The 50,992-nt window shown below is 60.2% G+C and carries 51 protein-coding genes, 2 tRNA genes and 2 pseudogenes; 22 read left to right on the top strand and 33 right to left on the bottom strand.

Annotation, left to right across the window (positions count from 1 at the left end):
* The 4 genes and pseudogenes from glmM to IV091_RS00580 all read right to left on the bottom strand — a co-directional run.
* Nucleotides 1-625: pseudogene (gene glmM / locus IV091_RS00565) on the bottom strand (phosphoglucosamine mutase); the annotation flags it as partial.
* Between the two features lie 133 nt (nucleotides 626-758).
* Complete coding sequence (gene folP / locus IV091_RS00570; protein ID WP_293463989.1) at nucleotides 759-1,592, bottom strand: dihydropteroate synthase; 834 nt, start codon at nucleotides 1,590-1,592, stop codon at nucleotides 759-761.
* Nucleotides 1,593-1,705: 113 nt separating this feature from the next.
* A complete protein-coding gene (ftsH, locus tag IV091_RS00575) occupies nucleotides 1,706-3,631 on the bottom strand; it encodes an ATP-dependent zinc metalloprotease FtsH (protein ID WP_293463991.1) in 1,926 nt (641 codons plus the stop codon).
* A gap of 142 nt (nucleotides 3,632-3,773) precedes the next feature.
* Nucleotides 3,774-4,520 carry an RlmE family RNA methyltransferase gene (locus IV091_RS00580; RefSeq protein ID WP_293463993.1) on the bottom strand — a complete coding sequence of 249 codons (747 nt, stop codon included), beginning with the start codon at nucleotides 4,518-4,520 and terminating at the stop codon, nucleotides 3,774-3,776.
* Between the two features lie 42 nt (nucleotides 4,521-4,562).
* On the opposite strand from IV091_RS00580, the gene IV091_RS00585 reads away from it, so the two are divergent.
* From IV091_RS00585 to IV091_RS00595, 3 genes are all read left to right on the top strand, one after another.
* A complete protein-coding gene (locus IV091_RS00585; protein ID WP_293463995.1) occupies nucleotides 4,563-5,036 on the top strand; it encodes a YhbY family RNA-binding protein in 474 nt (157 codons plus the stop codon).
* Between the two features lie 106 nt (nucleotides 5,037-5,142).
* Entirely contained in the window at nucleotides 5,143-7,200 is a 2,058-nt protein-coding gene (locus IV091_RS00590; protein ID WP_293463997.1) for a M3 family metallopeptidase, read from the top strand.
* Nucleotides 7,201-7,239: 39 nt separating this feature from the next.
* Nucleotides 7,240-7,899 carry a glutaredoxin domain-containing protein gene (locus IV091_RS00595; protein ID WP_293463999.1) on the top strand — a complete coding sequence of 220 codons (660 nt, stop codon included), beginning with the start codon at nucleotides 7,240-7,242 and terminating at the stop codon, nucleotides 7,897-7,899.
* A 220-nt stretch (nucleotides 7,900-8,119) separates the two neighbouring features.
* On the opposite strand, the gene rpiA is transcribed toward IV091_RS00595, so the two are convergent.
* The gene (rpiA, locus tag IV091_RS00600; protein WP_293464001.1) at nucleotides 8,120-8,791 is read right to left on the bottom strand and encodes a ribose-5-phosphate isomerase RpiA; all 672 of its coding nucleotides are present in this window, start codon (nucleotides 8,789-8,791) and stop codon (nucleotides 8,120-8,122) included.
* A gap of 112 nt (nucleotides 8,792-8,903) precedes the next feature.
* Between rpiA and IV091_RS00605 the strand changes: the two genes are divergently transcribed.
* Together IV091_RS00605 and IV091_RS00610 are read left to right on the top strand one after the other, a co-directional pair.
* A complete protein-coding gene (locus IV091_RS00605; protein ID WP_293464003.1) occupies nucleotides 8,904-9,965 on the top strand; it encodes a quinone-dependent dihydroorotate dehydrogenase in 1,062 nt (353 codons plus the stop codon).
* 165 nt (nucleotides 9,966-10,130) lie between these two features.
* Nucleotides 10,131-12,215, top strand: coding sequence for an NADPH-dependent 2,4-dienoyl-CoA reductase (locus IV091_RS00610; RefSeq protein WP_293464005.1), 2,085 nt, complete (start codon nucleotides 10,131-10,133; stop codon nucleotides 12,213-12,215).
* Between the two features lie 63 nt (nucleotides 12,216-12,278).
* Here IV091_RS00610 and IV091_RS00615 read toward each other — a convergent pair whose 3' ends face one another.
* Nucleotides 12,279-12,536 carry a hypothetical protein gene (locus IV091_RS00615; protein ID WP_293464007.1) on the bottom strand — a complete coding sequence of 86 codons (258 nt, stop codon included), beginning with the start codon at nucleotides 12,534-12,536 and terminating at the stop codon, nucleotides 12,279-12,281.
* Between the two features lie 75 nt (nucleotides 12,537-12,611).
* Between IV091_RS00615 and IV091_RS00620 the strand changes: the two genes are divergently transcribed.
* Complete coding sequence (locus tag IV091_RS00620) at nucleotides 12,612-13,211, top strand: 3'-5' exonuclease (RefSeq protein WP_293464009.1); 600 nt, start codon at nucleotides 12,612-12,614, stop codon at nucleotides 13,209-13,211.
* A 30-nt stretch (nucleotides 13,212-13,241) separates the two neighbouring features.
* On the opposite strand, the gene dnaB is transcribed toward IV091_RS00620, so the two are convergent.
* The 10 genes from dnaB to ppsA form a co-directional block, all read right to left on the bottom strand.
* Complete coding sequence (dnaB, locus tag IV091_RS00625) at nucleotides 13,242-14,654, bottom strand: replicative DNA helicase (RefSeq protein WP_293464011.1); 1,413 nt, start codon at nucleotides 14,652-14,654, stop codon at nucleotides 13,242-13,244.
* A 220-nt stretch (nucleotides 14,655-14,874) separates the two neighbouring features.
* Nucleotides 14,875-15,327 (bottom strand): 50S ribosomal protein L9, encoded by a 453-nt coding sequence (gene rplI, locus IV091_RS00630; RefSeq protein ID WP_293464013.1) that lies wholly within the window; start codon nucleotides 15,325-15,327, stop codon nucleotides 14,875-14,877.
* Nucleotides 15,328-15,338: 11 nt separating this feature from the next.
* Complete coding sequence (gene rpsR, locus IV091_RS00635; RefSeq protein ID WP_011801778.1) at nucleotides 15,339-15,623, bottom strand: 30S ribosomal protein S18; 285 nt, start codon at nucleotides 15,621-15,623, stop codon at nucleotides 15,339-15,341.
* A gap of 10 nt (nucleotides 15,624-15,633) precedes the next feature.
* Nucleotides 15,634-15,942 carry a primosomal replication protein N gene (gene priB / locus IV091_RS00640; protein WP_293464023.1) on the bottom strand — a complete coding sequence of 103 codons (309 nt, stop codon included), beginning with the start codon at nucleotides 15,940-15,942 and terminating at the stop codon, nucleotides 15,634-15,636.
* A gap of 56 nt (nucleotides 15,943-15,998) precedes the next feature.
* Nucleotides 15,999-16,367 carry a 30S ribosomal protein S6 gene (rpsF, locus tag IV091_RS00645; RefSeq protein WP_293464025.1) on the bottom strand — a complete coding sequence of 123 codons (369 nt, stop codon included), beginning with the start codon at nucleotides 16,365-16,367 and terminating at the stop codon, nucleotides 15,999-16,001.
* 155 nt (nucleotides 16,368-16,522) lie between these two features.
* Nucleotides 16,523-18,634 carry a sodium:solute symporter family protein gene (locus tag IV091_RS00650; RefSeq protein WP_293464026.1) on the bottom strand — a complete coding sequence of 704 codons (2,112 nt, stop codon included), beginning with the start codon at nucleotides 18,632-18,634 and terminating at the stop codon, nucleotides 16,523-16,525.
* A gap of 17 nt (nucleotides 18,635-18,651) precedes the next feature.
* Nucleotides 18,652-18,912 (bottom strand): sodium/substrate symporter small subunit, encoded by a 261-nt coding sequence (locus IV091_RS00655; RefSeq protein WP_293464028.1) that lies wholly within the window; start codon nucleotides 18,910-18,912, stop codon nucleotides 18,652-18,654.
* Nucleotides 18,899-19,540, bottom strand: a complete 642-nt coding sequence (locus IV091_RS00660; RefSeq protein ID WP_293464030.1) for a tetratricopeptide repeat protein — start codon at nucleotides 19,538-19,540, stop codon at nucleotides 18,899-18,901. Before IV091_RS00660 ends, IV091_RS00655 begins: the two co-directional genes overlap by 14 nt.
* 8 nt (nucleotides 19,541-19,548) lie before the next feature.
* Nucleotides 19,549-19,887: a hypothetical protein gene (locus IV091_RS00665; RefSeq protein ID WP_293464032.1), complete on the bottom strand. Its 339-nt coding sequence runs from the start codon at nucleotides 19,885-19,887 to the stop codon at nucleotides 19,549-19,551.
* A gap of 81 nt (nucleotides 19,888-19,968) precedes the next feature.
* Nucleotides 19,969-22,377 (bottom strand): phosphoenolpyruvate synthase, encoded by a 2,409-nt coding sequence (gene ppsA, locus IV091_RS00670; protein ID WP_293464033.1) that lies wholly within the window; start codon nucleotides 22,375-22,377, stop codon nucleotides 19,969-19,971.
* A 182-nt stretch (nucleotides 22,378-22,559) separates the two neighbouring features.
* Here ppsA and IV091_RS00675 point away from each other — a divergent pair, with 182 nt between their 5' ends.
* The 10 genes and pseudogenes from IV091_RS00675 to hemP form a co-directional block, all read left to right on the top strand.
* Complete coding sequence (locus tag IV091_RS00675; protein WP_293464035.1) at nucleotides 22,560-23,381, top strand: pyruvate, water dikinase regulatory protein; 822 nt, start codon at nucleotides 22,560-22,562, stop codon at nucleotides 23,379-23,381.
* Between the two features lie 233 nt (nucleotides 23,382-23,614).
* Nucleotides 23,615-24,187 carry an alkyl hydroperoxide reductase subunit C gene (ahpC, locus tag IV091_RS00680; RefSeq protein ID WP_293464037.1) on the top strand — a complete coding sequence of 191 codons (573 nt, stop codon included), beginning with the start codon at nucleotides 23,615-23,617 and terminating at the stop codon, nucleotides 24,185-24,187.
* A 79-nt stretch (nucleotides 24,188-24,266) separates the two neighbouring features.
* A complete protein-coding gene (gene ahpF / locus IV091_RS00685) occupies nucleotides 24,267-25,838 on the top strand; it encodes an alkyl hydroperoxide reductase subunit F (RefSeq protein WP_293464039.1) in 1,572 nt (523 codons plus the stop codon).
* A gap of 309 nt (nucleotides 25,839-26,147) precedes the next feature.
* Complete coding sequence (locus IV091_RS00690) at nucleotides 26,148-28,427, top strand: TonB-dependent siderophore receptor (protein WP_293464041.1); 2,280 nt, start codon at nucleotides 26,148-26,150, stop codon at nucleotides 28,425-28,427.
* Nucleotides 28,428-28,504: 77 nt separating this feature from the next.
* Entirely contained in the window at nucleotides 28,505-29,236 is a 732-nt protein-coding gene (locus tag IV091_RS00695; protein ID WP_293464043.1) for a Fe2+-dependent dioxygenase, read from the top strand.
* Between the two features lie 89 nt (nucleotides 29,237-29,325).
* Nucleotides 29,326-29,547, top strand: coding sequence for a hypothetical protein (locus IV091_RS00700; RefSeq protein ID WP_293464045.1), 222 nt, complete (start codon nucleotides 29,326-29,328; stop codon nucleotides 29,545-29,547).
* A 106-nt stretch (nucleotides 29,548-29,653) separates the two neighbouring features.
* Nucleotides 29,654-30,343 carry an energy transducer TonB gene (locus IV091_RS00705; protein ID WP_293464047.1) on the top strand — a complete coding sequence of 230 codons (690 nt, stop codon included), beginning with the start codon at nucleotides 29,654-29,656 and terminating at the stop codon, nucleotides 30,341-30,343.
* A 30-nt stretch (nucleotides 30,344-30,373) separates the two neighbouring features.
* Nucleotides 30,374-31,087 carry a MotA/TolQ/ExbB proton channel family protein gene (locus tag IV091_RS00710; RefSeq protein WP_293464049.1) on the top strand — a complete coding sequence of 238 codons (714 nt, stop codon included), beginning with the start codon at nucleotides 30,374-30,376 and terminating at the stop codon, nucleotides 31,085-31,087.
* A 13-nt stretch (nucleotides 31,088-31,100) separates the two neighbouring features.
* Nucleotides 31,101-31,523, top strand: coding sequence for a biopolymer transporter ExbD (locus tag IV091_RS00715; RefSeq protein ID WP_293464051.1), 423 nt, complete (start codon nucleotides 31,101-31,103; stop codon nucleotides 31,521-31,523).
* A gap of 187 nt (nucleotides 31,524-31,710) precedes the next feature.
* Nucleotides 31,711-31,821: pseudogene (gene hemP, locus IV091_RS00720) on the top strand (hemin uptake protein HemP); the annotation flags it as partial.
* Between the two features lie 95 nt (nucleotides 31,822-31,916).
* On the opposite strand, the gene IV091_RS00725 reads toward hemP, so the two are convergent.
* A complete protein-coding gene (locus IV091_RS00725; protein WP_293464052.1) occupies nucleotides 31,917-32,324 on the bottom strand; it encodes a heme-binding protein in 408 nt (135 codons plus the stop codon).
* A gap of 201 nt (nucleotides 32,325-32,525) precedes the next feature.
* Here IV091_RS00725 and IV091_RS00730 point away from each other — a divergent pair, with 201 nt between their 5' ends.
* Nucleotides 32,526-33,218 carry a Bax inhibitor-1/YccA family protein gene (locus tag IV091_RS00730; RefSeq protein WP_293464054.1) on the top strand — a complete coding sequence of 231 codons (693 nt, stop codon included), beginning with the start codon at nucleotides 32,526-32,528 and terminating at the stop codon, nucleotides 33,216-33,218.
* A gap of 85 nt (nucleotides 33,219-33,303) precedes the next feature.
* Here the strand turns inward: IV091_RS00730 and rlmD are convergent, their stop codons facing one another.
* From rlmD to surE, 4 genes are all read right to left on the bottom strand, one after another.
* A complete protein-coding gene (gene rlmD / locus IV091_RS00735) occupies nucleotides 33,304-34,764 on the bottom strand; it encodes a 23S rRNA (uracil(1939)-C(5))-methyltransferase RlmD (RefSeq protein ID WP_293464056.1) in 1,461 nt (486 codons plus the stop codon).
* Between the two features lie 173 nt (nucleotides 34,765-34,937).
* On the bottom strand, nucleotides 34,938-35,864 hold the full coding sequence (locus IV091_RS00740) for a peptidoglycan DD-metalloendopeptidase family protein (RefSeq protein WP_293464058.1): 927 nt from the start codon (nucleotides 35,862-35,864) through the stop codon (nucleotides 34,938-34,940).
* Nucleotides 35,865-35,913: 49 nt separating this feature from the next.
* The gene (locus IV091_RS00745; protein WP_293464060.1) at nucleotides 35,914-36,738 is read right to left on the bottom strand and encodes a protein-L-isoaspartate(D-aspartate) O-methyltransferase; all 825 of its coding nucleotides are present in this window, start codon (nucleotides 36,736-36,738) and stop codon (nucleotides 35,914-35,916) included.
* Nucleotides 36,735-37,535, bottom strand: coding sequence for a 5'/3'-nucleotidase SurE (gene surE, locus IV091_RS00750; protein WP_293464062.1), 801 nt, complete (start codon nucleotides 37,533-37,535; stop codon nucleotides 36,735-36,737). The genes IV091_RS00745 and surE overlap by 4 nt, the downstream gene beginning before the upstream one ends.
* A 142-nt stretch (nucleotides 37,536-37,677) precedes the next feature.
* Between surE and IV091_RS00755 the strand changes: the two genes are divergently transcribed.
* Together IV091_RS00755 and IV091_RS00760 are read left to right on the top strand one after the other, a co-directional pair.
* On the top strand, nucleotides 37,678-38,652 hold the full coding sequence (locus tag IV091_RS00755; protein ID WP_293464063.1) for an NADPH:quinone oxidoreductase family protein: 975 nt from the start codon (nucleotides 37,678-37,680) through the stop codon (nucleotides 38,650-38,652).
* Between the two features lie 155 nt (nucleotides 38,653-38,807).
* Nucleotides 38,808-39,257: a response regulator gene (locus IV091_RS00760; protein WP_293464064.1), complete on the top strand. Its 450-nt coding sequence runs from the start codon at nucleotides 38,808-38,810 to the stop codon at nucleotides 39,255-39,257.
* Nucleotides 39,258-39,359: 102 nt separating this feature from the next.
* On the opposite strand, the gene IV091_RS00765 is transcribed toward IV091_RS00760, so the two are convergent.
* From IV091_RS00765 to IV091_RS00780, 4 genes are all read right to left on the bottom strand, one after another.
* Nucleotides 39,360-39,902, bottom strand: coding sequence for a hypothetical protein (locus tag IV091_RS00765; protein ID WP_293464065.1), 543 nt, complete (start codon nucleotides 39,900-39,902; stop codon nucleotides 39,360-39,362).
* A 74-nt stretch (nucleotides 39,903-39,976) separates the two neighbouring features.
* Nucleotides 39,977-40,405 carry a DUF1810 domain-containing protein gene (locus IV091_RS00770; RefSeq protein WP_293464066.1) on the bottom strand — a complete coding sequence of 143 codons (429 nt, stop codon included), beginning with the start codon at nucleotides 40,403-40,405 and terminating at the stop codon, nucleotides 39,977-39,979.
* A gap of 49 nt (nucleotides 40,406-40,454) precedes the next feature.
* A complete protein-coding gene (locus IV091_RS00775) occupies nucleotides 40,455-40,916 on the bottom strand; it encodes a hypothetical protein (protein ID WP_293464067.1) in 462 nt (153 codons plus the stop codon).
* 242 nt (nucleotides 40,917-41,158) lie between these two features.
* On the bottom strand, nucleotides 41,159-41,794 hold the full coding sequence (locus IV091_RS00780; RefSeq protein WP_293464068.1) for a lipocalin family protein: 636 nt from the start codon (nucleotides 41,792-41,794) through the stop codon (nucleotides 41,159-41,161).
* Between the two features lie 83 nt (nucleotides 41,795-41,877).
* Here IV091_RS00780 and IV091_RS18470 point away from each other — a divergent pair, with 83 nt between their 5' ends.
* On the top strand, nucleotides 41,878-42,192 hold the full coding sequence (locus tag IV091_RS18470) for a DUF5710 domain-containing protein (protein WP_366806970.1): 315 nt from the start codon (nucleotides 41,878-41,880) through the stop codon (nucleotides 42,190-42,192).
* Between the two features lie 227 nt (nucleotides 42,193-42,419).
* Here the strand turns inward: IV091_RS18470 and IV091_RS00790 are convergent.
* From IV091_RS00790 to IV091_RS00810, 5 genes are all read right to left on the bottom strand, one after another.
* Nucleotides 42,420-42,495 (bottom strand) — tRNA-His (locus IV091_RS00790).
* A gap of 37 nt (nucleotides 42,496-42,532) precedes the next feature.
* Nucleotides 42,533-44,470, bottom strand: coding sequence for a SurA N-terminal domain-containing protein (locus IV091_RS00795; RefSeq protein WP_293464070.1), 1,938 nt, complete (start codon nucleotides 44,468-44,470; stop codon nucleotides 42,533-42,535).
* Nucleotides 44,471-44,547: 77 nt separating this feature from the next.
* Nucleotides 44,548-44,623 (bottom strand) — tRNA-Val (locus IV091_RS00800).
* Nucleotides 44,624-44,640: 17 nt separating this feature from the next.
* Entirely contained in the window at nucleotides 44,641-44,913 is a 273-nt protein-coding gene (locus IV091_RS00805; RefSeq protein WP_293464071.1) for an HU family DNA-binding protein, read from the bottom strand.
* Nucleotides 44,914-45,173: 260 nt separating this feature from the next.
* Nucleotides 45,174-46,271 (bottom strand): tartrate dehydrogenase, encoded by a 1,098-nt coding sequence (locus tag IV091_RS00810; RefSeq protein ID WP_293464072.1) that lies wholly within the window; start codon nucleotides 46,269-46,271, stop codon nucleotides 45,174-45,176.
* A gap of 137 nt (nucleotides 46,272-46,408) precedes the next feature.
* Between IV091_RS00810 and IV091_RS00815 the strand changes: the two genes are divergently transcribed.
* Nucleotides 46,409-47,386: a LysR family transcriptional regulator gene (locus IV091_RS00815; protein WP_293464073.1), complete on the top strand. Its 978-nt coding sequence runs from the start codon at nucleotides 46,409-46,411 to the stop codon at nucleotides 47,384-47,386.
* Here IV091_RS00815 and IV091_RS00820 read toward each other — a convergent pair.
* The 3 genes from IV091_RS00820 to uvrC form a co-directional block, all read right to left on the bottom strand.
* Nucleotides 47,331-48,209: a DMT family transporter gene (locus IV091_RS00820; RefSeq protein ID WP_293464076.1), complete on the bottom strand. Its 879-nt coding sequence runs from the start codon at nucleotides 48,207-48,209 to the stop codon at nucleotides 47,331-47,333. The genes IV091_RS00815 and IV091_RS00820 overlap by 56 nt on opposite strands.
* Before the next feature lie 46 nt (nucleotides 48,210-48,255).
* Nucleotides 48,256-48,822: a CDP-diacylglycerol--glycerol-3-phosphate 3-phosphatidyltransferase gene (pgsA, locus tag IV091_RS00825; RefSeq protein ID WP_293464074.1), complete on the bottom strand. Its 567-nt coding sequence runs from the start codon at nucleotides 48,820-48,822 to the stop codon at nucleotides 48,256-48,258.
* A 109-nt stretch (nucleotides 48,823-48,931) separates the two neighbouring features.
* Nucleotides 48,932-50,890: an excinuclease ABC subunit UvrC gene (gene uvrC / locus IV091_RS00830; RefSeq protein ID WP_293464075.1), complete on the bottom strand. Its 1,959-nt coding sequence runs from the start codon at nucleotides 50,888-50,890 to the stop codon at nucleotides 48,932-48,934.
* Nucleotides 50,891-50,936: 46 nt separating this feature from the next.
* Between uvrC and earP the strand changes: the two genes are divergently transcribed.
* Nucleotides 50,937-50,992 (top strand): elongation factor P maturation arginine rhamnosyltransferase EarP (earP, locus tag IV091_RS00835; protein WP_293464077.1); only part of this gene is annotated, 56 nt, incomplete at its 3' end.

Here is a 50,992-nt window from a genome sequence, read left to right on the forward strand (position 1 = left end):
CGGGCTTGCAGCCGATGGCAATCACTTCGGCACCCAGTTCATGAAACACCATGGGTGCGATGTGATACGCAGCGCCGTTGGCGCCATCGACGACGATTTTCAGGCCCTTGAGCGTCAGGTCATGGGCAAATGTGCTCTTGCAAAATTCGGTGTAACGACCCGCAGCGTCCTCCAGGCGGCGCGTCTTTCCCAGCGAAGCCGAGTCCGCCCAGACCGGCGGCTCGTCCAGCGAAGCTTCCACCGCCAGCTCCCACTCATCATTGAGCTTGGTGCCCTGTGCACTGAAAAACTTGATACCGTTGTCGGCAAAGGGATTGTGACTGGCACTGATCACCACCCCCAGGCTGGCGCGCTGGGCCCGTGTGAGGTAGGCCACACCCGGCGTTGGCAGGGGCCCGAGCAACACGACATCCACGCCAGCCGAATTGAAACCGGACTCCAGCGCACTTTCCAGCATATAGCCCGAAATGCGGGTGTCCTTACCGATCAGCACGGTGGGGCGGGACTCGGACTTGCGAAGAACGCGGCCCACGGCGTGAGCGAGCTTCAGCACAAAGTCGGGCGTGATGGGCGGCTGACCGACCGTGCCGCGAATGCCATCAGTGCCAAAGTATTTTCTTGTCATGTGGATAAGCCCTGTGGGCTGGTTGTTCTTGGTGAGTAAAAAGGTTTGCCCGATTTTAGAAGCTTGCGCCGGCAGACACCACGCGGCAGGAATTGCGTTCTTGCGGCAGCGCAGTTGCTCCAGATCACTCAGTCTATCGCGCCGCAGTCCAGACCTTGAGGGCCTGCACCGTCTCGCGCACATCGTGAACACGCACGATGCGGGCTCCGCGCTCAACCGCCAGCAAAGCCGCCGCCACGCTGGGCACCATTCGATCCGCCATTTCCGCCGAGGCCACAGCCGCCAGGGACGACTTGCGCGACCAGGCCGCCAGCAACGGATAACCAGCCGCCAGGATTTCTTGCTGACGTGCCAGCAGCGAAAAATTCTGCGCTACGGTTTTCCCGAACCCTATGCCCACATCCAGCACGATTCGGCTCTTTTCCACGCCTGCATCTTCCAGGCTTTGCGCTGCCTGCGCCAGGAAAGACAGGACCTGCGGCACCACGTCGCCCTCCATTGGAGCCATCTGCATGGTTTCGGGCTCGCGGTGCATGTGCATCAGGCAAACCCCGCAAGCCGGATGAGCGGCTACCTGCTCCACAGCACCAGGCTGGCGCAGCGCCCAGATGTCGTTAATGATGTCTGCGCCCAGATCCAGCACCGCCTGCATCACCTCGGGCTTGTAGGTATCTACCGATATCGGTACGCCAAGCTTCACAGCATGACGCACGACAGGCAGAACACGCGCAAGTTCCTCCTCCAGCGGCACGGGTGGCGCCCCGGGACGCGTCGATTCGCCGCCGATATCGAGCAGGTCGGCGCCGTCCCCGAGCAGTTGTTCGCAGTGCGCAAACACACCCGAAAAACCACCGCCTGGCACAAAGTGCTTGCCGCCATCGGAAAAAGAGTCGGGTGTGACGTTGACAATGCCCATGACGCGCGGCGTGGACAAATCAATCTGAAAGCGCGATGTCTGCCAGATCACGGGGGGTCTTTTTTGTTGAATAGTCATCTCAAGCGGACAGCTTGCTGCCCCCAAAAAAGAAAACCGGGGACTCGCCCCGGTTTTCATGATTTAAAAGCTTTCCTGGCCAGTCTTCAGGCCGCCGTCGGTGCAGGCTCAGTGCTTACCGCTGGTGTACCGCCGCTGGGGCCATCGCTGCCACCACCGACGGAAGGATTGCGCGGCGTCCAGTCCTTGGGCGGACGCGGCTCCCTGCCGGCAATGATGTCATCGAGTTGCTCGACGTCAATAGTTTCCCACTCCAGCAGCGCCTTGGCCATGGCGTGGATCTTGTCCTTGTTGTCTTCGATCAGCTTGCGCGCCTGGGCGTATTGCTGGTCAATGATGCGGCGCACTTCCATGTCGACCTTTTGCATGGTGGACTCGCTCACATTGTTGGTCTTGGTGACCGAACGCCCCAGGAACACTTCGCCTTCGTTTTCAGCGTAAACCATGGGACCCAGGGCCTCGGACATGCCGTAGCGGGTGACCATGTCGCGGGCCAGTGCCGTGGCACGTTCAAAGTCGTTGCTCGCGCCCGTCGTCATCTGGTTCATGAAGACTTCTTCAGCAATACGGCCACCAAACAACATGCTGATCTGGCTGAGCATGTACTCTCGGTCATAGCTGTAGCGGTCTTGCGCCGGCAGGCTCATTGTGACGCCCAAGGCGCGGCCACGCGGGATGATGGTGACTTTATGCACCGGGTCGCACTTGGGCAGCAACTTGCCGAGCAGCGCATGACCGGACTCGTGGTAGGCGGTGTTCCTGCGCTCTTCTTCGGGCATGACCATGCTTTTACGCTCTGGGCCCATCAGGATCTTGTCTTTGGCTTTCTCAAAGTCCTGCATCTCGACCACACGAGCACTGCGGCGGGCAGCCATCAGTGCCGCTTCGTTGCACAGATTGGCAAGGTCAGCGCCCGACATGCCGGGCGTGCCGCGGGCAATGACGCTCGCATTGACGTCCTGGCCCAACGGAACCTTGCGCATGTGCACGTTCAAAATCTGCTCGCGGCCACGAATATCGGGCAGCGTCACGTACACCTGACGGTCAAAGCGGCCAGGGCGCAGCAAGGCGGCATCCAGAATGTCCGGACGATTGGTGGCAGCCACCACGATCACACCGACGTTGGTCTCAAAGCCGTCCATCTCGACCAGCATCTGGTTCAAGGTTTGCTCGCGCTCATCATTGCCGCCGCCCACGCCAGCGCCACGCTGACGGCCAACGGCGTCAATTTCATCAATGAAGATGATGCAAGGCGCATTTTTCTTGGCGTTTTCAAACATGTCACGCACGCGCGCAGCACCGACGCCAACAAACATTTCAACGAAATCGGAGCCGGAGATCGAGAAAAACGGCACTTTGGCTTCGCCCGCAATGCCCTTGGCAAGCAGCGTTTTACCAGTGCCCGGAGGGCCGACCAGCAGCAAACCGCGCGGAATGCGGCCGCCAAGCTTCTGAAAGCGCTGCGGATCTTTCAGGAAATCAACAACTTCCTTGACCTCTTCCTTGGCCTCGTCGCAGCCAGCCACGTCTGCAAAGGTCACGGGATTTGTGGACTCATCAAGCATGCGGGCCTTGGATTTACCAAAACTGAAAGCGCCGCCCTTGCCGCCACCCTGCATTTGCCGCATGAAATAAACCCATACGCCAATCAGCAGCAGCATGGGACCCCAACTGACCAGCAGCGTCATGAGCAACGAGCCCTCTTCGCGCGCTTTGACATCGAACTTGACATCGTTGGCGATCAGGTCGCCCACCAGGCCACGGTCGAGGTAGGTCGCCGTGGTTCGAACCTTGCGGTCGTCGGTGGTCACGGCCGATATTTCGGTGCCGCCCTGGCCTTCAGCGATCGTCGCGGTCTTGATTCGTTTGCCGCGTACTTCCTCCAGAAACTCGGAATAACCCAAGTAACTTGAACCCGCAGCGCCACGCGTATCAAATTGTTTGAAAACGGTGAACAGGACCATGGCTATGACCAGCCAGATTGCAATTTTTGGAAACCACTGATTGTTCAAGGACTACTCCGGTGTAAGAACAAAAGGCACATGCGCCCGATTTTAGGCGTTTCAAGGGTAAAAACGTCACGAAGCGCAATACGCCCCCTGACTTCAAGCGGATTTAGGCAATTTCTACCGTCTTGCGCTTCACGTTTGCGACTCAATCCGGCCTTTTAAGACCTCGCCCCACCAGAAAGGTTTCGGACGAATTGGACCTGGAGGCCTTTGGCTTCATGGGCTTGACCACCTTGAAGGTCGCGCGAAACAGTTTGACCAACTGGTCGTAGCCGCTTCCATGAAACAGCTTGACGACGAGCGCCCCCTCCGGTTTCATGTGCTTCTGGGCAAACTCTACCGCCAGCTCAACCAGATCGGTGATGCGGGCCGCATCAGCCGACTCAATGCCCGATAGATTGGGGGCCATGTCGGAAATAACAAGGTCCACCGCAACCGCCCTGGCGTCAGTGACCAGGGCTTGTTCCAGTTTTTGAAGCACTTCCAGCTCGCGAAAGTCGCCCTGGATAAAGACCACACCCTCAATGGGTTCCATGGGCAGCATGTCCAGTCCAATGATGCGGCCCTTGAGCTCACCGGCCGCAGCCCCGGCGGGCGAGAGTTTGCGGCGCACGTACTGACTCCAGGCGCCAGGCGTGCTGCCCAGGTCCACCACACAGTCGCCCGGCTTGATCAAGCCCAGCGTTTCATCCATTTCCTTCAGCTTGTAGGCGGCGCGGGCCCGGTAGCCCTCTCTTTTGGCAAGCTTTACATAGGGATCGTTAATGTGCTCGTGCAACCACGCCTTGTTGACCTTCTTGCCCTTGGGATTTGCCTTCCCCGCCAAGCTCGTGGCGGCTTTTGCACCCACCTTTACAGGGGCACTTGCATCTGACTTCGTATTTACTTTCATGCGCGCTATTGTCGTCTTACGGACTCCACCGATAATTGGGGCATGGCTCAAATACAACTTACCCCTGCCCAGCGCAAAGATCACCGCGCCGAAGCGCATCACCTCAACGCCGTCGTCATGATTGGCTCAGACGGTCTGACCGACGCGGTCAAGAAGGAAACTGACGCGGCCCTCAACGCGCACGGCCTGATTAAAGTCCGGGTCCAGTCCGACGATCGGGCCGGACGAGAACAGATTTTTCAAACCCTCGCCGACGAACTGAACGCCGCGCCCATCCAGCACATTGGCAAGCTGCTGGTGTTGTGGCGCCCTCTGCCGGAAAAAGAAAAGAAGGTCAGCGAAGACCGCATGCCCGGCCCGCGCGACATCAAGGTACTGAAAAACAGCTCACGCTACGGCCAGCGGCCCGAAGTCAAGACCCTGCGGGTGCTCGGCAACCAGCGCCTGACCCCGGGCGGCACCGTCAAGCGCGCCAAGCCCAAGCAACGCAGCGTCAAGAAGCGCTCGCAAGACTGAAGCGTTTGCCCGGCTTGTGCCGGCGCGTTTATTTTTCTGGCCAGCAAGGCGTCATCAGCAGGCCCTGGCTCTTTAGATTTTCTTCATCGGCCCACAGCTAGAAGTCATGACCAATCCACTCCTCGACTTTTCTGACCTTCCGCTGTTTGATCAAATCCTGCCTGAGCATGTTGGCCAGGCGCTGGACACCTTGATTATCAAGGCTGATGCCGCGCTCGAGCAGGTCACGGCGCCTGATTTTCCGGCCACCTGGGTCGACATTGCCCGCGTGCTCGATGTGGCTACTGAGAATCTGGGCCGGGCTTGGGGTGCCGTCAGCCATTTGAACAGCGTGGCCGACACGCCCGAGATGCGTGCGGCTTACAACACGGCACTGCCAGCGGTGACCGAGTTCTGGGCCCGACTGGGTGCCGACGAGCGCCTGTATGCCAAGTACAAAGCCATTGACGTGGCCAGCCTGAACACCGAGCAGCGCCAGGCCCACAAAAATGCCATCCGCAACTTTGTATTGTCAGGTGCTGAACTGATCGGCTCAGCCAAGGAACGTTTCGCCAAAATACAGGAACGCCAGGCGGAACTGAGCCAGAAGTTCAGCGAGAACGCGCTGGACGCCACCCAGGCCTTTGCCTACTACGCCACGGCAGAGGAAGTGGCCGGAATTCCCGAGGACGTCCTGCAAACTGCCCGGGAGCAAGCCGAGGCCGAGGGCAAGGCCGGCTACAAGCTCAGCCTGAAAATGCCGAGCTACCTGCCCGTCATGCAGTTTGCCGAAAGCAGCGCCTTGCGCGAAACCCTTTACCGGGCCTACACCACGCGCGCCAGCGACCAGGCCCCCGCAGAATTCAACCAGTACGACAACAGCGTCATCATTCGTGAAATTCTGGCGCTGCGGCTGGAAGAAGCCCAACTGCTGAGCTACCGTAATTTCGGCGAAGTGTCTGTGGTGGCCAAAATGGCCCAGTCGCCCGATGAAGTAAGTGCTTTTTTGCGCGATCTGGCCCAGCGCGCCCGCCCCTACGCCGAAAAAGACATCGCCGACCTGCGCGCCTTTGCGCTGGAAACGCTGAATCAGCCCGACCCCCAGCCTTGGGACTACGCCTACATTGGCGAAAAGCTCAAGGAGGCGCGCTACGCCTTCAGCGAACAAGAGGTCAAACAATACTTCACCGCCCCCAAAGTGCTGACGGGCCTTTTCAAAATTGTTGAAACCCTGTTTGAAGTCACCATTCGAGAGGACTCCGCACCGGTGTGGAAGCCCGGCGTGGGGTTCTATCGCATTGAACGCGACGGCCAACTGGTGGGCCAGTTCTACCTCGACCAGCCAGCCCGCACGGGCAAGCGTGGCGGCGCCTGGATGGACGACGTTCGCGCCCGCTGGCTGCGCCCCGACACGGGCGTGCTGCAAACGCCGGTGGCGCATCTGGTCTGCAATTTTGCCGAAGGTGTAGGCGGCAAACCAGCCTTGCTGACCCACGACGATGTCACCACGCTGTTTCATGAGTTCGGCCACGGCCTGCACCACATGCTCACGCAGGTGAATGAGCGCGATGTCTCGGGCATCAGCGGTGTGGAATGGGACGCTGTCGAGTTGCCCAGCCAGTTCATGGAAAACTTCTGCTGGGAATGGGACGTGCTTGAAAGCATGACCGCCCACGTCGACACCGGCGAGCCCCTGCCGCGCGCACTGTTTGAAAAAATGCTGGCGGCCAAGAACTTCCAGAGCGGCATGCAGACGCTGCGCCAGGTCGAGTTTTCACTGTTTGACATGCTCTTGCACACCTCGCACAATCCGGCCGACGATTTGATGGATCTGCTCAATGAAGTGCGCAAGGAAACGGCCGTGATTTCGGCCCCGGCCTACAGCCGCACCGCGCATACCTTCAGCCACATCTTTTCGGGCGGTTATGCCGCGGGCTACTACAGCTACAAATGGGCGGAAGTGCTGTCGGCCGACGCTTACGCGGCCTTTGAAGAAACGGCAGCTGCCGCGCAAAATGCCAGCGACGAACAAGGCAAAACGACAGTCACCGTGGAAACCGGCAGAAAATACCGGCAGGCCATCCTTGAGGCAGGCGGAAGCCGCCCCGCCATGGAGTCGTTCAAAGCCTTCAGGGGCCGCGAGCCATCCATTGATGCCTTGCTGCGCCATCAGGGAATGGCTTGAGCGTCTGAAAAGCCTGTGGTCAAGACAATTGGGGAAAGCATGAGTTCAAACGCTGTCAGATTTTCAGCCCTTGGTGCACTGCTCGTGTTGGCGGGCAGTTTCTTGTCGCCTGCAGTGCAGGCCCAGACGGTTTTCCGCATCGTGGGGCCGGATGGAAAGGTCACCTATTCGGACAAGCCGCCACCCTCAGCCGGCGAAACCAGGGGAACGTCGGCCAATGCCGGTCCTGCCTCAGCCGGCGCCTCGGCGGGCCTGCCTTATGCGTTGCGGCAAGTGGCCGCCAAATACCCGGTGACCCTGTACACCAGCGACAAGTGCGGGCCCTGCATTGCGGGCGTTTCCCTGCTGACCAGCCGTGGTGTCCCGTTCACTGAAAAAACGGTCACCACCAATGAGGACGCAGAGGCGCTGCAGCGACTGAGTGGCGACAATTCACTGCCTTTCATGACGATAGGAGGCCAGCAACTCAAGGGCTTCTCCGATGCCGAGTGGACGCAGTTCCTCAACGCGGCGGGCTACCCGGCGTCTTCCACATTGCCGCCCAGCTACCGCCGGCCGGCCCCTGCGCCGCTGGTACGTGTCGCTGAAGCGCCCGCCAGATCCGCCGAAGGGTCAGCGCCAGCCGCCGCCCAGCCAAATCCACGCCCGGCCCCGCAGGTCACACCGCCGGCGACCAACCCGGCGGGAATTCGGTTCTAACCTGCCTTTTGAGGGTTGCACGGCCAAGCTTGCGACGCCGGGGCCCTTGACTGCGCCCGTGGGGAGCTTCTCCCCTGGCAACGGCCGGCCAGCATGAATTTCAGCCGAAAGCGCCTAAGCCACCTGCTCGGCCAGTTGCACGCCAGGGGTAAGGGACTGAAAACGCAGGGTCATGACGATGCAGGCATTTGCCCTGCATCGGTGCGGCGTGCAGCCCGCGTCAAAACGACAGGGTCCTGACGCCGGTTGCAGTCCCCAGCAAACACACGTGGGCCTTCTGAAATGCAAACACCCCCACCGTCACCACGCCCGGCCACTGGTTGACCTGGGACTCAAACCCGAGCGGATCGCTGATCTTCAGGCCGGTCACGTCCAGAATATGCTGGCCGTTGTCGGTGACCAAGGGCTTGCCCTCCTTGAGTCGCAAGGTCACCGTGCCGCCCAGGGCCGCAAACTGGCGCGCAATGCGTTTTTCAGCCATGGGAATCACCTCCACCGGCACAGGGAAATTTCCCAGCGTCTGCACCAGCTTGGACTCGTCCGCAATGCAGACAAACTGGCGCGACTGGGCCGCCACGATTTTTTCCCGCGTCAGGGCCGCGCCGCCGCCCTTGATCATGTAGCCCGCGTGGTCGATCTCGTCCGCGCCGTCGATATACACCGCCAGTTCATCGACTTCGGTGGCGTCAAACACCTTGATGCCCAGCGCGTGCAGGCGTTCGGTGGAAGCCACTGAACTCGACACCGCGCCGGCAATGCGGTCTTTCATGGTCGCCAGCGCGTCGATGAATTTGTTGACCGTGGAGCCAGTGCCGACACCGACAATGCTGCCGTCTTGCACGTAATGCAGGGCCGCCTGGCCGACCAGTGTTTTGAGTTCGTCTTGCGTCATGTTGGGTTTACCGGGAAGTGAAGTTGTTTTTGCGACAATCAAAGCTTATGTCTTGCGGGCTCAAGCGCCTGCCCAAGCCGCACCATCCATAGCCATTTTCCCGAATTATCCAATGTCCCTGCTCCCCTACGCCCTTGCCCGTCCCTTTTTATTCGGGCTTGACCCCGAAACCGCCCACGAACTGACCATGGCGTCGCTGGCGCGGACCCAGGGCACGCCGCTTTCAGCCCTCTATTGCAGCAGCAAGGTGAGCGACCCGATCGAGCTGGCCGGGCTGAAGTTCCCCAACCGCGTGGGCCTGGCAGCGGGCCTGGACAAGAATGCCCGCTGCATTGACGGCCTGGCCGCCATGGGATTTGGCTTTGTCGAGGTCGGCACCGTCACGCCCAAGGCCCAGCCCGGTAACCCCAAGCCGCGCATGTTCCGCCTGCCCGAAGCCCATGCGCTGATCAACCGCCTGGGCTTCAACAATGACGGGCTGGACGCCTTTCTCGCCAACGTGCAGAAGTCCAGCGTGCGCAAGCAAGGTGCAAAAAGTACCTTGCTGCTCGGCTTGAACATCGGCAAGAACGCTGCCACGCCGATTGAAAACGCGGTGGACGACTACCTGATCTGCCTGGACGGCGTCTACCCGCATGCCGACTACGTGACCGTCAACATTTCCAGCCCCAACACCAAGAACCTGCGCGCGCTGCAAAGCGACGAGGCGCTGGAAGCGTTGCTGGGCCGCATTGCCGAACGACGCGAAGCCCTGGCCAGCCAGTACGGCAAACGCGTGCCGATCTTCGTGAAGATCGCGCCCGATCTCGATGATGCCCAGATCGAGGTGATTGCCGCCACGCTCCAGCGCCACGCCATGGACGGCGTGGTGGCCACCAACACCACCCTGAGCCGCGACGCCGTCAAGGGCCTGCGCCATGCCGAGGAAGCCGGGGGCCTGAGCGGCGCGCCCGTGCTGGAAGCCAGCAACCGGGTAATTCGCCAGCTGCGCGCGGCATTGGGAAAAGACTTTCCCATCATTGGCGTGGGCGGTGTGATGAGCGGTGCGGACGCGGTGTCCAAAATCAAGGCTGGCGCCGACGTGGTGCAGATTTATACCGGCCTGATCTACAAAGGCCCGGCCCTGGTGGCCGAAGCCGCAAATGCGATAAAAAAGTGCATCAAGCCCAATTGATACGTTGACTTTTAGCTATTATTTTTATAGCTAATTTATAGACCATCAGGCTTTTCGGGGTTTGCCTGCAGGCGCAGCAAGGCCTGTCGCCCAGGTTGCCGCACGCGGCGTTAAACGCCGTTGGCTGCCGCTACCATGCAGGCAACCCTGACCCGGAGACTGCACTTGGCCACCACGACTTCTTCCCCTGCCCTTCCCTATCCGCACCTGCTGGCGCCGCTGGACCTGGGCTTCACCACCCTGAAAAACCGGGTGCTGATGGGCAGCATGCACACCGGACTGGAAGACGGGCGCAAGCACTTTCCGGCCATGGCCGCCTATTTTGCGGAGCGGGCGCGCGGCGGCGTGGGGCTGATGGTCACGGGCGGCTTTGCGCCCAACATTGCGGGCTGGACCAAACCCTTTGCCGGCATGCTGGCCACCTCGGGCGCCGCGCGGCGGCACCGCCAGGTCACCGATGCGGTGCATGCCGAGGGCGGCAAGATCGCGCTGCAGATCTTGCACACCGGCCGCTACGGCTACCACCCGCTGTGCGTCGCGCCTTCCCGCATCCAGAGCCCGATTTCGCCCTTCACGCCGCGCGAATTGAGCGCGGCCGGCATCGAGCGCCAGATCCGCGCCTTCGTCCGCTGCGCCCAACTGGCGCGGGAAGCCGGCTACGACGGCGTCGAGATCATGGGCAGCGAAGGCTACCTGATCAACCAGTTCCTGGTGACACACACCAACCAGCGCAGCGACGACTGGGGCGGCAGCTACGCCAACCGCATGCGCCTGGCGGTCGAGATCGTGCGGCGCACGCGCGAAGCGGTCGGGCCCGACTTCATCCTGATCTACCGCCTGTCGCTGATCGACCTGATCCCGGACGGCAGCAGCTGGATGGAGGTCGTGCTGCTCGCCAAGGCCGTCGAAGCGGCCGGCGCCACGCTGATCAACAGCGGCATCGGCTGGCACGAGGCCCGCGTGCCGACGATTGCCACCTCGGTGCCGCGCGGCGCCTTCACCTGGGTCACCAAGAAGCTGCGCACCGAACTGCGCGTGGCCGGGCTGACGATCCCCGTCATCACCAGCAACCGACTCAACACGCCCGAAATCGCCGAGCAGGTGCTGGCCGACGGCAGCGCCGACATGGTCAGCTTGGCCCGCCCCTTCCTGGCCGACCCCGAATTCGTCAACAAGGCCGCCCAGGGCCGCAGCCGCGAGATCAACACCTGCATCGCCTGCAACCAGGCCTGCCTGGACCACGCCTTCAAGGGCAAGCTGGCGAGTTGCCTGGTCAACCCGCGCGCCGGGCACGAACTGGAGCTCGTCATCCGCATCGCCCCCGCCCGCAAGCGCGTGGCCGTGGTGGGCGCCGGCCCGGCCGGCTTGGCCGCCGCCACCACGCTGGCCGAGCGCGGCCACGACGTGACGCTGTTTGATGCGGCCGGGGAGATTGGCGGCCAGTTCAACCTGGCCAGGCGCGTGCCGGGCAAGGAAGAGTTTTCAGAAACGCTGCGCTACTTCAGCCAGCGCATCGACAAGGCAGGCGTCCGGCTGCGCCTGAACACGCGCATCGAGGCCGCCGACCTGCTGGCTCAAAAGTTTGACGAGGTGGTTCTGGCCACCGGCGTCAAACCCCGGGACCCGCGCATTCCGGGCCAGGACCACCCCAAGGTGCTGCGCTACATCGACGTGCTGCTGGGCCGCCAGTCGGTCGGCCCGCGCGTGGCGCTGATAGGCGCCGGCGGCATCGGCTTTGACGTGGCCGAGTTTCTGGTCACCCAGCCCGGCCATTCCACCGCGCTCGACTTGCCCGCCTGGCTGGCCGAATGGGGCGTGACAGACCCCGGCCTGGTGCGCGGCGGCGTGGTCAAGCCCCACAGCACCCCGGCCGCGCGGCACATCACGCTGCTGCAGCGCAAGCCCGGCAAAATGGGCGCGGGCCTGGGCAAAACCACTGGATGGATTCACCGGGCGGCGCTGAAGATGAAAAACGTGGAAATGCTGTCGGGCGTGAACTACGAACGTATCGGCGAAGACGGCTCAGGCCTGGGCCTTTTCATCACCTTTGGCGGCAAACGCCAGGACGGCGCGGTACTGCGCGTGGACAACATCGTGCTGTGCGCGGGCCAGGAACCCTTGCGGGAACTGCTGGCGCCGCTTCAGGCCGCTGGCGTCAGGACGCACCTGATTGGCGGCGCCGACGAAGCCAGCGAGCTTGATGCCAAGCGTGCGATTGACCAGGGAACGCGGCTGGCGGCAAGGCTTTAACTTGCTACTTTATAAATAGCGACCCAAGCCCGTTAAATATCGGAAAAAACCCATTTCAATACCTCAATCCGGTACAAACTCAGCCTTGAACTTGACCTCGTCTTCAGGCAGTTCCAGCGTGACCAGTTGCCCCATTTTTCGGTCTGACAGCCGGCACGCGGCAAACAGGCTGTAGTGGCCCTTGAAGTTGTAGCTTTCCAGGTCAATCAGCATGTAGGGGTAAGGCAAAAACACCTCGTGCATGAAAACAGTCCGGTGCCGGTTGCGCGGCGAAGGGTACAGCAGGTGCCGGTCGGTGGTGATGCTTTTTGCGGTGGCCATGGGCTTTCAACGGTCGGGTGGATGCTGCAGCAAGGCGCTGTAAGCTCTATCTTCTATTTTGATGCATGGAACCCTATGACAGAGCGCCATTTAACCCCCGGCAAGGAAGAGATTGAACTGCTTGAGCCCTTTGAGCGCCTGGCCCTGGCGCAAATCGAGCTGATCTCAACGCCGCAGCAAGCCGGCAGCGCGCTGGAGGAACTGGCCGGCGCCACGGCGCTGGGGTTCGACACCGAGTCCAAGCCCACCTTCGCCAAGAATGAAGCCTCCCTGGGCCCCCACATCGTGCAGCTGTCGACGCTGCACAAGGGCTATATCTTCCAGCTGGAGGACGCAGCGTGCCGCCGCGCCGTGGCGGTGTTGCTTGAATCGAAAATTGTCATCAAGGCCGGCTTTGGCCTGGGCGACGACCGCAGGCGCATCATCAGCAAACTGGGCGTGGACCCGCAGGGTGTGCTGGACCTGAACAGCGTGTTCCGGGAACGCGGCTACCGCAAGGACATGGGCGTGCGCGGCGCGGTGGCGGTACTGTTCAACAAGCGCTTCATCAAGTCCAGAAAAGCCACGACGTCCAACTGGGCCAACCTGCGGCTGACAGAAGCCCAGCTGATCTATGCCGCCAACGATGCGTATGCGGCGCTCAGGGTGTTTGAGGCGCTGGGCCTTACGCGCTGAACAAGGCATGGACGGCGGCGCGCCAGCGGCTCAATAATCGCCGCCGGAGCCGCTCGCCAGGCTCTCGAACTTGGTGATGCGATTCAGGAATGCCAGCTTCACCGTTCCGGTCGGGCCATTACGCTGCTTGCTGATGATGACCTCGGCCACGCCGGGCTCCTTGCAGGCTTCCTTGGTGTAGTACTCGTCGCGGTAAATGAACATGATGATGTCGGCATCCTGCTCGATGGCGCCGGATTCGCGCAGGTCGCTCATCATCGGGCGCTTGTCGGTACGGGACTCGACGCCGCGGCTGAGCTGGGACAGCGCGATCACGGGGCACTGGAGCTCTTTGGCGAGCGACTTCAGGCCGCGCGAGATCTCGCCAACGGCCGTGGCGCGGTTTTCGTCGTTCATGCTGGTCGACACGCTCATGAGCTGCAGGTAGTCGACCACGATCAGGCCGAGCTTGCCACACTGGCGCGCCAGGCGCCTGGCATTGGCGCGCAACTCGCTGACGGTGAGGCCCGCAGTCTCGTCGATGTGCAGCGAGATGGTGCGAAGCTTTTCAATCGCCTCGGTCAGGCGCGGCCATTCCTCGTCGGTCAGCTTGCCGGTCCGCAGATGGGTCTGGTCAATGCGGCCGATTGAGCCGACGATACGCACCGCCAATTGGGAGGCGCCCATTTCCATTGAAAACACGGCCACCGGCAGGCCTTCGTTCAGGGCCACATGTTCGGCGATGTTGATGGCGAGTGCGGTTTTTCCCATGGACGGTCGGGCCGCCAGAATGACCAGGTCGCCAGCCTGAAAGCCGGAGGTCATGCGGTCCAGGTCGTAAAAACCGGTGGGCACGCCGGTGACGTCGTTGGGGTTTTCCGCCATCTCGGTGACCCGGTCCAGCAGGTCGACCACCAGCGTGTCCATGCTCTGAAAACCCTGCATCGCGCGGGAACCCTGCTCGCCGATGTTGAAGATCTTCTGTTCAGCTTCGTCCAGGATGGTCGAAACGGCCTTGCCTTGCGGCGCAAAGGCCGCGGTCGCAATTTCGTCGGAGGCAGAGACCAGCTTGCGCAAGATGGAGCGCTCCCGAACAATTTCGGCGTAGCGGCGAATATTGGCGGCGCTGGGCACGTACTGGGCCAGCGCATTGAGGTAGCTCAGCCCCCCGACTTCCTCGGCCTTGCCGTGGTTTTGCAGGTGCTCGTACACCGTGATGATGTCGGCCGGCTTGGAGCCGTTGATCAGCGTGCCCACGGCGGCGTAGATCAGCTGGTGCTCGTGGCGATAAAAGTCCTGGTCGCTTAGCAGGTCGCCCACGCGGTCCCAGGCGCCGTTGTCCAGCAGCAAGCCGCCGAGCACGCTGGATTCCCCCTCGATCGAGTGCGGCGGAATGCGCAACTGGGCAATCTGGCGGTCACCGCCGTAGCGGGGATCTTCATAGGGAGAAAGTACGGCAGACATGGGCATCCTTAGGGGAACGGTAAATGGTACGCCGGGACCATTGGAGGGCGGTGGATAAGCCTGTGGACAAGCGGGGGAAATTCGGTGGAAATTAGGCTTGAAGTTGTGCACAAGGCCATTCCCCCTGGCGCCAGGCCCGGCAGGCCGCTGCGCCCGCTCCAAAGCCGCCAAGCAAAAAGCCGCTCCGAGGAGCGGCTTTCACGGACAGCGCGGTGTCAGTTTAGGCGGTTTCGCCGTAGACCGTGACCGTGATGTCCACCAGCACGTCGGTATGCAGTGACACGCTGACGGAGTGGTCGCCCACGGTTTTCAGCGGGCCATTGGGCATACGGATTTGCGACTTGGTCACGGCAAAACCTTGCTTGGTGACTTCTTGCGCGATGTCGGCGTTGGTGACGGAGCCAAACAGGCGACCATCGACACCGGCTTTTTGCGTGAGCTTGACGGTGGTACCGCCGAGCTTTGCGCCTTGAGCTTGCATCTCGGCCAGCTTTGCAGCAGCGGCTTTTTCAAGATCAGCGCGTTTGACTTCGAATTCCTTGATGGCCACTGCCGTGGCGCGACGGGCGCGGCCGGAAGGGATCAGGAAGTTGCGTGCGTAGCCGTCTTTAACTTTGACGACTTCGCCCAGGTTGCCCAGGTTCACGACTTTGTCGAGCAGAATAATTTGCATGGTCGTGCTCCTTACAGGCTACGGTGCTGGTCGCTGTAAGGCAGCATCGCGAGGAAGCGAGCGCGCTTGACAGCGGTGTTGATCTGGCGCTGGAAAATCGCCCGGGTGCCGGTCAGGCGTGCGGGAATGATTTTTCCGTTTTCGGAGACAAAGTCGCGCAGGGTGTCGATGTCTTTGTAGTCGATTTCTTCAACGCCAGCGGCTGTGAAGCGGCAAAAACGCTTGCGCTTGAACAGCAGGGATTGGGTATTGCGCTTTGGGCGCTTGTCTTTATTGAAACGTTTTGGTCCGGCCATGATGGACTCCTTAAATGGGGTTCAGTACTTGTTCGAAAATTTCGAAAGCTTGAATATGAAAAACAACGCTCTTGCTGGTGCGCGCATTGATGAGAAACCCCGTGAACCTGAAAGCTTTACCCAAGGTGAGCCTGACTGTTTGTTCAGCCAGCGTTCCAAAGGCAACCGCTTTAAGCGTCAATTTGACCTGCCTGGCAACACCTGATTCAAGGATTTCAGACTCGTGTTCGAGAATGAAATTGATCGCAGGGATTCCAGCGGGCGTGTAGCGCAGCGGGCTTAGCTCGGCGATACAGGCGGTCAGTTCAACATGGTTCACTGCAAATTAAACTTTTCTTGGCGGCGCAGCAGTGATTCGTTCAACGGCAACGCAGCTTATTGGGCGGCGTATTCTGCCTGTTGGGTTTTACGGGCTTCTTCCCTCTCGACGTTGCGCATCATGAGGGACGGGCCGGTTTCAGCCTTTTTCTTGACCACGGTCAGGTGGCGCAGCACGGCATCGTTGAACTTGAACGCGTGTTCAATTTCTTCCATCACGGCCTGGCTGGCTTCGATGTTGATGCAGATGTAGTGGGCTTTAGCCAGTTTCTGGATCAGGTATACCAGCTGGCGGCGGCCCCAATCCTCGACACGGTGCACAACACCACCGCCGGCGGTAATCATGCCCTTGTAACGTTCCAGCATGGCTGGGACTTGCTCGCTTTGATCCGGGTGAATCAGCAAGACGATCTCGTAGTGACGCATAAAATCTCCTTGTGGATGAATGAAAACTGCCCCAGCGTCGTTAAGGGTGCAGCAAGGCGAAGCCCATGATTATAGCCCGGCGCAAGCCAGGCTCGACAAACGGCTCCGTCTAATCGGCCATTGGGCCGCGTTGACGCGCCATTTGCACACGGCGGTTACAGGCTTTTGAGGTCGGGGTAGCGGATGTATTCGACCAGTTCCTGAACTTTTTGACTCGGTGGCGGCGTGACCAGGCTGACCAGCACGATCACGGCAAAACCCACCGGCACACCAAAAAGACCTGCGGAAATGGGATCAATCCCCCACCACAGTTCAATTGGCGATGTGATGCTGAAAATGCCGCGCAGCCAGGGCTGGGTGGTGACCATGTAGTACGAGGTCACGCACAAACCCGAAACCATGCCCAGCACAGCCGCACTGCCGGTGGCGCGCTTCCAGAAGATACCCAGACTCAGGGCCGGAAAAAATGAAGCCGCCGCAAAAGAAAAAGCCGCCGAGACCAAAAACAGGATGTCCGCGGGTTTTTGCGCCGCCACATAGGCCGCAAACAAGGCCACGATGAGCAGCAGAATTTTGGACACCGTCACCCGGCTTACGGTCGATGCATTGGGATCAATCATCTTGTAATACAGGTCATGCCCCAGCGCATTGGCAATGGTCAGCAGCAAGCCGTCAGCGGTAGAAAGCGCCGCCGCCAACCCGCCTGCAGCGACCAGCCCCGAAATCACGTAGGGCAGGCCTGCCAGCTCGGGCGTGAGCAGCACGATGATGTCGCCGCCTATCGTCATTTCGTTGAGTTGCAGGACGTTGTCCTTGTTGACATCGGCCACCGACAGCAGCGCCGGGTCTATCTTGCTCCAGGCGCTGACCCACTCCGGCAGCTGATCAAACGACGTTCCGACCAGCACCGTGAATATCTCGTACTTGACCAGCACGGCCAGCGCGGGGGCGGTGAAGTACAGCAGGAAAATGAAAAATAGCGACCAGGTGACGGATTGACGCGCTTCCCGAACGCTGGGGACGGTGTAGTAACGCATCAAAATGTGCGGCAAGGCCGAGGTGCCCACCATGAGACAGAAGATCAGCGCCAGGAAATTCCGGCGCGAGGTGTCGTAAAGCGTCTTTTCCTGGGGCGACCCTTCTGGATCACCCGAAAACTGGGCGGCATGGGCCGGCATGCCATTGAGCGGCTGGGTTTTGACGTCCGCCGTTGCCTTGGCGGCAGTCCAGGCGCGCTGGGCGGCCGCCTCGTCCTTGGGCAGGCTGGCGAGCAATTTGCCGACAGTGGAAATTTCTGCGACCGAGGCATTGCCACCTTTCAGGGCTTCCATCTTCTTGGTGGCGGCCTGCTTGTCCGCAATCAGGGACGCGGCCGGATTCGCCAGTTTTTCCGCCAGCGCATCGGATCGCTGCTTGAATATGGCGCGAACCTCCAGCTCCTTGGGATCCACGGCCAGTTCTTTTTCTTTGGCGGTGACCTTCTCGAGCTGAAAACCATAGACCAGCTGCGGCACCGGGATGCCGGTCTGCTTGACCGACAACCAGACCACAGGAATCATGTAAGCGGCCACCAGAATGATGTACTGGGCCACCTGGGTCCAGGTCACGGCCCGCATGCCGCCCAAAAAGGAGCACACCAAAATACCGCCCAGGCCCAGGAATATTCCCAACTCAAAGGCGATGCCCGTGAGGTAGGAGGTGATCAGGCCGACGCCGTAAATCTGGGCCACCAGGTAGGTAAATGAGCACAGGATGGCCGCGCCCAAACCAATCAGCCGCGGAAGGTTCCCGCCGTAGCGTTCGCCCAGAAAATCAGGAATGGTGAACTGGCCAAACTTGCGCAGGTAAGGGGCCAGCACCAGGGCGACCAGGCAATACCCACCGGTCCAGCCCATGACAAAGGCCAGGCCGCTGTAGCCCGTGAGGTAGAGCGTTCCGGCCAGGCCAATGAAGGAGGCGGCCGACATCCAGTCGGCGCCTATGGCCATGCCGTTGTAGACCGCCGGTACGCTGCGGCCCGCGACGTAATACTCGGTGGCATTGGTCGTGCGGCTGATGACGCCTATGGCCGCGTAAATGCCGATGGTTACCGCCAGGAAGGAAAAGCCTATCCACATGCGCGGCAGGCCCAGTTGCTCCAGGCCGGCAAGCAGGGCTACAAAAAGCACCAGGCCGGCGGTGTACCAAAGGTAGACGCGGTGCAGCCGGGCCTTGAACCGTTGCTGTGAAAGCATGGCGCCTTCGGCTTCGCCGAAAAACCCGGCCATTAGAAACAGCCCGTCATTCAGTCCACCCCGTCTGCCACGTCATGCGCAATGTCAAGACGGTTCATATACCAGGCGTAAAAACCAACGATCAGGCAATACACCAGCAAGGCGCCCTGCGCGCCCATCCAGAAGCTGAAAGACCAGCCAAAAAAGGAAAAACTCAGTGCGCGTGCGAAGTAGCTCACGCCAAACGTGGTGGCGAACCAGACCAGCAACAGCAATGCGGTCACGACAAGGTTCTTGCGCCAGTAGCGGCGATGGTTGTCAGTGCGCTGCATGGTGCCCCGCGCTGACGGCAACCAGAGGGACCGGGGAGCCAGGGGAACCCGGGGGACTTTCCAGTCCATTTTCGCGTTCCAGCTGAGCCGCCACCCGGGGCTCAAAACGACGCAGATGCGCAATGATGGTTCGGGCTTTTTCCGGCTGCCCCAACGCCAGCCAGACCTGCGCCAGCCGATACCATCCGTAAGGGCTCATGGGCTGCAGGGCCGTGTTCCTTTTCAGCGCTTGCACCGATTCAAGAAACTGGCGCTGGTGAATCAGCACCAGCGCCAGGCCATACCAAGCCCGGTCCAGTGCGGGTTCAAGCGCCAGGGCGCTGCGAAACGCCAGGCCGGCCTCGTCATGGCGCCCGGCTTGCTGCAACACATAACCCAGGTTGAACCACGCCGCCGCCTCTTGCTGCGCGGAACCCTTGACGCGGGTGAGCTGCCGCAAGCTCGCTATGGCCGCATCCAGGCAATGGAGCTGGACCTGCACATGGGCCTGGCTGGCCAGCGCATAACGATCGCCAGGCCGGCGACCAAGCATGAGCCCAAACCTGCGCAATGCGCCATGCCGCCGCCCCAGGGCCAGCAACAGCACGGCTTGCGCCTTTAACGCGTAGTAGTGGAAATCAAGGGGCAACGCAGGCTTCATTTGCACAGCGCCACGCCAATTTGCAGACAGATGCTGACTTTGGCGAACGCCGCTCCGCCCCAGACAAACAGCAAAGCCAGAAAGGCCACCAGCGGTACGTGACGGTCCAGCACCAGCTGCGGCGAAAGCCAGCGCGCCGCGCGTACCCAGGGCCGCCCCAGCAACTGCAGCAAGCGGTAAAACGGATTGCGCTCGGGCGCCGGGCCGGCCAGCAAGCCGACCACCCATTGGCCAAACAGCGCAAGCAGCGCAATTTCAGCGAGTAGTTTGACAGTGGTGGCGGCAGCAAGCATGGCGGTGAAAGGGCCGGTAAAGAACGTGCCTCCGATTGTCATCAGAGGCCTTGCCATTTACTTACCGCGCACCCTCAAGTCACCGGGGGTTTTCCCTTGCCTGGTGGGCGACGCAGGCCGGATTTAGTTGGCCAGCTGCTTCCAGGTGTCAATCACCGTATCGGGATTGAGCGAGATGGAGCCAATGCCCTGCTCCTTGAGCCACAGCGCAAAGTCCGGATGGTCGCTGGGCCCCTGGCCGCAGATCCCGATGTATTTCCCCTGGCGCTTGCACGCGGCAATCGCCAGGCTGAGCAGCGCCTTGACGGCCGGATCGCGTTCGTCAAAGTCCTTGGCCAGAATCTCCAGGCCCGAATCGCGGTCCAGGCCCAGCGTGAGCTGGGTCAGGTCGTTGGAGCCAATGGAAAAACCATCGAAGTATTCAAGGAACTGGTCGGCCAAAATGGCGTTGCTCGGGACTTCGCACATCATGATGACGCGCAAGCCCTGCTCGCCGCGCTTGAGGCCATGCGCGGCCAGCAATTCGGTCACGGCCTTGGCCTGGCCCAGGGTGCGCACGAACGGCACCATGACTTCCACGTTGGTCAGACCCATGTCGTTGCGCACGCGCTTGAGCGCCTCGCATTCCATGGCAAAGGCCTCGCGGAAGTCTTCGCTGATGTAGCGCGCGGCACCGCGAAAGCCGAGCATTGGATTTTCTTCTTCGGGCTCGTAGCGGGAGCCGCCAATCAGCTTGCGGTACTCGTTGGACTTGAAATCGGACAGGCGAACAATTACCGGCTTGGGCCAGAAAGCCGCGCCAATCGTGGCAATGCCTTCGGCGACCTTGTCCACGTAAAACGCACGCGGCGAGGCATGGCCGCGCGCGACGCTTTCCACGGCCTTTTTCAGGTCCGCATCAATGTGCGGATAGTCCAGAATCGCCTTCGGGTGCACACCGATGTTGTTGTTGATGATGAACTCCAGCCGCGCCAGGCCTACGCCCTGGTTGGGAATCTGGCAGAAGTCAAACGCCAGCTGCGGGTTGCCGACGTTCATCATGATCTTGATGTCAATCGGCGGCATCTCGCCGCGCTGCACTTCGGTCACTTCGGTTTCGAGCAGGCCGTCGTAAATATTGCCGGTGTCGCCTTCGGCGCAGCTGACCGTGACCAGCATGCCATTTTTGAGCATTTCGGTCGCATCACCGCAGCCGACCACGGCTGGAATGCCGAGTTCGCGCGCAATGATGGCGGCGTGGCAGGTACGCCCGCCGCGGTTGGTCACGATCGCGCTGGCGCGCTTCATGACCGGCTCCCAGTTTGGGTCTGTCATGTCGGTGACCAGGATATCGCCGGGCTGGACCTGGTCCATCTCGCTGATGTCATGCACGATGCGGACCGGGCCGGTGCCGATTTTCTGGCCAATGGCGCGGCCCACGGCCAGCACGGCGCTGGTGCCCTTGAGCTTGTAGCGCTGCTCGGCCTTGCCCTTGGCCTGGCTTTTCACGGTTTCGGGGCGGGCCTGCAGAATGTAGAGTTGGCCGTCGGTGCCGTCCTTGCCCCACTCCACGTCCATGGGGCGGCCGTAATGGGTTTCAATGATCACCGCATAGCGGGCCAATTGCTCCACCTCGTCGTCGGTCAGCGAATAGCGGTTGCGCAACTCTGTCGGCACGTCTGTGGTCTTGACCAGCTTGCCAGTGGCCGCTTTCTCGTCTGCCGTAGTGAATTCCATCTGCAGCAGCTTGGAGCCCAGACTGCGGCGAATCACCGCGCGCTTGCCGGCTTTCAGCATGGGCTTATGGACATAAAACTCGTCAGGATTGACAGCGCCCTGCACCACCGTTTCGCCCAGGCCATAGCTGGACGTGATGAAGACCACGTCGTCAAAGCCGCTTTCGGTGTCCATGGTGAACAGCACGCCTGCCGCACCCAAGTCGCTGCGCACCATGCGCTGCACGCCGGCGGACAAGGCCACGTCGGCATGGGCAAAGCCCTGGTGCACCCGGTAGCTGATAGCGCGGTCGTTGTAGAGCGACGCAAACACCTCCTTCATCTTGTGCAGCACGGCTTCAATGCCCACCACATTCAGGAAGGTTTCCTGCTGACCCGCAAACGAGGCGTCGGGCAAGTCTTCGGCTGTAGCGGACGAGCGAACCGCAAAGCTGGCCTGTGGATTGCCCGCGCTCAGTGCGGCAAAGCTCTCGGTCACGGCTTGTTGAAACTCTGGCGGGAAAGGCTGGGCTTCGACCAGACCGCGAATGTGGGCGCCGGCTTGCGCCAGTGCCCGCACATCGTCGGCGTCCAGCGCGTCCAGCACGGCATTGATTTTGTTGTCCAGACCATCGTAGGCCAGAAACACGCGAAAGGCATGGGCTGTGGTGGCAAAACCGCCAGGCACGCGCACGCCGTTGGGGCCGGTGGGCAATTGCGAGATCATTTCGCCGAGGCTGGCATTTTTGCCGCCTACGACCTCGACATCGGTCATTCTCAGGTGTTCAAACGGGACGACCAGGTCGGTCGCTCCAAATAAAGAAGACAAGTTGGACATCAAAATACTCCGGGAGGTTTTAAAACGGGGGCGTGGCGCATGCGCAGCGAGCAACCTGGTTGTTGTTGTTCGAAGGGGTTGTGGCGGGGCATGGCATGGGAATCGGGATAATTGCCCTCAATTGTAGGGGCCCGCTGCCCGCCACGCCCCATCCCTTCCTTTTCACCAACCTGAACCGCCCCATGTCCGACCGCACCGTATTTTTCATTTCCGACGGCACCGGCATTACCGCCGAAACCTTTGGCAACGCCATCCTGGCGCAGTTTGAACTCACGCCGCGCCATATCCGCATGCCTTTTATCGACAGCGTGGACAAGGCCCACCAGGCGATCCGGCAGATCAACCACACCGGGGAAGTTGAAGGCAAGCGGCCGATTGTGTTCACGACGCTGGTGAACATGGACATTCTGGCGGTCATCAAAACCCACTGCAACGGCATGCTGCTGGACATGTTCGGCACCTTTGTGGCGCCGCTGGAAAACGAACTGGGCATTAAATCCCACCACCGGATCGGCCGCTTTTCGGATGCCTCCAAAAGCAAGGCCTACGACGACCGCATCGAGGCCATCAATTTCTCGCTGGCCCACGATGACGGCCAGAGCAACCGTGACCTGGCCGGCTCGGACGTGATTCTGGTGGGCGTCAGCCGCAGCGGAAAAACGCCGACGTCGCTGTACCTGGCGATGCAGTACGGCCTCAAGGCCTCGAACTACCCGCTGATTCCCGAGGATTTTGACCGCCGCCAGCTACCGCCAGCGCTGGCGCCGCACCGCAAGAAAATCTTCGGCCTGACGATTTCCCCCGAACGCCTGAGCCAGATCCGCAACGAGCGCCGGCCCAACTCGACCTACGCCAGCCTCACCAACTGCCGCAACGAAATCCATGAAGCAGAAGCCATGATGCGGCGCGAAGGCATTCGCTGGCTGTCCACCACGACCAAGTCGATTGAAGAAATTGCCACCACCATCCTGCAGGAAATCAGGCCGGAGCGGCTGGAGTACTGAAGTCCGGTGCATGAATCGATTTGCTGCTATTTTTATAGCAATTTACCTATGCCGTTATTGGACTGGCAGCCCTGCAGCCTGTGCACCGGACGGGACATGGTCAAAAAAAAGGAAGCGTTCCACCCGATAGGAACTGGTAATTTATTTAATAGTATGTTTCTATCAAAAAACTCCAACCAAGATATGTAAACTATCAACTCGCTCAGTTTTTTACTTCACCTAAGGAAAATTCCATGTCCCTGATCAACACGTCCGTCATCCCCTTCAAAGCAACCGCTTATCACAACGGCAAGTTCGTGCCCGTCAGCCAGGACAACTTCAAGGGCAAGTGGTCCGTCGTCGTGTTCTACCCGGCCGACTTCACCTTTGTCTGCCCCACCGAGTTGGGCGACCTGGCCGACCACTACGCTGAATTCCAGAAAATGGGCGTTGAAATCTACGGCGTGTCGACCGACACCCATTTCACTCACAAAGCCTGGCACGACACGTCGGACACCATCGCCAAGGTCCAGTACCCGCTGATCGGTGACCCAAGCGGCCAGCTGGCCCGCGCCTTCCAGGTGATGATTGAAGAAGGCGAAGACGCTGGCCTGGCCTACCGCGGCACCTTCGTGATCGACCCGGACGGCAAGATCAAGACCATCGAAGTGCACGACAACGGCATTGGCCGTGATGCTGCCGAACTGCTGCGCCGCGTGAAAGCCGCCCAGTATGTGGCCGCGCACCCCGGTGAAGTCTGCCCCGCCAAGTGGACCGAAGGCGCAGAGACGCTCAAGCCTTCGTTCGACCTCGTCGGCAAGATCTAAGCCACCGATCTGCCCCAGGCCCGGGGCATTTGTTCCCGGGCTTTTTTGTTTCTACCTTTAGATTGAATGTGAGTCCGCCATGCTTGACGCCAGCACCAAAGCCCAACTGAAGAGTTACCTCGAACGCGCCACGCAGCCGATCGAAATCGTTGCCTCGCTGGACGACAGCAAGGCGTCGGGCGAGATGCAGGCGCTGCTCAAGGACATCACCGACTGCTCGCCGCTGGTCAGCGTGACCGAGCGCCGCGACGACACCTTCCGCAAGCCCTCGTTTTCAGTCAACCGACCGGGTGAAAACCACGGCCCGCGCTTTGCCGGCCTGCCGATGGGCCACGAGTTCACCTCGCTCATTCTGGCGCTGCTGCAGATCGGGGGCTACCCGCCCAAGGTCGAAGAAGAGGTGCTGCAACAGATTCGCGCGCTCGACGGCGACTTCGAATTTGAAATTTACATTTCACTGACCTGCCACAACTGCCCCGACGTGGTCCAGGCACTGAACCTGATGGCGGTGCAAAACCCGCGCATCAAGAACACCATGATCGACGGCTCGCTGTTCCAGGACGAGGTCAAGGCGCGCCAGATCATGGCCGTGCCGACCGTGTTCCTGAACGGCATCGAGTTTGGCCAGGGCCGCATGAGCCTGGAAGAAATCCTTGCCAAGATCGACACCAGCGGTGTCGAGCGCGAGGCGAAAAAGATTGACGCCAAAGCCCCGTTCGACATGCTGATCGTCGGCGGCGGCCCGGCCGGCGCGGCGGCGGCGGTCTACGCAGCCCGTAAAGGCATTCGCACCGGCGTGGCCTCCGAGCGCTTTGGCGGCCAGGTGCTGGACACCATGGGCATCGAGAACTTCATCTCGATCCAGGAAACCCAGGGCCCGAAACTGGCTGCGGCGCTCGAAGAGCATGTGCGCAGCTACGACGTGGACATCATGAACATGCAGCGCGCCAAGGCCCTGGTGCCCAACGCCGGCCCCAACCACGACCTGATCGAGATCCAGCTTGAAAGTGGCGCCTCGCTCAAGAGCAAATCCGTGATCCTGGCCACTGGCGCGCGCTGGCGCAACATCAACGTGCCCGGCGAGGCCGAATTCAGGAACAAGGGCGTGGCCTACTGCCCGCATTGCGATGGCCCGCTGTTCAAGGGCAAGCGCGTGGCGGTGATTGGCGGCGGCAACTCGGGCGTCGAAGCCGCCATTGACCTGGCGGGGCTGGTCGGCCATGTCACGCTGATTGAGTTTGACACCCAGTTGCGCGCGGACGCGATACTGCAGCGCAAGCTCATGAGCCTGAAAAACGTGACGGTGATCACCAACGCGCAAACCACCGAGATCACCGGCGAGCAGACGGTCAACGGTCTGGTCTACAAGGACCGCGCCACCAGCGCGCTGCACAAGGTGGAACTGGAAGGCGTGTTCATCCAGATTGGACTGATCCCCAACACCGACTGGCTCAAGGGCGTGGTCGAGCTGTCCAAACACGGCGAGATCGTGGTGGACGCGAAGGGCCAGACCTCGGTACCGGGCGTGTTTGCGGCGGGCGATGCCACCACAGTGCCGTTCAAGCAGATCATCATTGCAGCAGGCGACGGCGCCAAGGCGGCGCTGGGGGCGTTTGATCACCTGATCCGCACGTCAGCACCTGCGGCCTGAACGGCTGGGGGCCGCAAGGATTTCTTGCGGCGGCCAACATCAAATCAACGGGACTTCAAGGTCCCGTTTTTTTATGGCCGAATGGACTGCAAAACGTCTCAGAAATGCAACATTATTCTGGATATTGCCCTTTAAAACCCGAAGCGGCAATCTATTAAAATACGAATCATTCGTATTTACGATACACTTTAAAGCGAACCTTACGAGCCAGCCAACTCGGGTCTTTCGGGACCGCCTCGAGCACAGCCAAGCCATTTCCCGTAACCCGGTCCGCAGCCGCACAAGGCCGGATCCCGCTTGGAGGCCATCTTGGCAAACCCTTTCGCTCGCCCCACCCCCGCTTGGCGCAAACAACCGTGCCGTCCTGACGGTATTTCATCGGCCCACGCACCTCTGGCCGCCTCCCACAAAGCCCTGCTGCCCCTGGGTGCGATGATGCTGGCGGCGTCGGTGTCGGGTTGGGCGCAAGGCAGCGCGTCCGCTCCCGGCGCGGATTCACCGAATGTCACTGCCACCACGCCCGCCGAAGGCAAAGCGCTTGCGCCCGTGACCGTGACGGGCACCCGCGACCGCGCGGCTCAAACCTACCAGAGCGGTATCACCAGCGCCGGCAAGATGCCGGTGCCAGCCAAGGACATTCCGCAATCGCTCACGGTGGTGAACGAAAAACTGATTCACGACCAGGGCAAGGACAGCTTCAAGAGCGCGCTTGAAAACGTCGTCGGCATCACCTTTGAGGCGGGTGAAGGCGGCCGGGTGGGCGACAACATTAGGCTGCGCGGCTTCAGCGCAGCGGGCGATATTTACCTGGATGGCATGCGCGACATGGCCCAGTACAACCGCGATGTGTTCAATACGGACCGGGTGGAAGTGCTGCGCGGCGCGGCATCCATGCTGTTTGGCCGCGGCTCCACGGGCGGCATTGTCAACCAGGTCAGCAAGCAGCCGCGCCTGATGACCGAACACGAAGTCAACGCGACCATAGGCAGCAACAACTACCAGCGTTACCAGGGCGACTTCAACTTCAAGCTGGCGGATGACGCCGCGCTGCGCATCAACGCCATGACGACCGACGGCGACGGGCGCGGCGACAACGCGGGCGCGTCCACCCATAGACGCGGGCTGGCGCTGGACTACCGGCTGGGCATAGGCACGGCCAATGAATTCCAAGTCAGCTACTACCACCTGCACTACAACGACAAGCCGGACTGGGGATTTGCCTGGCTCAACGGCCGCCCGGCCCCCTCGCCCACCCACCGCTACTGGTACGGCCTTGAAAGCGATTTCCAGAACGACAAGGCCGATGTGCTGACGCTGTCGCACACCCACCGCTGGGCCGACGGCAGCAGCCTGAAAACCAGCGTGCGTGACGGCCACTATTCCCGGGCCATGTGGGCCACGCAATCGAGTTTTGCAGCCGGCACGACGGCGGCCAACCTCAACGACAACACGGTCGTGAACCGGCGCAGCAACGCCAAGTCGGGCCAGGAGCACCACACCTTTGTGCAAACCGACTACCTCACGAGCACCCAGTGGTTTGGCCGAAAAAACAGCCTGCTGGTCGGGGCGGAATACGCCGCTGAAAATGCCAGCCGGTCCACCTACGCGGCCCTGGTCGGCACCAAGCCCTCCACCACGGCAGGCAACCCCGGCAGTACCGGCATCAGCGGCAACCTGACGGAGCGCCTGGCCACAGAATTCAAGGCCACAACGCTGGGCTTGTACGTCCAGGACACGATTGAGGTGGCACCTTACTGGAAGCTGGTCGGCGGTTTGCGTCTTGACAACTTCAAGGGCGATTACCAGCGCCCTGGCAATCCCGCGCCCAACAACACGGCCCTCTCGCGCTCGGACACCCTGCTCAGCAAACGCCTGGGCCTGATGTACCAGCCGACGGATGAGGTCAGCTACTACGCGTCGTATGGCACCTCGTTCAACACCTCGGGCGACCTGTACCAGTTTGACCCGACCTCGGCCAACACGGCGCCGGAAAGCAGCCGCAATATGGAGATCGGGGCCAAGTGGGAACTCTACGGCGGCGACTTGTCGTTTCGCACGGCACTGGCCCGCACGGAGAAGTACAACGAGCGCAACACAGACATCGACACGGCCAACAACGCTTATTTGCTGTCAGGAAAACGCCATGCCAACGCGCTGGAGTTTGAGATTGCAGGCCGCATCACGCCGCAGTGGGACGTGTTTGCAGGCCTCGGATTTTTAAAAGCGGTGATTGACCAATCAGGCTCAAGCGCGGCAGGCCAGCTTGAAGTCGGCCAGAACCCGGGACTGAGCCCGACCCGGCAGGCCAACCTGTTCACCACCTACCGCATCGGGACCCAATGGCGCATCGGTGGCGGCTTGACTGCCGTGAGCCAGAACAAACCGGCCAACAGCGTCACATCGCTGAACCGCGCCCCTGGGTACGTCAAGGCCGATGCCCTGGTGGAATACAAAATCAACGAGGGCAACACCGTCAAGCTCAACGTCGACAACCTGTTTGACAAGGTCTACTACAACACCCTGTACCGCGGCTTTGCCGCGCCGGGCGATGCGCGCAGCGTGCGCCTGACGCTGACCAGCAGGTTCTGAGACACCGCATTTCAAACGTCGGGCCACGCTGCAAGCGGCGCTGCCCGGCTCCATTTGGCTTACCTGGAATTGACCCCATGCTGCTTCGCATTCATCAAGCCCTGCAAGCGGACGAGCTCGCACAAGTCCGCCAGTTGATCCTGGCTGCCGACTGGACTGACGGCCGCATCACCGCCGGCAGCCAGTCCGGCGCCGTCAAAAACAACCTGCAGCTGCCCGAAGGGCTGCCGGCCGCCCAGCAGGCGCGCCATATCGTGTCGGTGGCCCTGGCCCGCAACCCCTTGTTTGTGACCGGGGCCTTGCCCAAGTCGGTGTATCCGCCGCTGTTCAATCGCTACGGGGGCGCCAGCAACCACTTTGGCAACCACATCGACAACGCGGTACGCACACACGCCGCCACGGGGCGCCATGTGCGTACCGATATTTCCTGCACGCTGTTTTTAAGCGATCCGGCCAGCTACGACGGCGGTGCGCTGGTGGTGGAGGATACCTATGGTGAGCAGCGCATCAAGTTCGAGGCGGGCGACCTCGTGATGTACCCGGGCACGTCGGTGCACCGCGTGGAGCCCGTCACGCGGGGGGAGCGCCTGGCCTGCTTTTTCTGGATCGAAAGCATGGTCCGCTCGGATGCGCAGCGCCGGCTGCTGTACGACATGGACATGGCCATTACCTCGCTGCGCCAGAAAGACCTGGCACGCGCGCCCCATAACCCGAATCAAGGCCAGGCAGGCGAGCCGAACGAAAGCCCCGAAGCAGTAAGGCTGACCGGCTGTTATCACAACTTGCTGCGGATGTGGGCCGACGTTTAAGACCGCCTGTTAGGCGTCGGCCGGAATATTTCCCACAAAAATGCTTCTTTATCGATAGCTTCTAATGTCCGATATGTATAGGATTTATCGTGTTTTACTCAAAAATTATCCACTACTTGCATCCTCTTTCAATTAGGCCAGATGATTTCAGTAAATGCGATCCATTCGCATTTAAAATAAAGGCACTTTATTCACGCGGCGCCCATCACGCACACAACACCGCCATGGAACACCTTGCCCTTCTGATCGCAGCATTGCCTGTCAGCCTGATCCTGGTAGCCGGCGCTGCCTGGTGGGTCTTTCGCCGTTAACGTTGACCGCCCGGACCGCCTTGCGCACGCTTGTGGCACCCTTGTGACCTCACCTTCAACCCGTTTCCTGATGAATGCCCCTTCCTTTTCAAACAGCGCTGCCCCAATGCAAAAACTGATGCGACCGCCTGTCAGCCGCACTGCAGTCATTGCGTTCGTGGTGGTGGCCTTGCATGCGGGTTTCATCTGGGCCTTGCAAAGCGGAATGCTGATGCGTGCGGCCGAATTGTTGGTCCCCGCTGAAATTTTGGTGGAATTTGTCGATCCGCCGGCCCCCAAGGCAGCGCCCGCCCGTCCCGCACCGCCCCCTCCCGTTTTGGCGCCCCCCAAAAAGGCAGTCGCCAAAGCACCCGTTGCGCAGCAACCCCAGCCGCTGGCCGTTATAGACACCACGCCGTCGCCGAATGCGCCCGCCGGCGTGATCACGCCGCCAGCGCAGACGGCCGCCGTGGTTGAAACCTCCACCGCGCCATTGGCACCACTGACGCCAGCCGCGCGCCCGGCACCGGCGGTGGTCCAGATGCCCTCCAGCGACGCCGACTACCTGCGCAACCCCAAACCACCCTACCCGGCTTTGAGCCGGCGCCTGGGTGAGCAGGGTCTGGTCGTTCACAGCGTCCTGATTGGTGTTGACGGCGCCGCCGTCAGCGCCCGGCTGGTCAAGTCCAGCGGCTTCGAACGTCTGGACCAAGCCGCGTACCAGGCCATCATGCGCTGGCGCTACACGCCGGGCAAACGCAACGGCGTCCCCGAAGCCATGACTTTCAACGTGCCCTTCAACTGGGTTCTTGAGTAAATTTTTAAAAAACCGTGGAGTATTGAATTCATGAATTCCCAATTCGGCCTTGCCAACGTCTGGAGCCAGGGCGACATCGTGACCAAGTCGGTGGCCCTGCTGCTGCTGCTCATGTCGCTGGCCTCGTGGATGGTCATCCTCATCAAGACGCTGGATCTGCTCAAGTACAAACGCCTGGCCAAAAGCGCCGAAGACTTCTGGCACAGCGAAGACTTTGCCGCCGGCCTGACCAAGCTGGGCGAAGACCCGGGCAACCCGCTTCGCCAGCTGGCACTGGAAGGCCGTGAGGCCGCAGCCCACCACAGCAACACCAAGGCGCAGCTGCGCGACACGCTGGACATGAGCGACTGGGTCACGCGCGCATTGCGCAACGCCCTTGACGAATTCACCGCCCAGCTGCAATCAGGCCTGGCCATCCTGGCATCGGTCGGGTCCACGGCACCGTTTGTGGGCCTGTTTGGCACGGTCTGGGGGATTTACCACGCGCTGCTGGCGATTGGCGCTGCAGGCCAGGCCACCATTGACAAAGTGGCGGGGCCGATTGGCGAGTCCTTGATCATGACGGCGCTGGGCCTGGCGGTGGCGATTCCCGCCGTGCTGGGCTATAACGCGCTGGTGCGTGGCAACAAAAGCGTTCTGCACAAGCTCAACCGCTTTGCCCACGACCTGCATGCCTATTTTGTGACCGGTGCCCGCGTCAACAGCCTCGGCTCGGCCCAGGTCATACCGATGAAAAAAGCCTGAAGGAGACTGCCCCATGGCTTTCGGAACCCCCAACCATATCGCCGATGACAACGACGAAGTGATGAACGAAATCAACATGACGCCCATGGTGGACATCATGCTGGTGCTGCTGATCATCTTCATCATCACGATTCCGGTGATGAAGCACGCCGTCAACATTGACCTGCCGCGCGTCAGCAATGAGGTGCAAAACATCAAGCCGGAAACGGTTCGCCTGAGCGTCGATGCCAGTGGTCAGTACTTTCTGAATGAAACCCAGGTGGCTGATGACGAACTGGCGACGCAACTGAAGGCCGCTGCCGCGCAACAACCGCAACCCGACCTGCACATACGGGGCGACAAGGCGGTGCGCTACGAGCGCGTGGCCCAAGCCATGGCGGCAGCGCAGCAGGCCGGGCTGCGCAAGATCGGGTTTATTACCGAGCCCAAAAACTGACTATTTCCGTGAAAAGCCTGCCCCCGCCAATGCTGGCAGCCATCGTCAACGCGTCGAAGAATCAACCGGTTAAACCATCATGCCCCTAGCGTTGCCCGTATCCCAAACTGCGCGTCATCCCACCTGTTCATCGTCGCATTCCAACGCGAATGAAGATACCCAGTCGCCAGGCGCGTGCCCCCCTTGCGTCAGCAGCTCCGACATTTTGCGCGGCCAAAAAACGGTTGAAATCAGCCACAAGGGCTTGACCTACCGCCTGCAGGCCACGCGCCTGGGCAAACTGATCCTGACCAAGTAATCACGGCACCTCAGTTGCCCGTAAGTTGCCCGTAAAAAAACCGACGTCAAAGTCGGCTTTTTTACGTCAGGCCTGCGCCCGGTCAGAGGGCTGGATCACAGTCCAATGGCGGCAATGCCGGCGCGCGCGACCTGCGCATCTTCCGAGGACTTGACGCCGCTCACACCGACAGCGCCCAGGCACTGGCCGTCCTTGATGATGGGCACGCCGCCTTCGAGCATGCCCTGGATGTAAGGCGCCGACAGAAACGAGGTGCGGCCTCCATTGATGACATCCTCGTATACCTTGCTTTCGCGCTGACCCATGGCCGCGGTGTTGGCCTTGGCCGGCGCAATGTGCGAGGAAATGGGCGCTGCGCCATCCAGGCGCTGCAGGTGCAGCAAATGGCCCCCGTCGTCAACGATGGCGATGGTGACAGCCCATTTGTTTTTCAAGGCTTCTGCCTCGGCGGCGGCTGCGATGGCTTTGACGTCGACAAGTTCAAGTACTGCTTTTGATTTCATGGTGTTCCCGCGGTTCGAGGTTTTTTGGTAAAGACGTCAAGCATACGCAATTTTTCATGGCTTCAGCGCTTCTGGCCAAGCGAACACCCTGTAGAGCCCTTACAGAAAATAAGGGGTGCATGTGCTTTCCCTCTTGTAAATGAAAGCATGGCCCGTAAAATGTATTCATCAGCATTTGCTGGGTCTATGGAGATGATGCTCATGAATGAAAACGTTCAACCCCTTGGTTACGGCTCGGCCGGTGCGGCCTTGCAAGAGCGCAACAAGGTGATGCGCAACACGTACTGGCTGCTGGCCCTGAGCCTGCTTCCCACGGTGCTGGGTGCTTGGGTCGGCGTGGCCACGGGTATTACAGCCGCATTGAGCGGTGGCTTGGGCCTGGTCGTTTTTCTGGGCGGCGCTTTCGGCTTCATGTACGCCATTGAAAAGACCAAAAACTCGGCGTCAGGCGTGCCTGTGCTGCTGGGCTTTACCTTCTTCATGGGGCTGATGCTGTCCCGCATGATCGGCATGATCCTTGGCTTCAGCAACGGCGCCGAACTGATCATGACGGCCATGGGCGGCACAGCCGCTGTGTTTTTCGTCATGGCAACGCTGGCCAGCGTGATCAAGCGTGACCTGTCCGGCATGGGAAAATGGCTGTTTGTCGGCGCCATCGTGGTCATGGTGGGCGGCGTAATCAATATTTTTGTCGGCTCCACCGCCGGCATGATGGCTCTTTCAGTGGCCGTGATCGCGATTTTCAGCGCCTACATGCTATATGACCTGAAGCGGATTCTGGACGGTGGCGAAACCAACTACATCAGCGCCACGCTGGCCTTGTACCTGGACGTGTTCAACGTTTTCCAGGCGATGCTGGCCCTGCTGGGAATCTTTGGCGGCGAACGCGACTAACCCCAACCCGCTTGGTTTTCAGCAAGCAACAAAAAAGGGCCTTCGGGCCCTTTTTTGTTGCTTGCTGAAAGTATGGTGAAAGTACCTACACCCGCTCGAACACCGCCATGGACTCCACGTGCGCCGTGTGCGGGAACATATTGACGACGCCGGCTGCCGTGCAGCGGTAAGCGCCACCATCCACCAGCACACCCGCATCGCGGGCCAGGGTGGCCGGATTGCAGCTCACATACACAATGCGGCTGGGCAGCGTCCAGCCACCCAGCACCAGGCTTTGCTGCAGTCCTGCGTCATCGCAGGGCACGCCGGTCACGATCTGCTGGTGCAGCGCGGCCAGGGACTTGAACAGCTCAAACGCCCCTTCACGCGGCGGGTCCACCAGCCACTTGTCGGCCACACCGTCCTTGACCAGCATCGAAGGCGTCATCTCAAAAAGATTGCGCGCTACAAACGTTGTAGCAGCCAGCGCCGGCCGGACCTTGGAAGCCACTCTATTTAACTCAAAATTATCGCGTGAACGGGCTACCAGCACCTCACTGCCCTCAATGCCCAGCACCTCGCGGGCATGCGTGGCCAGCGGCAACGTGAAATTACCGAGGCCGCAAAACCAGTCAATCACCCGCTCATGCGGCTGCACATCCAGCAGGCGCAGTGCGCGGGACACCAGCACCTGGTTGATCTCCGGGTTGACCTGGGTGAAATCGGTTGGCTTGAACGGCATGAGCACGCCGAACTCCGGCAAGCCATAGCTCAACTGCGGCACGTCCTCGTCCAGCAGCCTGACGGTCTCCAATCCACCAGACTGGAGCCACCATTGCAGGCCCACATGCGCGGCGGCAAAAGCCCGAAGCCTGGCCAGATCGCCTTCGCTGAGCGGCTCCATGTGGCGCAGCACCATGGCTGTCACCGCGTCGCCACACGCCAGTTCGATCTGCGGCACGGTTTCCCGGGCATCCATGCTGCCAATCAGTTCCCGCAGCGGCAGCAGCATGTCGCTGACGTGCCTGGGCAACACATGGCATTCGCTCATGTCGGCGACATAGCCACTCTTGCGCTCGTGAAAACCGACCAGCACGGCGCCCTTTTTGCGCACATAGCGCACCGACAGGCGCGCACGGTAGCGGTAAGCCCAGGCCGGCCCTTCGATGGGCCGCAACAGGTTGTCGGCCTTGACCTTGCCGATGTAACGCAGGTTGTCTTCCAACACACGCTGCTTGACCGCCACCTGCGCCCCCACATGCAAATGCTGCATCTTGCAGCCGCCGCAGGCACCGGTGTGCATGCCAAAGTTGGGGCATGCCGGGCGCACCCGCTGCGAGGATTCGCGGTGAACCACCAGCAGCGTGGCTTTTTCAAACGCGCTTTTCTTGCGGTAAACATTGGCCGTCACCAGCTCAAACGGCAACGCGCCCTCAATGAACACGACTTTACCGTCTGCCCGGTGCGCAATACCCTGGGCTTCAATGTCAAGCGACTCTACGGCGAGCAAATCGATCGGGTAGTCGGCAGGAGCAGAGGTCGGTTGGTTGTGGATTTCTTCAGTCATCCCCTATTGTCTCAGGCTGTCCCTGCAATTCTTTGAGCGCCCGAAAAAGGTGCCGCTCCAGCCTGCCTGACAACGCCGCCAGCGGCACAAAACCCGGTCAAATACAGAGCGCAAAACCCATAAAAAAAGGAGTCCGGCCAGTGCGGGACTCCTTTTCTTTCATACCCGGTCGCCTACTTTGCAGGCAGGTACTTGGCCGGATCAACCGGTTTCCCCTGGCGGCGTATTTCAAAATGCAGCTTCACGCGATCAGCATCGCTGTTGCCCATTTCTGCAATTTTCTGGCCTTTTCTTACGGTCTGGTCTTCTTTGACAAACAGCTTCTGATTGTGCGCATAGGCCGTGAGGAAGGTGTTGTTGTGCTTGAGAATGACCAGGTTACCGTAGCCCCGCAGCCCTGCGCCGGCATACACCACGCGGCCATCGGCGGAAGCCATCACCGTATCGCCAGCCTTGCCCGAAATATCGAGCCCCTTGTTTTTAGCTTCGTCAAATCCCGCGATCAACGCGCCTTGCACCGGCCAGATCCATGCGACATCTTCATCGCCATTGGATGCAGGGGGCGCAGGGGATACAGGTGCGGGAACCGGCGCAGGTGCGGCACCCAAAGCCGCCGATGCCGGCTTGGCCGGACCCAGCGCAGCAGAAGCAGCTGCCGTTACCGCCCCCGGGGACACGGGGCGCGTCACGGCCACAGCGCTTTCGACGACGGGCGGCATCACGCGCAGCACCTGTCCCACCTCAATGAGGTTGGGGTTTTCAAGGCCGTTCCAGCGCACGATATCGCGCCAGTTCTGACCGTTTTCCAGTCCGATGCGGATCATGGTGTCGCCGGGCTTGACGGCGTAGTAGCCGGGTTTGCCGGCGTTCTCAAATCCCGGCAGTTGCTTGACGTCAACGCCGGGAAGCTGGCGCGGCTGGCCCGTGCCGCGATCTTCAACCGGTGCATTGCCGTTGGAATGCGAGGCACAGCCCGCAGCCAAAAGCACTGCCACGGCCAATGCGCACGGCAGCGCAAGTCTGCGGACAAGGCGGGTGCTATGCACTACGCTTGGGGTGCCTGCAGTCTGCGCCTTGTTCGAGCGTTCGGTTTGATTCATTGATTCTTTCTTCTTCAATCTCGACCCAATAGGGAATAAGGGTTGATCTTCAGCTCGTACCTGATTTTAAAGGCACAAAGTGCACGGGTTCCAGCATCGTCTGCCTGATGCCTTGGGCGGTTTTGTCGATAACGACCAGCGCCTGCGCGCCAGTGGCGGTTTGCATCGGTGCGACCAGACGGCCACCTGTTGCCAATTGCTCTATCCAAGCCGGCGGAATGGACTCACCGCCCGCCGCCGCAATAATCGCCGCATAAGGCGCCCCCCTGGAAAATCCCATCATGCCATCACCGAACAACAGGTGGACATTGGGCAGCCTGAAAGTCCGCAAATTTTCCCTGGCCTTGTCATGAAGGCCGCGCAATCGCTCGATGCTGTAGACCTCGGTCGCCAGATGGCTGAGCACGGCCGCCTGGTAGCCACAGCCAGTGCCAATTTCCAGCACCCGCCCCAGCTTGCCTGGCGCGCCAAGGCGCAGCAACTCCAGCATGCGCGCCACCACATTGGGCTTGGAAATGGTCTGCCCCAAGCCAATCGGCAGGCTGGTGTCCTCGTAGGCCTGGTTGGCCAGCGCCGAATCCACGAAACGGTGACGCTCTACCCGGCCCATGGCCGCCAGCACTTGTGCGTCCGACACGCCCTGCGCCACCAGCTTGTGCACCATGCGCGCCCGCACCGCTTGAGAGTCAAGGCCAACCCCGCCGGGCGCCACAGACTGAACCGGCCTTTTTAGCGCATTCACGCCTTTGGCGCCAGTCTGCCGGGGACTAACCGTGACCAGCTTGGTGGCCGAGGGAACGCCCATATCCGGCTTCAGGCGAACCGGAAACGCCGGACGACCCGCAGCGGGAGGCGGTTTGAAAGGGGATGTCATTCGGGCATTCCCTGTTGCGCATGCGCCAGCCTGACCGCTGTTTGCGACCAGTAAGGCAGTCGCTCGTGGTCCGTCAAATCGACATGAAGCGGCGTGATGGATACAAACTTCTGGCTTGTCGCGTAAAAATCAGTGCCTTCGCCAGCCTCCTTGGCCGACCCGGCACCGCCTATCCAGTACATGGTTTCGCCGCGCGGGCTGGTCTGCGTAATCACGCGTTCTGCCGCGTGGCGGCGCCCCAGGCGCGCCACTTTAAAGCCCTGAATCTGCTCGTCTGGCACATTTGGAATGTTGACATTGAGCAGCCAGGGCGCCAGAGACGGCTGCGCGCCGTCGGCCACGGCCTCAAGCGAAGGCATGAGCTGCTGCACCAGGTCGCGCGCGCGCCGGGCGGCCACCTCAATATAGCCCCAGCCTTTTTCAGTCTGCGAAAAGGCGATGGCTGGAATGCCGAACAGATAGCCTTCCATGGCCGCCCCGACAGTGCCCGAGTAAATCGTGTCATCGCCCATGTTGGCGCCATTGTTGATCCCCGACACCACCAGATCCGGGCGGTAGCCGAGCAAGCCCGTGAGGGCAATATGCACGCAATCCGCAGGCGTACCGTTGATGTAGCGAAAGCCGTTGGCCGCCGTCTGCACATACATCGGCGAGTGCAGGGTCAGCGCGTTCGATTTGGCGCTGTTGTTTTGCTCCGGCGCGACCACCTCGACATCGGCGACTGTTTTGAGTGCATCGTAAAGGGCCATGATGCCGGTGGCCTGATACCCGTCGTCGTTGCAAATCAGAATTTTCATGGTCCGATTTTACGGTCACAGCGGTGACAGCCTGTACGGCATTCAAGGAAGCACGGCATGCAGGTTTGCCTATGATGCAAACATGGACCCGGTTGTACTTTCCGGGTAGGCCCGCCTTGTTCGTAACTTTCGGAGACACCTCATGCATGCCTGGCTTTGTGAAGACCCTACCGGCGTAGACGCCCTGACCTGGAAAGAGTTGCCGACGCCGCAGCCCAAAGCGGGTGAGGTGCTGATCGAGATCAAGGCCGCCAGCCTGAACTTTCCGGACCTGCTGATCGTGCAGAACAAATACCAGATGAAGCCGCCTCTGCCCTTTGTACCGGGGTCAGAATATGCAGGCGTGGTCCAGGCTGTCGGCGAAGGCGTCAAGCACCTGCAGGTCGGCCAGAACGTCGCGTGCCTGACAGGCACCGGCGGCTTTGCCACCCACGCCATTGCACCCGCAGCGGTGTGCATGCCGCTGCCAGCAGGCTTTTCCTACGTCGATGCAGCGGCCTTCATCATGATCTACGCCACCTCGCACCACGCGCTGGTGGACCGGGCGCAGCTCAAGGCGGGTGAAACCGTGCTGGTCCTGGGTGCTGCAGGCGGCGTCGGCACGTCCGCCATCCAGATTGCCAAGGCCATGGGCGCCCATGTGATCGCCGCCGCATCCACCGATGAAAAATGCGCGCTCTGCCGCGCCATAGGCGCCGATGCCACCATTAACTACAGCACCGAAAACCTGCGGGAAGCCCTCAAAGCCCTGACCAACGGCAAAGGCCCCGACGTCATTTATGACCCCGTGGGCGGCGAACTTGCAGAACCAGCTTTTCGCTCCATCGCCTGGCGCGGCCGCTATCTGGTGGTGGGCTTCGCCTCGGGCACCATCCCGTCCTTGCCGCTGAACCTGACGCTGCTCAAGGGCGCCTCCATCGTCGGGGTATTTTGGGGTGGTTTTGCCAGGCAGGAACCCGAATCCAGCGCGCTATCGATGACCGAACTGGCAAATTGGTATGCGCAAGGAAAAATCAAGCCCGTCATTGACCGCACCATGCCAATGGACCAACTCAAGGCCGCATATGCCCATATGGGATCACGCGGCGTGAAGGGAAAACTGGTGATGGTGAACTGACCCGCCTTCATCGCTTTTTACCGTTGAAAATGACTTTCAGCAATAAAATCGGCTGATATGCGCATTTTTACAGTGCTGCGGGTTTAGCTGGGAAGGCACCTGCAGCGACACCGCACCTTGCTGGTGTATTGGCCTTTCACTACAGAAGCCCAGCCATGCGCAAACCAACGATTCTGGTGGTGGAGGACAACCCCGACCACCTCGAATTAACCCTGACCACGCTACAGCAGCATGGTTTGCCGCACGCGATCGTGGTGGTCCATGATGGGCTGGAAGCCCTCGATTACCTGTTTTGCGAGGGTCTTTTCTGCGACCGCGACCCCGACCCCGACCATCAACCCTATCTGGTCCTGCTCGACCTGGGTCTACCCAAGCTCAGCGGCTTGGCCGTGATGCAACGCATGCGGGACGATCCCCGAACGTTCTTTATCCCCGTCATCATGCTGACATCAGCGAGTGAGCAGTCACAGGCTGTGATTGCATTCAAGGGAGGACTCAACAGTTACGTGAGCAAGCCACTTGACTACTATGTGTTCGAAGAAAAACTTCAGCAGCTCAACGAGATCTGGCGCACCTCCGACCTTGCCCCCCTGGGCAATAACTAATACGCCGGCGGCCCGGCGATGGCCACTGAAACCCAATTCACTCCGCGTGACGCAAGGAACAGTTTTTTGCCGGTCCGGTGGATTGGGATCTCCGAATTGCGCTTAATTGGAAACCACCTCGAATGTTCGGCCATCGGCTAACGATGTTGAGTTCTGGCCCTGAACAATAAGCGGCGCAAACACCCGAACAACCGTGGTGCTAGGAACCTTGAACTCCACTTCCAGAGTGGACTTCCCCGTACCCTTGGTTATCGTCTGTGCGCCTTGAGCAATGTCGGAATTGTCAGCGGCCAGCACAACAAGCTTGATTGTTCCTGATTCTGCGGTCAGGACATGGCTGACATCGACCTTCAGCTTGACTTGCTCTCCAGAGCGAAGCACTTGGGTTGTATCAGGTGAAATGGACGTAATTTGCGCCAATGAACCGAACGGCGGAGTCTCGGCAAGTTGCTCCGTGCGTTGGCAACCCATCAAAAGGGAAGAAACAGCAATTGAGGCAAAAATCGAGCACAGGAATTTTTTAGGAATCATGGATTTCAAAGTTAATGTGGACCGCCACGCAATCCCGTTAGTGGACAACGCCTGGAGTTTTTTGACCGTCTTCTTGCGCGTCTTATTGCGCGTCTCCGGGGCGACGACTTTCATGGCTTGTCTGCCGCCATGGAAGTTTGCGCCGTAAACCTCAGGTCGGCAAGCGTGAGACCGTATGGCGCAATGACTCACAGCAGTTCAAGCGTGTTTTTGTCAGGCATCCCGCCAAAAAAGCGTTCCAGCGCCTGGGCGAACAAAGGCTCTTGCGGGGCGACCTGCGCGAAAAGCGTCATGCATGACGAGAATTTGAGGTCATCAGGGGAGTCAAAAATATCGTGGGCAGTTTTGTCGCTGACGGCCAACACCAGCTTCGTGCATTCCTTCAGGCGTGGGCCAAGGACTGCGTGCTGCCAATAGGCAATCGCCTCGTCCCTGGACTCAATGCCAAAGTGCCTGGCGATGGTGCTTCGGCCCAGGGCCTTGAGTTGAGGAAAGACGAACCACATCCAGTGGCTGGTCTTTTCCCCATCGGCGAGCTCTTCCAGGACCGAGGCATAGACGCGGTCTTGGGCTTCTACAAACCGCTCAAGGCCTTGCGTTGTTAAATTAAATTGCACAATTTTTTCAACGAAGCGGCCGGGTCACCGTGCGCCAGGTGCGCTCAGCTCAGCCTCCGCGGGCCTTCTTGACTGCCGAGGCACCCGTCTTCATTGCTGATTCCATGGCGGTCTCCATCGTGGAGGCAGCAGATTTCAGTCCTTTTCCGACATTAGCAAAGACTTCCGGCGCTGGATGTGCCTTTTGCAGCGCATCGAAGCTGGTGTGAAATTGCTCAAAACCCAGCGCAGTGACGTCTTTCAGATTCTTGGTTGCCATTGCCAGGCCATTTTCTGCCGAGGCCTTCATGGCTTCAAAAGCAGCTTGCGGCTCCTTGATGCTTTTAAATGACTCAACGGTTTCAGCAACGGCAGCTTGCGCAACTTGTGCCTGTTTCTGTGCCAGGTCACCCCAGGCCTTGAGTTGCTCCATCACGGGCTTGAAAGCTTCCTGGGAGGCAGCAGGGTTGAACTTCTCCGCATTTTCTTTCATGGTTTTTGCGATGGACTCAAAAGGGGAATTGGAAAACATGAATGGCCTTTGTAAAATTGTTGCAGCGCAGCAATTATGGAACAGAAATGCCTGGAATTGCAGATTAGAAAGCAGTGCTCGAACATCATTAGTAGTGACGCCCTCCTGAGCCCTATCGCATGGTGCAACGCGTGACAGTAATAGTCATCGAGAACGATGCAATAAATTCCCAGGGTCTCAGTCGCAGATGAGCTTGGCGCCGTCGCGGCGCTGTGCCATAGCGCCCCATGGCAACCCGTTGATTACTCCCGGTGAGGCGTCTTCTCGAGCCGCTGGAGGTCAAACCCCTTGCGAGTCAGCCGCCCCAGCAAGGCATCATACGCAGCAGAGTCGACCTTCCTGGTCCTGGACAAAATCCACAGGTACTCGCGTTTGGGCTCACTGACCGCTACCAGCTGGTAGTCAGGGTCGAGGTCGATGACCCAGTAATCTCCCCATATCGCTGGTATGAAGGACAACCATGCCGGAGCGAATCGGACTTCCAGCATGGAAGAAGTCTTTTCCCCAATCTGCCGAGCGCTACCGACGGCCTCTTTCATCTCGCCGTTTTCCTGGCTGCAAAGGTTGATGACCTGAACCTTGCCGCCTGGCAGCAAGCTGTACTCTGCCCGCGTGTCCGCCACGCATTTCTTCTGAAACCAGGCCGGGAATTTGGCAATTTCGTACCAGGTACCCATGTAGCGTGAGACATCAAGGGCACTGATGGCCGTCAGGGGCGGCACTGGCGGTGAGTTGTCGGCAGCATGTGCGAATGTTCCACTGAGAACAAGGATGGCGGCAGAAATTAGTGTTTTCATTTCGGTTCCATCAAAGGGAATGCCATGGATACGTGCCATCTTCTCACCCATGCGGCATGATTTTTCCTGCTCAAAATTCATCACCTTTGCGGGTCTGGCGCGCATAGATAAAAAGGTGGCGGCGAGCGAGCGCTTGCCTTGCGCGACAACGGATAATTCGCAGGATGAGAATCAATTTAGTCACGCCGTTTTCGGAAAAGGACGCCGCAAAGGCGCTTGGAGCCCGTTGGGACGCCACCAAAAAGCTCTGGTATATCGTCGATGTTACAGACCTCACCCCGTTCATGCGCTGGATTCCAAATATGGAAGCGGCCACGGGTAGCGCGGATGTTGAGGCTACACCACCCAGCGCAAAGCCCAAAAATACGGCTCCGAGAGCATCCAAGGCTTCTGCACCGGCCAAGTCCGTCATGGTAGTTCCACACTGTGGATGCGATGTTCTTCCCTGGGACGATTGCGAGCACACAGCCAGACAGTGACGACTCGAAGATGGCTGCATCACGACGAAACCGGGGGTTGAGGTGCCGCCTCGACAGCGTTAACCAGCATCGCTATGGTGTTCAGTTCGGCCCTTGCAGGACTTTTGGACGGGGGCTACACGGGACAAAACCCCGTACTGATGGCTACAAGAAGCAATTAACAGCACCAACAAAAAAGCCTGCTATCAGCTAAATAGCAGGCTTTGCATGTGCCGTAAGGCTTTATTTGGGGTGGCTGATGGGGCTCGAACCCACGACAACAGGAATCACAATCCTGGACTCTACCAACTGAGCTACAGCCACCGAAGCTCCATATTATAGCGACAAAGCAGACGTAAATTTACTGTGTCACGCCTACTTGTGCATTTGCATTGCCAGAAACGGGCTTGGCAACCAGGATTTTTGCATTGAACCGTTCCTTCAGTCCGTTGTAATAAGCCAGACTCTCGGCGGAGGTCCAGCGCTGCGTGTATTGCATGCGTTCTTGCTCGGCCACGGCCTCAGGCGGTGGCACGCGCGGTACCACCTTGCCAACCTTCACGATGGCATATCCCTGGGCGCCCAGATCTACGCCTGCAAACGCTGGCAAGGCTGACGCATCAGTACGCATTGCGGCATCAATCACTGGAAGCGGCAACTCTTGCGTTTGCTCCCTCGACACCTGAACCGGAGCGGGAAGCGCCGCAGAGGCTGGCGCAGCCCTCCATGCAGCCAATTTCGCAATGCCGTCCTTGCGCGCCTCTTCTGCGCCGCGCTGGGCCAGCAAACGCTGGCGCACGACACCTTTAACTTCGGCAAAAGGCTGCGTCTGCGCCGGGAAATACTGGACGATACGGCCTGAAACCAGTTGGCTGGGTGCAACCTCAATGGCTTCCGTGTTGCGCTTTTTCTCAATCGCATCGGGCGCGAACAGTACATTGAGGAATTTGGCGTTGGCAAGAACACCCGTGGTGCCCGCCGCAGGCTGGCGACTCACATTGGTCGCTGTCTTGACATCGAGTTTCAGGCGCTCGGCAACCGGCTTGAGACTGTCCGACTGCTCATAGACGCCGTTCGTAAAAGCTTCAACCGACTCAGAATATTTCTTCTGGGCTTGTTGCTTTGCCAAATCAGCCTCCAACTCAGGCCTCATTTCTTCAAAGCTGCGCTGCTTGGGCGCCTTGATGTCAGTCAACTTGATGATGTGATAACCAAAGTCGGACTCTACGACATCACTGATGTCGCCGATCTTCATCGCGAAGGCAGCATCTTCAAAAGGCTTGACCATGGCGCCGCGGGCAAAAAAGTCAAGGTCGCCGCCCTGGGATGCGGAGCCGGGGTCTTGTGAATTTTTGGCGGCGATCTCGGCAAATGTCCCTGGGGATTTTTTGACCATTGCGAGCAGCTCGTCAGCTTTGGCTTTTGCCTTTTCGCGGTCAGCAGCAGATGCGGTCTTGGGCGATGTGATCAGGATATGGCTGGCGCGTCGCTCTTCGGCACCGCTCAGTCGCTGGGCATTCTGCTCGTAATAGGTTTTGAGATCTGCTTCATTGACCGTCATACTTTTCTTGATGCTGTCCACGTCCAGCAACACATATTCAATAGTTGCCCGCTCAGGCGCCTGAAAGAGCTTTTCATTGGCCTTGTAAAACTGCTCAAGGTCGGCATCAGTCGGATTCAGCTTGGCCGCGAAATCGGCGCTATTGAAGCGGGCCACCTGGATTTCCCGCTTTTCGAAGTAGGCATTGAGCGCGAGGTCTGCGGCCGCTTTTGGTGCAAATCCGCTGGCACCAATTCCGACCAGCACTTGTCGGTTAGACAGATCGGAACGCACGTTGGCCTCAAACATCTCGGGGCTCAGGCCCTGGCTGCCCAACAGCTGGCGATAGCGCTCCATGTCGAGTGTGCCGTCGGGTCGGCGCAAGGATGCGATTTCAGGGCTTTCCTGCAACTCGCGCGCGAGGCGCTGGTCACTGGTGGCGAGCTTGAACTTGTTCGCTGCAGCGGCAACCACGCGGTCACGCACCAGGCGCTCCAGGGTGGCGTAACGCGCCTCGGGCGAATCCAGCAGCTTGACGTCCAGCGAGGGCATGGAGGTGCGCAAGCGGTCCACTTCGATCTGGTGTGCCCGGTCCCACTCCGACTGGCCTATTTCCTTGCCATCGACCTTGGCAACCGCAGCGCCATTTCCACCGGAGCGGTTGTAGCCATCCAGGCCAAACAATATAAAGGAAGGAACGATCAGCAAAAACAGCAGCCCCATGGTGACTTTGGTGTGCTTGCGAATGAAATCAAACATCTCGAATTTCCTGTGTGACAGCTCGAATGAACTCAACAATAAAAAAGGCGAACATAGTTCGCCTTTTTTCAAGTGGGTGGTGGGTGCTGACGGGCTCGAACCGCCGACCTACGCCGTGTAAGGGCGCTGCTCTACCAACTGAGCTAAGCACCCCACTTTAAATCTTCGTATCAGTTCAAAGCGTCCTTGAGCGCTTTGCCCGGACGGAACTTTGGAACCTTGGCAGCCTTGATTTTAATCGCATCGCCGGTACGCGGGTTACGACCCGTGCGCGCAGCGCGTTTGCCTACCGCAAATGTACCAAAACCGACCAGAGACACAGAGCCTCCTTTTTTCAGAGTTGCCTTCACGGCGCCAATGGTGGACTCCAACGCACGCGTTGCGGCAGCCTTGGAAATATCCGCATTCTTTGCAATGTGCTCGATCAGTTCAGTCTTGTTCACAAGGAGCCCCTCGTTATTTGATAAGTTAATCTGTTTGTCTCTAAAAAATATCTCCCGGGGACATCGTTGTGCCAGCGGGAGTTGCGTGTGCAGGTTTTCTGCCGATTCCGATTAGAGCCATGGACTTCCAACCTGTCAATACAGCAGCTATTTTTTACAGCGTGAGGACGCGAATTCTAGTCTCTTTTTCCCGGCTTTCAGGACGCATGCGGACGCAAGACGGCTAATTTTCGCGCTTGACAAAAATACCCCCTACCCTCTCACAAGGCAGCAGCAATGGCTTTCCCGACATCTGCGGTACCGGCGTTGCCGCCCAGATCCGGTGTGCGTGGTGCGCCATTCGCGGGAAGCAGCACCTTTTCGATGGCAGCAAGAATACCGTCGTGGGCGTCCTTGAAGCCCAGAAACTCCAGCATCATGGCACCGCACCAGATCTGGCCGATCGGGTTGGCAATGTTGCGCCCGGCAATGTCGGGCGCCGAACCATGAACCGGCTCGAACAGCGAGGGAAACTTGCGTTCCGGGTTGAGGTTGGCGCTGGGTGCAATGCCGATGGTTCCGGTGCAGGCTGGCCCCAGGTCGCTCAGGATGTCGCCAAACAGGTTGCTGGCCACCACCACGTCAAAGAAGTCGGGGCGCTGCACAAAGTGCGCCGTCAAAATGTCAATGTGAAACTTGTCCAGCTGGATGGCTGGATAATTTTTGGCCATCTCGACTACCCGCTCGTCCCAGTACGGCATGGAAATAGATATCCCATTGGACTTGGTCGCGCTGGTCAGGTGCTTTTTGGGCCGGGTCTGCGCCAGCTCGAACGCAAACTTCAGCACGCGGTCCACGCCGATGCGGGTGAACACCGACTCCTGCAACACAAACTCGCGATCGGTTCCCGGAAACGCCTTGCCGCCAATGCTGGAATACTCACCTTCGGTGTTTTCACGCACGATGTAAAAATCAATCTCGCCAGGCTGACGCGGGCTGCCGTCACGCCTGACCACCGGCGCGATGATGCCGGGCATGAGCCGCGCGGGCCGCAGGTTGATGTACTGGTCGAACTCGCGCCTGAACAGCAGCAGCGAGCCCCACAGCGACACATGGTCGGCAATCTTGTCGGGCCAGCCAACCGCGCCAAAGTAAATCGCATCATGTCCGCCAATCTGGTCTTTCCAGTCGTCGGGCATCATCTTGCCGTGCTTTTCAAAATAGTCCCAGCTGGAGAAATCGAAATGATCGAACTGCAGATCAATGCCGTACTTGACGGCAGCGGCTTCCAGCACGCGAATGCCTTCGGGCATGACTTCCTTGCCAATGCCGTCGCCTGCGATGACTGCAATTCTCTTTTTTCCGGTGTTCTTGTTCATGGGAAGCAATTCCTTTATTTCGGTTTTTTGAAAAGATCAGGTGCTGCGTCGCACCCTCGTCTGAGGCAGATTTTGTAGCAGCAGCAGAGTTTATTCAAGCAACAATACAGCAATCAATTATTGCCACAAAGGAATGAATGGACCGCAGTGACCTTGAACTCGTACTGGCGGTGCGCACGCACGGCAGCCTGGCAGGCGCCGCACGCAGTCTGGATGTGGCGCCCCCTGTCGTGACCAAGCGGCTGGCAGCCCTGGAGGCCAGGCTGGGGCAGCGGCTGTTTCAGCGCACCACCCGGCGCGTCAGCCCGACCGCCGAGGGCGAGACGGTGTGTGAGCGCGCAATGGTGTTGCTACAGGGATTTGTGGCGCTCGAAGCGGAGTTGCAGGAGCGAAAGGCCGAACCCACAGGCCTGATACGGCTGGCGGCCACTTTCGGCTTCGGTCGCTTGTGGGTGGGGCCAGCCCTGGCCCGCTTTCAGGAACGCTACCCGCGAATCGACATTCAGCTGCAACTGACCGAGCAGCTGCCCGATCTCTCGCTGCAAGCCTATGACGGCGCCATCTGGCTCTGGTCGGTCGCGAATCGGCAGGCGGGGCAATGGGTGTCGCGCCGGCTGGCACCGAACCAACGCGTCCTGGTGGCCTCCAGCCGCTACCTCGCGCAGCACGGCGCACCGTCCAGCCTGCAGGATTTACAGCGCCACGCCTGCCTGATCGTGCGGGAAAACGGCAACGCCCAGGATCAGCGCTTCGATGTCTGGACCTTGCACCAGGCGCAGCACGCTGCACCCGAACGGGTGCGGGTGCGCGGGCCGCTGTCCAGCAACTCTGGCGAGTTGGTGCGGGACTGGTGCCTGGCCGGCCGCGGCATCATGCTGCGCAGTCTCTGGGACATTGCCCCGCAGCTGGCGAGCGGGGAGCTGGTGCGCGTATTGCCGCACCACGCCATGCTGGAAGCCGACATTCACTGGCTCGCACCCTTGCGCCCGGACGCGCCCCGGCGCATCCGCTTGCTCATCGACTTTTTGATCGAACAGTTCCAGGGCGCACCCTGGGAAACTAGGCGGCCTTCGGCCTGGCGGGCCGCACCACCAGGCTCACGCCCAGCGCCGTGAGGGCGGTGCCCAGCAGCGTGATGGTGGTAATGGGCTCGCCAAACAGCACCCACGCCATCAGGGCGGTAGTGGGCGGCACCAGGTAGAGCAGGCTGGTGACGGCCGTGGCCGCACCGCGCTGAATCAGCAGGTAAAGCAGCGAACTGCCGCCCAGCGTGAGCGCAAGGACTGACCACGCCATGGCGCCCATGAACGACGGATTCCAGACAATCGCTTCAGTTTCCAGAAACACCAACGGCAAGGTCACCAGCAAGGCGGCGCCCAGCTGAATGGCATTGGCGCTGCGCACATCCGCAGGCTGCACAAACCGCTTCTGGTACAGCGTGCCCACCGTGATGCTCAGCAGCGCAAACACGGTGCAGCCCAGCGTCAGCAGCGTCACTTCGCTGCCGGTGCCGAATTTGCGGGCAACCACCAACAGCAGGCCGCCCAGCCCCAGGACCAGACCCATCCACTGCCGGGGCGACACCTTGTGCTCCGTCGCCGCATCCCCGGAGAGGCCCGCCCATGAGACCCAAAGCGCCGTCAGTACCGGCTGCAGGCCCACCACCAGCGCCGCCAGGCCCGAGCCCATGCCGCCCTTGACGGCCACCCAGACGCCGCCCAGGTAGCCCGCATGCATCAGCACACCCGTCACGGCCAGGTGCAGCCACTGCTGGCGGCCCTGCGGCCAGCGGGCGCGGCTGAACCGGATCCAGATCAGGAAACAAAAGATGGACAAGGCATAGCGCATCGCCAGGAAAGTCAGCGGCGGCGCAAAAGGCAAGCCGAATTTAGCCACGATGAAGCCGGTGCTCCAGATCAGCACGAACACGGCAGGCATGGCCCGAATCACGGCCGGAGAGGAAAACACGCTGCTCAAAATCGGCTCATTTAGCCCGGGCGCGGATTTCAGGAATGGCTTTTTTCAGGTAGTACGCCATCGACCAAACCGTCAGGATGGCAGAAATCCAGATCAGCCAGTTGCCCCAGACAGGGGTATTGATCACGCCAAACAGCATGCCGTCATACAACAGGAAGGGGATCGCAATCATCTGCACCGTGGTCTTGACCTTGCCGACCATATGCACCGCAACGCTTCGGGAGGCACCAATCTGCGCCATCCACTCGCGCAGTGCCGAAATCGCTATTTCGCGGCCGATGATGATGAGCGCCACAAACACATCGGCGCGCTGCAGATGCACCAGCACCAGCAGGGACGCGCACACCAGAATCTTGTCGGCGACCGGGTCCAGGAAGGCACCAAACGAAGAGGTCTGGTTCAGCCTGCGCGCCAGAAAACCGTCAAGCCAATCAGTTGCCGCAAAGACAACAAACATCACGGTGGCAATCAGATTGCGCTCGCCCGGCGGAAGGTCTAGATAAAAAACCCCCACGATCAGCGGAATCGCAACGATGCGGGTCCAGGTCATCAAGGTGGGAATGGTCAGGAACATGTCCCGATTTTGGCATGGGCCACGAGCACCTTGGGCACAGGGCGACCAGCACGGGCCAAAATGGGGCGCTTCGTTGCGCAAAAACGTCTGGCCTGGCCTGCTCGCCGCCTCAATGGAGCGCGCGGTAGATTTCTTCGGCCAGGTCTTTTGAAATGCCGTCCACCGTGGCGATGTCTTCGGCGCTGGCGGACGCGATGCCGCGAACACCGCCAAAACGCTGCAACAAGCTGGCGCGCCGCTTGGGGCCAATGCCGGGAATGTCTTCAAGCTTGCTGCCGCCCACCCGCACCTGGGCCCGCTTGGCGCGCATGCCGGTGATGGCAAAACGGTGCGCCTCGTCCCGGATTTGCGCAATCAGCATCAGCGCCGCCGAATCGCGCCCCAGGTAGACCTTGTCGCGCCCGTCGGCAAACACCAATTCTTCCAGACCCACCTTGCGGCCCTCGCCTTTTTCCACGCCGGCAATCAGGCCCAGGTCAAGCCCCAGCTCGGCAAACACCTGCCTGGCCATCGACACCTGGCCCTTGCCACCATCGACCAGCACCAGGTCTGGCAGCGTGGCATCGCCGTTGCGCGCGGCTTCGGCCAGCTTGGTGTAGCGGCGCGTCAACACCTGGCGCATCGCCGCGTAGTCGTCCCCCGGCGTGATGCCGTCGATGTTGTAGCGGCGGTATTCGCTGTTTTGCATCTTGTGCTCTTTGAACACCACGCACGACGCCTGCGTCGACTCGCCAGCCGTGTGCGAGATATCAAAACACTCGATGCGCAAGGCTTCCAGGTTGTCCAGCGGCAGGTCCAGCGCTTCGGCCAGCGCACGGGTGCGCGCCTGCTGCGAGCCCTGCTCGGCCAACAAGCGGGCCAGCTGCAGACCTGCATTCTTCTGGGCCATCTCCAGCCAGATGCGGCGCTGCTCGCGCGGCTGGTGCACCGCCGTGATCTTGCTGCCCACCTGCTCGGCCAGGGCTGCCATCAGATCTTTGTCAATGGGCTCGCTGCACACCAGCGTCGGCGGCACGGGCACATCGATGTAATGCTGCGCGATAAAGGCTTCCAGCACCAGCGCCTCCAGCGACTTCTCCTTCACCAGGCTGACTGGCGCATCCAGTTCGGCATCCAGCACGGCGGCGTCAGTGGCGTTTTCCACATGCGTCGGGAAATAAGGCCGGTCCCCCAGGTGGCGGCCGCCGCGCACCATGGCCAGGTTGACGCAGGCTTTGCCGCCCTGCACCTTCACCGCCAGAATGTCCACATCCACATCGCCGTTTTTGCCGCCAAGCTCCATCGACTGCTGGTGCAGCACCTTGGACAGCGACGACATCTGGTTGCGCAACTCGGCGGCCTGCTCAAACTCCAGCTTGTCGGCGTGCGCCAGCATTTTTTGCTCCAGATCGGTCAGGATTTCCTGGGTCTGGCCCTGCAAAAACCGGACCGCGTTCGACGTGTCCAGCGCGTACTGTTCGGGCGACACATGGCCCACGCAGGGCGCCGAGCAGCGCTTGATCTGGTACAGCAAACAAGGCCGGGTGCGGTTGTTGAACACCGTGTCTTCGCAGGTGCGCAGCTTGAAGACTTTTTGCAGCAGCAAGATAGTGTCTTTCACCGCCCAGGCGCTGGGGTAAGGACCGAAGTAGCGGTGCTTTTTTTCGATCGCGCCCCGGTAATAGGCAATGCGCGAAAAAGCCGCGCCCGACGGCGATTCGCCCTCCTTTGCGGCCTGCGAACCAGTCAGCTTCAGATAAGGATAGCTCTTGTCGTCCCGAAACAAAATGTTGTATTTCGGGTTAAGGGTCTTGATCAGGTTGTTTTCCAGCAGCAGCGCTTCGGCCTCGGAGCGCACCACTGTCGTTTCCATGCGGACGATCTTGGTCACCATGTGGCCAATGCGCGTGCCGCCGTGGTTTTTCTGGAAATAGCTGGTCACGCGTTTTTTCAGGTTGCGCGCCTTGCCGACATAAAGCACGCCGCCCTGCGCATCAAAATAGCGGTAAACGCCGGGCAGCGCCGGCAGCGCAGCCACTTCGCTGAGCAGCTGGGGATCGAATTCGTGGGCTTGGGTCATGACATCCATGGAACGGGTTGGCCGTATTGTGGACAATCCTTTCATGAATCACAGCATGCAGTGGGACATTTTTTGCAAAGTCATCGACAACTTCGGGGACATTGGCGTGTG

Source organism: Polaromonas sp. (assembly GCF_018780625.1).
Lineage (GTDB): Bacteria > Pseudomonadota > Gammaproteobacteria > Burkholderiales > Burkholderiaceae_C > Polaromonas.

Excerpts from the sequence above, each read along its gene's own strand:
- rlmD (WP_293464056.1), bottom strand. The coding sequence starts at position 34,764 with ATGACTGAAGAAATCCACAACCAACCGACCTCTGCTCCTGCCGACTAC.
- IV091_RS00815 (WP_293464073.1), top strand. The coding sequence starts at position 46,409 with ATGGACCGCAGTGACCTTGAACTCGTACTGGCGGTGCGCACGCACGGC.
- IV091_RS00595 (WP_293463999.1), top strand. The coding sequence starts at position 7,240 with ATGAGTTCAAACGCTGTCAGATTTTCAGCCCTTGGTGCACTGCTCGTG.
- IV091_RS00665 (WP_293464032.1), bottom strand. The coding sequence starts at position 19,887 with ATGACAATCGGAGGCACGTTCTTTACCGGCCCTTTCACCGCCATGCTT.
- IV091_RS00590 (WP_293463997.1), top strand. The coding sequence starts at position 5,143 with ATGACCAATCCACTCCTCGACTTTTCTGACCTTCCGCTGTTTGATCAA.
- IV091_RS00755 (WP_293464063.1), top strand. The coding sequence starts at position 37,678 with ATGCATGCCTGGCTTTGTGAAGACCCTACCGGCGTAGACGCCCTGACC.
- IV091_RS00705 (WP_293464047.1), top strand. The coding sequence starts at position 29,654 with ATGCAAAAACTGATGCGACCGCCTGTCAGCCGCACTGCAGTCATTGCG.
- rplI (WP_293464013.1), bottom strand. The coding sequence starts at position 15,327 with ATGCAAATTATTCTGCTCGACAAAGTCGTGAACCTGGGCAACCTGGGC.
- IV091_RS00730 (WP_293464054.1), top strand. The coding sequence starts at position 32,526 with ATGAATGAAAACGTTCAACCCCTTGGTTACGGCTCGGCCGGTGCGGCC.
- IV091_RS00795 (WP_293464070.1), bottom strand. The coding sequence starts at position 44,470 with ATGTTTGATTTCATTCGCAAGCACACCAAAGTCACCATGGGGCTGCTG.
- ahpC (WP_293464037.1), top strand. The coding sequence starts at position 23,615 with ATGTCCCTGATCAACACGTCCGTCATCCCCTTCAAAGCAACCGCTTAT.
- IV091_RS00580 (WP_293463993.1), bottom strand. The coding sequence starts at position 4,520 with ATGAAAGTAAATACGAAGTCAGATGCAAGTGCCCCTGTAAAGGTGGGT.
- IV091_RS00715 (WP_293464051.1), top strand. The coding sequence starts at position 31,101 with ATGGCTTTCGGAACCCCCAACCATATCGCCGATGACAACGACGAAGTG.
- IV091_RS00605 (WP_293464003.1), top strand. The coding sequence starts at position 8,904 with ATGTCCCTGCTCCCCTACGCCCTTGCCCGTCCCTTTTTATTCGGGCTT.
- IV091_RS00775 (WP_293464067.1), bottom strand. The coding sequence starts at position 40,916 with ATGTTTTCCAATTCCCCTTTTGAGTCCATCGCAAAAACCATGAAAGAA.
- IV091_RS00760 (WP_293464064.1), top strand. The coding sequence starts at position 38,808 with ATGCGCAAACCAACGATTCTGGTGGTGGAGGACAACCCCGACCACCTC.
- IV091_RS00675 (WP_293464035.1), top strand. The coding sequence starts at position 22,560 with ATGTCCGACCGCACCGTATTTTTCATTTCCGACGGCACCGGCATTACC.
- IV091_RS00810 (WP_293464072.1), bottom strand. The coding sequence starts at position 46,271 with ATGAACAAGAACACCGGAAAAAAGAGAATTGCAGTCATCGCAGGCGAC.
- IV091_RS00695 (WP_293464043.1), top strand. The coding sequence starts at position 28,505 with ATGCTGCTTCGCATTCATCAAGCCCTGCAAGCGGACGAGCTCGCACAA.
- IV091_RS00620 (WP_293464009.1), top strand. The coding sequence starts at position 12,612 with ATGACAGAGCGCCATTTAACCCCCGGCAAGGAAGAGATTGAACTGCTT.
- dnaB (WP_293464011.1), bottom strand. The coding sequence starts at position 14,654 with ATGTCTGCCGTACTTTCTCCCTATGAAGATCCCCGCTACGGCGGTGAC.
- IV091_RS00655 (WP_293464028.1), bottom strand. The coding sequence starts at position 18,912 with ATGCAGCGCACTGACAACCATCGCCGCTACTGGCGCAAGAACCTTGTC.
- surE (WP_293464062.1), bottom strand. The coding sequence starts at position 37,535 with ATGAAAATTCTGATTTGCAACGACGACGGGTATCAGGCCACCGGCATC.
- IV091_RS00740 (WP_293464058.1), bottom strand. The coding sequence starts at position 35,864 with ATGAATCAAACCGAACGCTCGAACAAGGCGCAGACTGCAGGCACCCCA.
- IV091_RS18470 (WP_366806970.1), top strand. The coding sequence starts at position 41,878 with ATGAGAATCAATTTAGTCACGCCGTTTTCGGAAAAGGACGCCGCAAAG.
- rpiA (WP_293464001.1), bottom strand. The coding sequence starts at position 8,791 with ATGACGCAAGACGAACTCAAAACACTGGTCGGCCAGGCGGCCCTGCAT.
- IV091_RS00615 (WP_293464007.1), bottom strand. The coding sequence starts at position 12,536 with ATGGCCACCGCAAAAAGCATCACCACCGACCGGCACCTGCTGTACCCT.
- rpsR (WP_011801778.1), bottom strand. The coding sequence starts at position 15,623 with ATGGCCGGACCAAAACGTTTCAATAAAGACAAGCGCCCAAAGCGCAAT.
- pgsA (WP_293464074.1), bottom strand. The coding sequence starts at position 48,822 with ATGTTCCTGACCATTCCCACCTTGATGACCTGGACCCGCATCGTTGCG.
- uvrC (WP_293464075.1), bottom strand. The coding sequence starts at position 50,890 with ATGGATGTCATGACCCAAGCCCACGAATTCGATCCCCAGCTGCTCAGC.
- IV091_RS00765 (WP_293464065.1), bottom strand. The coding sequence starts at position 39,902 with ATGAAAGTCGTCGCCCCGGAGACGCGCAATAAGACGCGCAAGAAGACG.
- IV091_RS00585 (WP_293463995.1), top strand. The coding sequence starts at position 4,563 with ATGGCTCAAATACAACTTACCCCTGCCCAGCGCAAAGATCACCGCGCC.
- ppsA (WP_293464033.1), bottom strand. The coding sequence starts at position 22,377 with ATGTCCAACTTGTCTTCTTTATTTGGAGCGACCGACCTGGTCGTCCCG.
- IV091_RS00725 (WP_293464052.1), bottom strand. The coding sequence starts at position 32,324 with ATGAAATCAAAAGCAGTACTTGAACTTGTCGACGTCAAAGCCATCGCA.
- ahpF (WP_293464039.1), top strand. The coding sequence starts at position 24,267 with ATGCTTGACGCCAGCACCAAAGCCCAACTGAAGAGTTACCTCGAACGC.
- IV091_RS00710 (WP_293464049.1), top strand. The coding sequence starts at position 30,374 with ATGAATTCCCAATTCGGCCTTGCCAACGTCTGGAGCCAGGGCGACATC.
- IV091_RS00820 (WP_293464076.1), bottom strand. The coding sequence starts at position 48,209 with ATGCCTGCCGTGTTCGTGCTGATCTGGAGCACCGGCTTCATCGTGGCT.
- rpsF (WP_293464025.1), bottom strand. The coding sequence starts at position 16,367 with ATGCGTCACTACGAGATCGTCTTGCTGATTCACCCGGATCAAAGCGAG.
- IV091_RS00745 (WP_293464060.1), bottom strand. The coding sequence starts at position 36,738 with ATGACATCCCCTTTCAAACCGCCTCCCGCTGCGGGTCGTCCGGCGTTT.
- IV091_RS00650 (WP_293464026.1), bottom strand. The coding sequence starts at position 18,634 with ATGGCCGGGTTTTTCGGCGAAGCCGAAGGCGCCATGCTTTCACAGCAA.
- IV091_RS00780 (WP_293464068.1), bottom strand. The coding sequence starts at position 41,794 with ATGAATTTTGAGCAGGAAAAATCATGCCGCATGGGTGAGAAGATGGCA.